General features: G+C 66.0%; 50 protein-coding genes and 1 pseudogene (2 of these 51 cut by a window edge). 19 read left to right on the top strand and 32 right to left on the bottom strand.

The genetic code is table 11. The features are described from left to right. The 8 genes from KVG96_RS23360 to KVG96_RS23395 all read left to right on the top strand — a co-directional run. On the top strand, positions 1–3 hold the final stretch of the coding sequence (locus KVG96_RS23360) for a hypothetical protein (protein WP_217894125.1). Its footprint begins 750 nt before the window's first position; the window shows 3 of its 753 coding nt (coding positions 751–753); its start codon lies off the left edge, out of view; the stop codon is at positions 1–3. A 172-nt stretch (positions 4–175) separates the two neighbouring features. Then, complete coding sequence (locus tag KVG96_RS23365; RefSeq protein WP_217894126.1) at positions 176–1,417, top strand: SfnB family sulfur acquisition oxidoreductase; 1,242 nt, start codon at positions 176–178, stop codon at positions 1,415–1,417. Positions 1,418–1,455: 38 nt separating this feature from the next. Then, complete coding sequence (locus KVG96_RS23370; protein ID WP_217894127.1) at positions 1,456–2,649, top strand: SfnB family sulfur acquisition oxidoreductase; 1,194 nt, start codon at positions 1,456–1,458, stop codon at positions 2,647–2,649. Continuing rightward, positions 2,649–4,007, top strand: coding sequence for an LLM class flavin-dependent oxidoreductase (locus KVG96_RS23375; RefSeq protein WP_217894128.1), 1,359 nt, complete (start codon positions 2,649–2,651; stop codon positions 4,005–4,007). The genes KVG96_RS23370 and KVG96_RS23375 overlap by 1 nt, the downstream gene beginning before the upstream one ends. 115 nt (positions 4,008–4,122) lie before the next feature. Beyond that, positions 4,123–4,932, top strand: a complete 810-nt coding sequence (locus KVG96_RS23380; protein WP_217894129.1) for a MetQ/NlpA family ABC transporter substrate-binding protein — start codon at positions 4,123–4,125, stop codon at positions 4,930–4,932. Between the two features lies 1 nt (position 4,933). Beyond that, complete coding sequence (locus KVG96_RS23385; protein WP_217894130.1) at positions 4,934–6,058, top strand: methionine ABC transporter ATP-binding protein; 1,125 nt, start codon at positions 4,934–4,936, stop codon at positions 6,056–6,058. Next, positions 6,048–6,692 carry a methionine ABC transporter permease gene (locus KVG96_RS23390; RefSeq protein WP_217894131.1) on the top strand — a complete coding sequence of 215 codons (645 nt, stop codon included), beginning with the start codon at positions 6,048–6,050 and terminating at the stop codon, positions 6,690–6,692. Before KVG96_RS23385 ends, KVG96_RS23390 begins: the two co-directional genes overlap by 11 nt. Before the next feature lie 162 nt (positions 6,693–6,854). Beyond that, on the top strand, positions 6,855–7,529 hold the full coding sequence (locus KVG96_RS23395; RefSeq protein ID WP_217894132.1) for a class I SAM-dependent methyltransferase: 675 nt from the start codon (positions 6,855–6,857) through the stop codon (positions 7,527–7,529). A gap of 27 nt (positions 7,530–7,556) precedes the next feature. Here the strand turns inward: KVG96_RS23395 and KVG96_RS23400 are convergent, their stop codons facing one another. Genes KVG96_RS23400 through KVG96_RS23410 form a run of 3 tightly spaced genes read right to left on the bottom strand, consistent with a single transcriptional unit; the run spans position 7,557 to position 12,771 of the window. Next, entirely contained in the window at positions 7,557–10,610 is a 3,054-nt protein-coding gene (locus KVG96_RS23400) for an efflux RND transporter permease subunit (protein WP_217894133.1), read from the bottom strand. Next, positions 10,607–11,671, bottom strand: coding sequence for an efflux RND transporter periplasmic adaptor subunit (locus KVG96_RS23405; RefSeq protein ID WP_217894134.1), 1,065 nt, complete (start codon positions 11,669–11,671; stop codon positions 10,607–10,609). The genes KVG96_RS23400 and KVG96_RS23405 overlap by 4 nt, the downstream gene beginning before the upstream one ends. After that, positions 11,668–12,771, bottom strand: coding sequence for an efflux RND transporter periplasmic adaptor subunit (locus KVG96_RS23410; protein WP_217894135.1), 1,104 nt, complete (start codon positions 12,769–12,771; stop codon positions 11,668–11,670). Before KVG96_RS23410 ends, KVG96_RS23405 begins: the two co-directional genes overlap by 4 nt. Before the next feature lie 158 nt (positions 12,772–12,929). Here KVG96_RS23410 and KVG96_RS23415 point away from each other — a divergent pair, with 158 nt between their 5' ends. Continuing rightward, on the top strand, positions 12,930–14,090 hold the full coding sequence (locus KVG96_RS23415; protein ID WP_217894136.1) for an AAA family ATPase: 1,161 nt from the start codon (positions 12,930–12,932) through the stop codon (positions 14,088–14,090). A 42-nt stretch (positions 14,091–14,132) separates the two neighbouring features. On the opposite strand, the gene KVG96_RS23420 is transcribed toward KVG96_RS23415, so the two are convergent. From KVG96_RS23420 to KVG96_RS23475, 12 genes and pseudogenes are all read right to left on the bottom strand, one after another. Then, positions 14,133–15,011, bottom strand: a complete 879-nt coding sequence (locus KVG96_RS23420) for a transporter substrate-binding domain-containing protein (protein ID WP_217894137.1) — start codon at positions 15,009–15,011, stop codon at positions 14,133–14,135. Further along, positions 15,008–15,141 (bottom strand): annotated as a pseudogene (locus KVG96_RS23425) (amino acid ABC transporter ATP-binding protein); the annotation flags it as partial. The pseudogene KVG96_RS23425 and the gene KVG96_RS23420, both read right to left, overlap by 4 nt. Positions 15,142–15,165: 24 nt before the next feature. Further along, a complete protein-coding gene (locus KVG96_RS23430) occupies positions 15,166–15,825 on the bottom strand; it encodes an amino acid ABC transporter permease (protein WP_217894138.1) in 660 nt (219 codons plus the stop codon). Continuing rightward, positions 15,806–16,471, bottom strand: a complete 666-nt coding sequence (locus tag KVG96_RS23435; protein ID WP_217894139.1) for an amino acid ABC transporter permease — start codon at positions 16,469–16,471, stop codon at positions 15,806–15,808. The genes KVG96_RS23430 and KVG96_RS23435 overlap by 20 nt, the downstream gene beginning before the upstream one ends. A 596-nt stretch (positions 16,472–17,067) precedes the next feature. Then, positions 17,068–17,865 (bottom strand): MetQ/NlpA family ABC transporter substrate-binding protein, encoded by a 798-nt coding sequence (locus tag KVG96_RS23440; RefSeq protein WP_217894140.1) that lies wholly within the window; start codon positions 17,863–17,865, stop codon positions 17,068–17,070. 168 nt (positions 17,866–18,033) lie between these two features. Then, complete coding sequence (locus KVG96_RS23445; protein WP_217894141.1) at positions 18,034–18,966, bottom strand: sigma 54-interacting transcriptional regulator; 933 nt, start codon at positions 18,964–18,966, stop codon at positions 18,034–18,036. Positions 18,967–19,025: 59 nt separating this feature from the next. After that, positions 19,026–19,607, bottom strand: coding sequence for an alpha/beta hydrolase (locus KVG96_RS23450; RefSeq protein WP_085582038.1), 582 nt, complete (start codon positions 19,605–19,607; stop codon positions 19,026–19,028). 249 nt (positions 19,608–19,856) lie between these two features. Beyond that, on the bottom strand, positions 19,857–20,258 hold the full coding sequence (locus KVG96_RS23455; RefSeq protein ID WP_085631869.1) for an ExbD/TolR family protein: 402 nt from the start codon (positions 20,256–20,258) through the stop codon (positions 19,857–19,859). A gap of 1 nt (position 20,259) precedes the next feature. Beyond that, entirely contained in the window at positions 20,260–20,985 is a 726-nt protein-coding gene (locus KVG96_RS23460; protein WP_217894142.1) for a MotA/TolQ/ExbB proton channel family protein, read from the bottom strand. 45 nt (positions 20,986–21,030) lie between these two features. Further along, positions 21,031–21,840: an energy transducer TonB gene (locus KVG96_RS23465; protein WP_217894143.1), complete on the bottom strand. Its 810-nt coding sequence runs from the start codon at positions 21,838–21,840 to the stop codon at positions 21,031–21,033. A 381-nt stretch (positions 21,841–22,221) separates the two neighbouring features. After that, the gene (locus KVG96_RS23470) at positions 22,222–22,548 is read right to left on the bottom strand and encodes a hypothetical protein (protein WP_085582046.1); all 327 of its coding nucleotides are present in this window, start codon (positions 22,546–22,548) and stop codon (positions 22,222–22,224) included. Positions 22,549–22,805: 257 nt separating this feature from the next. Continuing rightward, positions 22,806–25,166 carry a TonB-dependent receptor gene (locus tag KVG96_RS23475; RefSeq protein ID WP_217894144.1) on the bottom strand — a complete coding sequence of 787 codons (2,361 nt, stop codon included), beginning with the start codon at positions 25,164–25,166 and terminating at the stop codon, positions 22,806–22,808. A 165-nt stretch (positions 25,167–25,331) separates the two neighbouring features. Between KVG96_RS23475 and KVG96_RS23480 the strand changes: the two genes are divergently transcribed. Both KVG96_RS23480 and KVG96_RS23485 read left to right on the top strand, forming a co-directional pair. Further along, positions 25,332–26,276 carry a LysR family transcriptional regulator gene (locus KVG96_RS23480; RefSeq protein ID WP_217894145.1) on the top strand — a complete coding sequence of 315 codons (945 nt, stop codon included), beginning with the start codon at positions 25,332–25,334 and terminating at the stop codon, positions 26,274–26,276. Between the two features lie 240 nt (positions 26,277–26,516). Continuing rightward, the gene (locus tag KVG96_RS23485) at positions 26,517–28,133 is read left to right on the top strand and encodes an alkaline phosphatase family protein (protein ID WP_217894146.1); all 1,617 of its coding nucleotides are present in this window, start codon (positions 26,517–26,519) and stop codon (positions 28,131–28,133) included. 151 nt (positions 28,134–28,284) lie between these two features. On the opposite strand, the gene KVG96_RS23490 is transcribed toward KVG96_RS23485, so the two are convergent. Further along, on the bottom strand, positions 28,285–29,205 hold the full coding sequence (locus KVG96_RS23490) for a TauD/TfdA dioxygenase family protein (RefSeq protein WP_217894147.1): 921 nt from the start codon (positions 29,203–29,205) through the stop codon (positions 28,285–28,287). A 181-nt stretch (positions 29,206–29,386) separates the two neighbouring features. On the opposite strand from KVG96_RS23490, the gene KVG96_RS23495 reads away from it, so the two are divergent. Next, positions 29,387–30,307: a LysR family transcriptional regulator gene (locus KVG96_RS23495; RefSeq protein ID WP_217894148.1), complete on the top strand. Its 921-nt coding sequence runs from the start codon at positions 29,387–29,389 to the stop codon at positions 30,305–30,307. Between the two features lie 119 nt (positions 30,308–30,426). Here the strand turns inward: KVG96_RS23495 and KVG96_RS23500 are convergent, their stop codons facing one another. Continuing rightward, on the bottom strand, positions 30,427–31,440 hold the full coding sequence (locus KVG96_RS23500) for an ABC transporter substrate-binding protein (RefSeq protein WP_217894149.1): 1,014 nt from the start codon (positions 31,438–31,440) through the stop codon (positions 30,427–30,429). A 315-nt stretch (positions 31,441–31,755) separates the two neighbouring features. Here KVG96_RS23500 and KVG96_RS23505 point away from each other — a divergent pair, with 315 nt between their 5' ends. The 3 genes from KVG96_RS23505 to KVG96_RS23515 are packed head-to-tail and all read left to right on the top strand — an operon-like array spanning position 31,756 to position 35,791. Beyond that, positions 31,756–33,354 carry an ABC transporter permease gene (locus tag KVG96_RS23505; RefSeq protein ID WP_217894150.1) on the top strand — a complete coding sequence of 533 codons (1,599 nt, stop codon included), beginning with the start codon at positions 31,756–31,758 and terminating at the stop codon, positions 33,352–33,354. Beyond that, entirely contained in the window at positions 33,351–34,166 is an 816-nt protein-coding gene (locus tag KVG96_RS23510) for an ABC transporter ATP-binding protein (protein ID WP_217894151.1), read from the top strand. The genes KVG96_RS23505 and KVG96_RS23510 overlap by 4 nt, the downstream gene beginning before the upstream one ends. 14 nt (positions 34,167–34,180) lie before the next feature. Beyond that, on the top strand, positions 34,181–35,791 hold the full coding sequence (locus tag KVG96_RS23515; RefSeq protein ID WP_217894152.1) for an arylsulfatase: 1,611 nt from the start codon (positions 34,181–34,183) through the stop codon (positions 35,789–35,791). Between the two features lie 205 nt (positions 35,792–35,996). On the opposite strand, the gene KVG96_RS23520 is transcribed toward KVG96_RS23515, so the two are convergent. Continuing rightward, on the bottom strand, positions 35,997–37,073 hold the full coding sequence (locus KVG96_RS23520) for a fatty acid desaturase (protein ID WP_217894153.1): 1,077 nt from the start codon (positions 37,071–37,073) through the stop codon (positions 35,997–35,999). A gap of 100 nt (positions 37,074–37,173) precedes the next feature. Between KVG96_RS23520 and KVG96_RS23525 the strand changes: the two genes are divergently transcribed. Continuing rightward, the gene (locus KVG96_RS23525) at positions 37,174–38,178 is read left to right on the top strand and encodes an AraC family transcriptional regulator (RefSeq protein WP_217894154.1); all 1,005 of its coding nucleotides are present in this window, start codon (positions 37,174–37,176) and stop codon (positions 38,176–38,178) included. On the opposite strand, the gene KVG96_RS23530 is transcribed toward KVG96_RS23525, so the two are convergent. Next, complete coding sequence (locus KVG96_RS23530; protein ID WP_217894155.1) at positions 38,166–38,303, bottom strand: hypothetical protein; 138 nt, start codon at positions 38,301–38,303, stop codon at positions 38,166–38,168. The genes KVG96_RS23525 and KVG96_RS23530 overlap by 13 nt on opposite strands. Positions 38,304–38,362: 59 nt before the next feature. Then, complete coding sequence (locus tag KVG96_RS23535; protein ID WP_217894156.1) at positions 38,363–39,046, bottom strand: Crp/Fnr family transcriptional regulator; 684 nt, start codon at positions 39,044–39,046, stop codon at positions 38,363–38,365. A gap of 85 nt (positions 39,047–39,131) precedes the next feature. On the opposite strand from KVG96_RS23535, the gene KVG96_RS23540 reads away from it, so the two are divergent. Beyond that, positions 39,132–39,656: an Mpo1 family 2-hydroxy fatty acid dioxygenase gene (locus KVG96_RS23540; RefSeq protein ID WP_217894157.1), complete on the top strand. Its 525-nt coding sequence runs from the start codon at positions 39,132–39,134 to the stop codon at positions 39,654–39,656. A 44-nt stretch (positions 39,657–39,700) separates the two neighbouring features. Here the strand turns inward: KVG96_RS23540 and KVG96_RS23545 are convergent, their stop codons facing one another. From KVG96_RS23545 to dibA, 9 genes are all read right to left on the bottom strand, one after another. Beyond that, positions 39,701–41,911 carry a GMC family oxidoreductase gene (locus KVG96_RS23545; RefSeq protein ID WP_217894158.1) on the bottom strand — a complete coding sequence of 737 codons (2,211 nt, stop codon included), beginning with the start codon at positions 41,909–41,911 and terminating at the stop codon, positions 39,701–39,703. Next, entirely contained in the window at positions 41,908–42,420 is a 513-nt protein-coding gene (locus KVG96_RS23550) for a sorbitol dehydrogenase (RefSeq protein WP_217894159.1), read from the bottom strand. Before KVG96_RS23550 ends, KVG96_RS23545 begins: the two co-directional genes overlap by 4 nt. Next, positions 42,417–43,784: a cytochrome C gene (locus KVG96_RS23555; protein WP_217894160.1), complete on the bottom strand. Its 1,368-nt coding sequence runs from the start codon at positions 43,782–43,784 to the stop codon at positions 42,417–42,419. Before KVG96_RS23555 ends, KVG96_RS23550 begins: the two co-directional genes overlap by 4 nt. 279 nt (positions 43,785–44,063) lie before the next feature. Next, complete coding sequence (locus tag KVG96_RS23560) at positions 44,064–45,053, bottom strand: sulfate/molybdate ABC transporter ATP-binding protein (RefSeq protein ID WP_217894161.1); 990 nt, start codon at positions 45,051–45,053, stop codon at positions 44,064–44,066. A gap of 3 nt (positions 45,054–45,056) precedes the next feature. Then, positions 45,057–45,929, bottom strand: a complete 873-nt coding sequence (gene cysW, locus KVG96_RS23565; RefSeq protein ID WP_217894162.1) for a sulfate ABC transporter permease subunit CysW — start codon at positions 45,927–45,929, stop codon at positions 45,057–45,059. 13 nt (positions 45,930–45,942) lie between these two features. Then, positions 45,943–46,761: a sulfate ABC transporter permease subunit CysT gene (gene cysT, locus KVG96_RS23570; protein WP_085582075.1), complete on the bottom strand. Its 819-nt coding sequence runs from the start codon at positions 46,759–46,761 to the stop codon at positions 45,943–45,945. Between the two features lie 153 nt (positions 46,762–46,914). After that, positions 46,915–47,928, bottom strand: coding sequence for a sulfate ABC transporter substrate-binding protein (locus KVG96_RS23575; protein WP_217894163.1), 1,014 nt, complete (start codon positions 47,926–47,928; stop codon positions 46,915–46,917). A 136-nt stretch (positions 47,929–48,064) separates the two neighbouring features. Beyond that, positions 48,065–48,247, bottom strand: a complete 183-nt coding sequence (oscA, locus tag KVG96_RS23580) for a sulfur starvation response protein OscA (RefSeq protein WP_217894164.1) — start codon at positions 48,245–48,247, stop codon at positions 48,065–48,067. A gap of 276 nt (positions 48,248–48,523) precedes the next feature. Continuing rightward, positions 48,524–50,443 (bottom strand): phosphodiesterase DibA, encoded by a 1,920-nt coding sequence (dibA, locus tag KVG96_RS23585; protein WP_217894165.1) that lies wholly within the window; start codon positions 50,441–50,443, stop codon positions 48,524–48,526. 146 nt (positions 50,444–50,589) lie between these two features. Here dibA and desA point away from each other — a divergent pair, with 146 nt between their 5' ends. Both desA and KVG96_RS23595 read left to right on the top strand, forming a co-directional pair. Beyond that, positions 50,590–51,774, top strand: a complete 1,185-nt coding sequence (desA, locus tag KVG96_RS23590; protein ID WP_217894166.1) for a delta-9 fatty acid desaturase DesA — start codon at positions 50,590–50,592, stop codon at positions 51,772–51,774. 299 nt (positions 51,775–52,073) lie between these two features. Next, positions 52,074–53,063, top strand: a complete 990-nt coding sequence (locus KVG96_RS23595; RefSeq protein ID WP_217894167.1) for a GGDEF domain-containing protein — start codon at positions 52,074–52,076, stop codon at positions 53,061–53,063. A 49-nt stretch (positions 53,064–53,112) separates the two neighbouring features. Here KVG96_RS23595 and KVG96_RS23600 read toward each other — a convergent pair whose 3' ends face one another. The 3 genes from KVG96_RS23600 to gabD form a co-directional block, all read right to left on the bottom strand. Beyond that, positions 53,113–54,324, bottom strand: a complete 1,212-nt coding sequence (locus KVG96_RS23600; RefSeq protein WP_217894168.1) for a response regulator — start codon at positions 54,322–54,324, stop codon at positions 53,113–53,115. 140 nt (positions 54,325–54,464) lie between these two features. After that, a complete protein-coding gene (gabT, locus tag KVG96_RS23605; protein ID WP_085582089.1) occupies positions 54,465–55,742 on the bottom strand; it encodes a 4-aminobutyrate--2-oxoglutarate transaminase in 1,278 nt (425 codons plus the stop codon). Positions 55,743–55,932: 190 nt separating this feature from the next. Continuing rightward, positions 55,933–56,105, bottom strand: the 3' end of a protein-coding gene (gabD, locus tag KVG96_RS23610) for an NADP-dependent succinate-semialdehyde dehydrogenase (protein ID WP_085639510.1). Its footprint extends 1,270 nt past the window's final position; 173 of the gene's 1,443 nt are visible here — the last part of the coding sequence; its start codon lies beyond the right edge, outside the window; the stop codon is at positions 55,933–55,935.

The following is a 56,105-nucleotide window of genomic DNA, read 5'->3' on the forward strand; positions in this document are numbered from 1 at the left end:
TAGTTCATTAATTTTTTATACACGTTTAGGGTATATGAACCGGACCACCGGACATTCTTTCGTTCGCCGCATTTCGCGGCGTTTTTTTGAGATGTGAGGTAGGTAGCATGGTCCGGAACCCAATCACCCCAGTGCGGATCGCCAGGGCATTGCGTGCAGCCAAGGAGTGGCACTGATGTCCAGTCTGGCAGACGCAAACGTTCAGACCGATCTGGACATCGCCCCGTTGTTGTTGCCCGCGCAGATCCTGCGCAACGACGCCCAGGCCCTCGAGGCCGCCCATGAGCTGGCCCAGGCCGCCCGTGTGGACGCCGCCCGGCGCGACCGCCAGCGCAAGCTGCCGTGGGCGCAGATCGAACAGTTCACCCGCAGCGGTTTGGGCAGCATCGCCATCCCCCGCGAATACGGCGGGCCGCAAGTGTCCTTCGTCACCCTGGCCGAGGTGTTTGCGATCATCTCCGCCGCCGACCCGGCGCTGGGGCAGATCCCGCAGAACCAGTTCGGCATCCTCAACCTGGCGCTCGGCTGCGCCACCGAGGCGCAGAAGCGCCAGCTGTTCCAGAGCGTGCTCGAGGGCTGGCGCATCGGCAACGCAGGCCCCGAGCGCGGCACCAAAGACACCCTGGAGCTGAAGGCGCGGATCACCGCCGACGGCGACGATTTCGTCATCAACGGCCAGAAGTTCTATTCCACCGGTGCCCTCTTCGCCCACTGGGTCGCGGTCAAGGCGCTCAACGATGACGGCCGGCAGGTGCTGGCCTTCGTCCGGCGCGGCACGCCGGGCCTGCGCATCGTCGACGACTGGTCCGGCTTCGGCCAGCGCACCACCGCCAGCGGCACGATCCTCTTGAATAACGTGCGGGTCGAGGCCGGCCTGGTGGTGGACAACTGGAAGATCAACGAAAAGCCCAACACCCAGGGCGCAGTGTCGCAGCTGATCCAGGCCGCGATCGACGCCGGCATCGCCCGCGGCGCCCTCGACGACGCCATCGACTTCGTCAAGACCCGCGCCCGCCCGTGGATCGAGGCCAAGGTCGAGCGGGCCAGCGATGACCTCTACGTCATCGCCGACATCGGCAGGCTGAAGATCGAACTGCACGCCGCCGAAGCGCTGCTGCGCAAGGCCGGGCATGTCCTGGACCAGGTGCATGCCGCGCCGGTCACCGCCGAGTCCGCCGCCCGCGCCTCGATCGCCGTGGCCGAAGCCAAGGTGCTGACCACCGAGATCTCGCTGCTGGCCAGCGAGAAGCTGTTCGAGCTGGCCGGCAGCCGCGCGACCCTCGCCGAGTTCAACCTCGACCGCCACTGGCGCAACGCCCGGGTGCACACCCTGCACGACCCGGTGCGCTGGAAGTACCACGCGGTCGGCGCCTACCGCCTCAACGGCAAGCTGCCGGCCCGCCATTCCTGGATCTGACGACCAGAACACTTTTGACCAGATCTCTGGAGAAGCACATGACCCTTTCCCATCCCGTCGCGGTCATCGCCAGCGACGAACAGGCCCTGATCGTCGCCAGCGACCTGGCCGAAGACTTCAAGCGCGACAGCCACCTGCGCGACCGTGAACGCCGCCTGCCGCTGGCGGAGCTGGACGTGTTTTCCCGCTCCGGCCTGTGGGGCATCAGTGTGCCGAAGGCCTACGGCGGCGCCGGCGTCTCCAACGTCACCCTGGCCAGGGTCATCGCCCTGATCGCCCAGGCCGACGGCTCCCTGGGGCAGATTCCGCAGAACCATTTCTACGCCCTTGAAGTGCTGCGGGTGAACGGCAGCCCTGCGCAGAAGCAACGGCTGTACGCCGAGGCGCTGGCCGGCCGCCGCTTCGGCAACGCCCTGGCGGAACTGGGCACCAAAACCGCCCATGACCGCGTCACTCGCCTGACCCGCGAAGGCGACGGTTTTCGCATCAACGGCCGCAAGTTCTACGCCACCGGCGCGATCTATGCCCAACGCATCCCGACCCTGGTGGTGGACGAAAGCGGCGTGCAGCAACTGGCGTTCGTCCACCGCGACAGTCAGGGCCTGACCGTGATCGACGACTGGAGCGGCTTCGGCCAGCGCACCACCGGCAGCGGTTCGGTGGTGTTCGAAGACGTGTACGTCGCCGCCGAAGACGTGGTGCCGTTCCAGACCGCCTTCGAGCGCCCGACCACCGTCGGCCCGCTGGCGCAGATCCTCCATGCCGCCATCGACACCGGCATCGCCCGCGCCGCGTTCGAGGATGCGCTGCATTTCGTGCGCAGCAGGACCCGGCCGTGGATCGACTCAGGCAACGACAAGGCCACGGAAGACCCGCTGACCCTCAAGAGCTTCGGCCACCTGAGCATCCGCCTGCACGCCACCGAGGCGCTGCTGGAGCGTGCGGGTGAATTCCTCGACGCAGCCCAGGCCGACAGCAACGCCGACACCGTCGCCGCCGCGTCGATCGCCGTCGCCGAGGCCCGGGCGATCAGCACCGAAATCTCCCTGGCCGCCGGCAGCACCCTGTTCGAGCTGGCCGGCAGCCAGGCCACCCTGAGCGAACACGGCCTCGACCGCCACTGGCGCAACGCCCGCGTGCACACCCTGCACGACCCGGTGCGCTGGAAGTACCACGCGGTGGGCAACTATTACCTCAACGACGAAAAGCCTCCGCTGCGGGGGACGATCTGATGGCCGCCGGGAAAAAGAAGATTCTGCTCAACGCGTTCAACATGAACTGCATCGGCCACATCAACCACGGCCTGTGGACGCACCCGCGCGACACCTCGACCCGCTACAGCACCCTCGAGTACTGGACCGAGCTTGCGCAGCTGCTGGAGCGCGGGCTGTTCGACGGCCTGTTCATCGCCGACATCGTCGGCGTGTACGACGTCTACCGGCAGTCGGTGGACGTCACGCTCAAGGAGTCGATCCAACTGCCGGTCAACGATCCGCTGCTGCTGGTCTCGGCCATGGCCGCGGTGACGAAGCACCTGGGCTTCGGCCTCACCGCCAACCTCACCTACGAGCCGCCGTACCTGTTCGCCCGGCGCCTGTCGACCCTCGACCACCTGAGCCGCGGACGGGTGGGCTGGAACATCGTCACCGGCTACCTGGACAGCGCCGCCAAGGCCATGGGCTTGCGTGAACAGGCCGAACACGACCGGCGCTACGACCAGGCCGACGAGTACCTCGAAGTCCTCTACAAACTCTGGGAAGGCAGCTGGGAAGACGGCGCGGTGGTCAACGACCCGCAGCAGCGGATCTACGCCCGCCCTGACAAAGTGCACAAGGTCGAGCACCGGGGCGAGTTCTACCAGGTCGAGGGCTATCACCTGTGCGAGCCGTCGCCGCAGCGCACGCCGGTGCTGTTCCAGGCCGGCAGTTCGGACCGCGGCCTGCTGTTCGCCGGACGCCATGCCGAGTGCGTGTTCATCAGCGGCCAGAACAAGCCGTCGACCAAGGCCCAGGTGGACAAGGTGCGCGCCAGCGCCGCGGCGGCCGGGCGCAACCCCGAGGACATCAAGGTGTTCATGGGCCTGAACGTGATCGTCGGCGAGACCGAAGAGGCGGCCTGGGCCAAGCACGCCGAGTACCTGAGCTACGCCAGCGCCGAGGCCGGCGTGGCGCATTTCTCGGCGTCCACCGGCATCGACTTCTCCGGGTACGCCTTCGACGAACCGATCCAGTACGTGAAGAGCAACGCCATCCAGTCCGCGACCAAGAACCTGCAGAACAACGACTGGACCCTGCGCAAATTGCTGGAGCAGCACGCCCTCGGCGGGCGCTACATCACCGTGGTCGGTTCGCCGCAGCAGGTGGCGGACGAACTGGAATCGTGGATCGCCGAAACCGGCCTGGACGGCTTCAACCTGACCCGCATCGTCACCCCGGAAAGCTATGTGGACTTCATCGACCTGGTGATTCCGGAGCTGCAACGGCGCGGGTCGTACAAGACCGCCTACGACGACGGCAGCCTGCGGGAAAAGCTGTTCCGCGCCGGGGCGCAGTTGCCGCAGCAGCACACCGGATCATCGTATCGCCGTTGAAAAGCTTCGCTGGCAAGCCAGCTCCCGCAGGCTTTTGTGAATGCGGGAGCGGGCTTGCCCGCAAAGAGGCCCGACCAGCCCCCCCAACAACCCATGCACTGACTGGAAAAACCTCATGACCAAGACTCTCCTGCCCAACCCGGTCAAGGCACTGGCCCTGGCCCTGGGCCTGTTCAGCTCGGCGGCGTTCGCCGCCGATGCGCCGCTGAAGATCGGCACCACCGCCGCCTTCGCCATTCCCCTGGAGGCCGCCGTCGAGGAAGCCTCCAGGCAAGGCCTGAAGGTCGAGCTGGTGGAGTTCACCGACTGGATCGCGCCGAACGTCAGCCTCGCCGCCGGCGACATCGACGTGAACTACTTCCAGCACATCCCGTTCCTGGAGAACGCCAAGGCCGCCTCCGGCTTCGACCTGGTGCCGTTCGCGCCGGGGATCATCAACAACGTCGGCCTCTACTCGAAGAAGTACAAAAGCTTCGCCGAGCTGCCCGAGGGCGCCAGCGTCGCCATCGCCAACGATCCGATCAACAGCGGACGCGGCCTGCAGCTGCTGGCCAAGGCCGGCCTGATCACGCTCAAGCCCGGCGTCGGCTACAAGGCCACCGAGGACGACATCGTCGCCAACCCGAAGAAGATCAAGATCCTCCAGGTCGAGGCCGTGCAGCTGGTGCGCGCCTACGACGACGCCGATCTGGTGCAGGGGTATCCGGCCTACATCCGCCTGGCGAAGACCTTCGACGCCGGCTCCGCGCTGCTGTTCGACGGCCTCGACCACAAGGAATACGTGATCCAGTTCGTCATCCAGCCCAAGAGCAAGGACGACCCGCGCCTGATCAAGTTCGTCGACATCTACCAGCACTCGCCCGCCGTGCGCGCCGCGCTCGACAAGGCCCACGGCAAGCTGTACCAGGCCGGCTGGGAAAGCTGACATGACGGCCGCCCTCCAACGGCGACTGGAGACTCCAGAGCCCCGTCACAGTGCCGAGCGCACTGACCTGCACCCCGAACTGAACCGCGCCCACGTGCGCTTCATCGGCGTCGGCAAGACCTACGAAGGCCGCCAGGGTCCGGTCGCGGCGCTGCAAGGCATCGACCTGTCGATCCGCCGCGGCGAAGTGTTCGGCATCATCGGCCGCAGCGGCGCCGGCAAGTCGTCGCTGATCCGCACCATCAACCGACTGGAGCGACCGACCGCAGGACGGGTGCTGATCGATCAGGTGGACATCGGCGAGTTCGACGAGGACCGCCTCGTCGCCCTGCGCCGGCGCATCGGCATGATCTTCCAGCACTTCAACCTGATGTCGGCCAAGACCGTCTGGCAGAACGTCGAGCTGCCGCTCAAGGTCGCCGGCGTGCCGAAGGCGCAGCGCGAAGCGAAGGTGCGCGAACTGCTGGAGCTGGTGGGCCTGCAAGGCAAGCACGCGGCGTATCCGGCGCAGTTGTCCGGCGGGCAGAAACAGCGCGTGGGCATCGCCCGGGCCCTGGTGCACGACCCGGACATCCTGCTGTGCGACGAGGCCACCTCGGCGCTCGACCCGGAAACCACCCAGTCGATCCTCGGCCTGCTGCGCGAGATCAACGCCCGCCTGGGCCTGACCATCGTCCTGATCACCCACGAAATGGCGGTGATCCGCGACATCTGCGACCGCGTCGTGGTGCTGGAGCACGGGCACATCGTCGAACAGGGGCCGGTGTGGGAAGTGTTCGGCGACCCGCAGCACGAGGTCAGCCAGACCCTGCTCGCACCGTTGCAGCACGCCTTGCCCCAGGAACTGCAAAGCCGTTTGCAGGCCCGGCCGCCGTCACCGGAAGCCGCCGTGGTGCTGCGCCTGCAATTCACCGGCAGCCACACGGACGAGCCGGACCTGGCCGCGCTGTTCGCCGCCCTCGGCGGGCGGGTCAAGCTGCTGCAGGGCGGCGTGGAGAGGATCCAGGGCCATGCGCTGGGGCAACTGCTGCTGGCGGTGAGCGGCTCGTCCCTGGACGCCGCCCGGTTGCAGGCCCGCGCCGGGCAATGGGCGCAACGGGTGGAGGTGCTGGGCCATGTGGTTTGACCGTTTGCTGCAAGGCTTCATCGACACGTTCCTGATGGTCGGCGTGTCGTCGCTGATCGCCTTGGTGGCGGGGATCCCGATGGCGGTGATCCTGGTCACCAGCGACAAGGGCGGCATCTACGAAGCCCCGGCGCTGAACCGGGCGCTGGGGGCGTTCGTCAACCTGTTCCGCTCGATCCCGTTCCTGATCCTGATGGTCGCGCTGATCCCGTTCACCCGGCTGATCGTCGGCACCACCTACGGCGTGTGGGCGGCGGTCGTGCCGCTGACCATCGCCGCCACGCCGTTCTTCGCGCGGATCGCCGAGGTGAGCCTGCGCGAGGTCGACCACGGCCTGATCGAAGCGGCCCAGGCCATGGGCTGCCGGCGCTGGCACATCGTCTGGCACGTGCTGCTGCCGGAGGCGCTGCCGGGGATCGTCGGCGGCTTCACCATCACCCTGGTGACCATGATCAATTCCTCGGCCATGGCCGGGGCCATCGGCGCGGGGGGCCTGGGCGACATCGCCTACCGCTACGGCTACCAGCGGTTCGACAGCCAGATCATGCTGACGGTGATCGTGCTGCTGGTGGCGCTGGTGGCAGTGATCCAGCTGGGCGGCGACCGCTTGGCGCGGGGCTTGAACAAGCGCTGAGCGTTGCGTCGCCAATGAGAGGGTCATCGCCAGCAGCCTGGCTCCCACCGGTGCCATGAACGCCGCCGTCCACTCCGGGAGCCAGCCTGCTGGCAATGGGCTGCGCAGCGGCCCCGCAGGTTGGCGTATATTCAGCACATCCCATTGCCCGCGCAGCCGACCATGAAACAGACCCCCTCCGATCTGGAACAGATCACCTCCACCACCCTGGGCCACTACGATTCGGTGGCGGAAGACTTCCGCGAAGGCACCCGCGACCACGACGTCAGCCAGAACATCGACGCCCTGCTGCGCCACATTCAGGGGCCGGCGCCTTTCAGCATCCTGGACTTCGGCTGCGGGCCGGGCCGCGACCTGCAGACCTTCACCCGCCTGGGCCACACCGCCACCGGCCTCGACGGTTCACAGGTCTTTGCGCGGATGGCCCGGGAAGACAGCGGCTGCGAGGTCTGGCAGCAGGATTTCCTCAAGCTCGACTTGCCGGCCGGGCGCTTCGACGGGATCTTCGCCAACGCGGTGCTGTTCCATGTGCCGTTGCAGGAACTGCCGCGGGTGCTCGGGCAACTGCACGCCACGCTCAAGCCGGGGGGCGTGCTGTTCAGCTCCAACCCGCGCGGGGACAACCGCGAGGGTTGGAACGGCCCGCGCTACGGTTCGTACCACGACCTCGAGGCCTGGCGCCGCTTGCTGACCGACGCCGGGTTCGCGGAACTGGAGCATTACTACCGGCCGGCGGGCCTGCCACGGGAACAGCAGCCCTGGCTGGCCAGCGTCTGGCGCAAGGTCGGGCAGGACGCCATCGCCGGCAGGCCGGCTCCCGCCTTCGACCTGCACTGACGCCCCCGGCGGGCGCCGTCCCGCCCTCTATTGCGCGTCCTTCTTCGGCTCGCGGATCCTGTACCACGCCACATACAGCGCCGGCAGGAACAGCAGGGTCAGCAAGGTCGCCACGATGATCCCGCCGATCATCGCGTAGGCCATCGGCCCCCAGAACACCTCCCGGGCGATGGGGATCATGCCCAGGCTCGCGGCCGCCGCCGTCAGCAGGATCGGCCGGCGCCGGTGTTCGGTGGCTTCCACCACCGCGTCCCACGGCGTGTAGCCCTTGTGTTCGTACTCCTCGATCTGGGTCACCAGGATCACCGAGTTGCGGATGATGATGCCGATCAGCGCCAGGATCCCCAGGATCGCCACGAAGCCCATCGGAATGCCGGTGGGCACCAGCGCCAGCACCACGCCGATCAGCCCCAGCGGCGCGACGCTGGCCACCAGGAACAGCTTCTGCACGCTGTGCAGCTGGATCATCAGGAAGGTCGCCATCAAAAACAGCATCAGCGGGATGACCTTGGCGATCGGCCCCTGGGCCTTGCTGCTCTCCTCCACCGTACCGCCGGTGGCGACCCGGTAGCCCGGCGGCAGCTTGGCGGCGAACGCGTCGATGGACGGCTTGAGCACCTTCACAAGGTCCGTGGGCTGGATATCGCCGCGCAACGCCGCCTTGATGGTGATGGTCGGCAAGCGGTCGCGGCGCCACACCAGCGGCTGCTCCAGTTCGTAGCGCACGGTGGCGAACGCCAGCAGCGGGATCGAGGTGCCGTTGGGCGTGACGATCTGCAGGTTCTGCAGGGTTTCCGGCGTGCCGCGCTCGGAGTCCACCGCCCGGCCGACCACGTTGATCAGGTAGATGTCGTCGTCGACCTGGGTCAGCGTCGAGCCGCTGACGATGCTGTTCATCAGGCTCGCCACGTCTTCGGACGACAGCCCGAGCTGGCGCGCCTTGTCCTGGGCGATGTCGATGCGCAGGACTTTGCCCGGCTCGTTCCAGTCGTAGATGATCTCGCCGATGTGCTCGTTCTTGTCCAGCTCGGTGGCCAGGTCGATGGCGTGCTTGCGCACCTGGTCGATGTCCTTGCCGCTGACCCGGTACTGGATCGGCCGGCCCACCGGCGGGCCCATTTCCAGGGCCTGCACGTAGCCGCCGACGCCGACGAAGTCCTTGCGCAGGCGCTCGCGGATCCGCTGGCTCAGCGCCTCGCGGGACTCGAAGTTCTTGCTGACGATCACCAGCTGGGCGTAGTACGGGTTCTGCAGTTGCTGGTCCAGCGGCAGGTAGAAGCGGATCGCGCCCTGGCCGACGTAGCTGCTCCAGCGCACGATGTCCGGGTCGCCCTTGAGCGTGGCCTCAAGCTTGTCCACCACCTTGCGGGTCTCGTCGATGGAGGCGTTCTGCGGCAGGTTGAGATCCACCAGGATCTCCGGACGGTCCGAGGACGGGAAGAACTGGTTCTGCACGAACCGCATGCCGACCACCGAGAGGACGAAGCACAGCACGGTGATGGCGATGGCCCACCAGCGGTTGCGCATGCACCACAAGAGGCCATGGTTGAACGCGCGCCCGATCCGGCCCGGCTCCGCCTCATGGGGTTTCACGTTGGTGCTGAGGATGTGCACGCCGATCACCGGCGCGAACAGCACCGCCACCACCCACGACACCAGCATCGCCACGGCGATCACCGCGAACAGGGTGTAGGTGTATTCGCCGGCGGAACTGGCGTTGAGGCCGATGGGCACGAAGCCCGCCACGGTCACCAGCGTGCCGGTGAGCATCGGGAACGCCGTGGAGGTGTAGGCGAACGTCGCCGCCTGCTCCTTGGTCTCGCCCATCTCCAGGCGCGTGACCATCATCTCCACCGTGATCATCGCGTCGTCCACCAACAGGCCGAGGGCGATGATCAGCGCGCCGAGGGAAATCCGCTGCATGGTGATGCCGCTGTACTCCATGTAGACGAACACCATCGCCAGCACCAAGGGGATCGAGCACGCCACCACCAGCCCGGCGCGCATGCCGAGGCTGACGAAGCTGACCACCAGCACGATCACCACGGCTTCGAACAGCGCGCTGGTGAACCCGCCGACGGCCTCCTCCACCACCACCGCCTGGTCGGACACGTTGTGCACGCCGACGCCCACCGGCAGGTCCGCGATGATTTCGCCGATGCGCTCATGCAGGGCCTTGCCGAACGCCTGGACGTTGCCGCCCTTCTGCATCGCGATGGCCAGGCCGATGGCCGGCGTGCCGTTGAAGCGGAACTCCGGGGTGGCCGGGTCGACGTAGCCGCGGGTGATGTCGGCGATGTCCGCCAGCCGGTAGAAGCGGTCGTTGAGCTTGAGGTTGACCTCGGCCAGGTCCTTTTCCGAGGCGAACTGCCCCGAGGTGCGCACCGAGATCCGCTCGGGCCCGGCCTCGATGACCCCGGCCGGCGTCACGGCGTTCTGCTGCTGCAGGCTCTGCACGACCTGGCGCTGGTCGATGCCCAGCGCCGCCAGTTTGCGGGTGGAGAAATTCAGGTACAGCACTTCGTCCTGCTGGCCGATCATCTCGATCTTGCCCAGCCCCGGCACGCCGCGGATCTCGGCCCGCGCCTGCTCCACATAGTCGCGCAACTGGCGCATCGTCAGGCCGTCGGCGGTGAAGGCGTACACCGAGCCGTACACGTCGCCGAACTCGTCGTTGAACCCCGGCCCCTGGATGCCCTGGGGAAACTGGCCGCGGATGTCGCCGATCTTCTTGCGCACCTGGTACCAGATTTCCGGGATGTCCTTGGCCTGGGTGGTGTCGCGCAGGTACACGTACACCGTCGATTCGCCGGGGCGGGTGTAGCTCTTCACGTAGTCGAGGGAGTCGAGCTCTTCGAGCTTCTTCTCGATGCGGTCGGTGATCTGCTTGAGGGTTTCCTCCTGGGTCGCCCCCGGCCATTTGCTCTGGATCACCATGGTCTTGATGGTGAAGGACGGGTCTTCCTCGCGTCCCAGGTTGAAGTACGAGAACACCCCCATCAGCAACCCGACGAACATCAGGTACCAGACGAACGACTGATGCTTGAGGGCCCATTCGGAGAGGTTGAAAGACCCTTTCATTGACTGTCCTCGTCAAATTTCACGGTTTGTCCGGGTTTGAGGCTGTTGACCCCGGCGCTGATGACCCGCTCGCCGTTGCGCACCCCGCCGTCCAGCACCACGGTGCTGTCGGTGCGGCTCAGCACGCTGACGTCGCGGGGCGCCACGGTCTTGTCCTGGGAATTGATCACCCAGATGCGCGGCTTGCCGTCGACCTCCTGCAAGGCCGCCGCCGGCAGTTCGATGCGCGGCTTGACCGCCGACCGCAAGGTCACGCTGATCGCCGTGCCGAGGCGAAAGCCCACCGGCGTCTCGGCCAGGGTCAGGCGCGCGCGGCGGGTGCGGGTGGCGCTCTGGGCCTGGGGCTCGATCTCGCGGATCACCGCCGTGGTGTTGATGGCGGGGTCGAGCTGCGCGGCCACCTGGAACACCACGTCCTTGGGCAACTGATCGACCAGGGTGTCCGGCAGGTCGATCACCGCTTCCTTGATGTCCGGCTGCGCCAGGGTCACCACTTGCTGGCCGGCGGTCACCACCTGGCCGGCCTCGGCGCTCCAGCCGGTGACCACGGCCTTATGGTCCGAACGCAGTTCGGTGTAGCCCAGTTGGTCCTTGCTCTGGCTGACCGCCGCCCGGGCCTGGTCCAGCGAGGCCTGGGTGGTCTTCAGGTCGGTCTGGGCGATGTCCAGCTGCGCCTGGGCGCCGACCCCGCGGTCGAACAGCGCCTGCTGGCGGCGGGCGTTGGCCTGGGCATTGATCAGTTGCGCCTCGATCTTGGCCAGGTCGCCCTGGGCCGAACGCAGCTGGTTCTGCTGGTCGGAAGGGTCGAGGGTGGCCAGCAGCGTGCCCTTGCCGACCTCGGCGCCCACATCGACGTTGCGGCTGGCGATGCGCCCCGCCACGCGAAAACCGGTGTTGCTCTCGTAGCGCGCCTGGATGTTGCCGGCGAACCGCCCCAGGCTCTCTTCGCTGAGCGCCTGCACCTTGACCGACAGCACCGGACGCACCGGCTCCGGCGGCGCCTCGCTCTTGGAACACGCGGCGAGCAGCACCGCGACAGACAACAGCCCCAGGCGCCTCATGGCTGCGCTTCCATTTTCAGTTCCTTATAGGTGTAGTCGGCGATCTCGACCTTCATGCCCGGATGCAGCAGCTGGCCACCGGCGATGATGACCTTCTCCCCGCCCTTGAGGCCTTCGCTGACGACGACCTTGCCGGTCAGGTAGCGGCCCACGGTCACCGTGTGCAACTGCGCCTCGCCCTTGTCGTCCACCAGCCACACGGCGGGTTCGCTGACGTTCTTGGTCAGCGCCGACCACGGCAGCTCCACCGCCGACTTGCCGGTGCCCTTGGCCGTGGCGCTGACCACCGAACCCAATTGCATGCCCGGCGGCAGGCCGTCGAGGGCGATCTTGACCTGCACCGTACCGGACTGCGCCGACACCGACGGGGTGATCTCGCGCACGGTGCCCGTGGTCTTGACCGCCGGATTGTCGAGCAGGCTCACCACGATCGAACGGTCCGACGGCCGCTCGGCCAGCAGCGATTCGTAGACGTTGAACACCGCATCGCGGTCGCCGTCACGGGCCAGGCTGAAGATCGGCATCGTCGCCTGCACCACCTGGCCGACCTCGGCCTGACGCTCGGTGATGACCCCCGGCGCATCGGCCACCAGGGCGGTGTAGCTCAGTTGGTCCCTGGCGTTGGCCAGTTGCGCCTGGGCGGCGCTCAAGGCGCTCTGGCTGCTGCGCAGGGCGGCCTGGGCCGAGTCGTATTCGCTCTGGCTGGTGTAGCCCTTGGGCAGCAACTTTTGCTGGCGCACGAAGGCCGCCGCGCTCTGCTTCACCCGGGCCTGTTCGGCCAGCACCTGGGCCTGGGCCGAGTCGACGTTGGTCTGCAGATCCTTGGGGTCGAGGCGGGCCAGCACCTGTTTGGCGCTCACCCGGTCGCCGACCTCGACCAGCCGCTGGATGATCTTGCCGCCGACGCGGAACGACAGTTGGGTCTGCACCCGCGCCTGCACATCGCCGGTGAGCGTCACGGCGGCGGCGTAGTCGGCGGACTTCACGTCGAGCACCAGCACCCTGGGCAGGTACTCCTCGGACGCTTTCTTCTCGCCGCAGGCGCTCAGCAAAGCGACGGCGCTCAGGGCCAATGCCACTTTATATCCGGGACCCGCCATGCAGACTCCTTGGCTTTTTCTGACGTGACAGAGACGATACGACAGTGAGCTTAGAACAGCCTTTGACCATTGCACGGCTTTACCGCACGAAGCGTGCGCAGGCGCACGGCGACGCGACATTCAGGCAAACTGGCCGGCTCCCGCAGAAGGAAACGCCCATGCTCAAGACCCTGGCGGTGGCCAATTACCGCTCGATCAACAAACTGGTGATCCCGCTGGGCCGCCTGAACCTCATCACCGGCCCCAACGGCAGCGGCAAGTCCAACCTCTACCGGGCCCTGCGCCTGCTGGCGGAGACGGCGCAGGGCGGCGTGGTCAACGCGCTGGCCCGCGAAGGCGGGCTGGACTCGACCTTCTGGGCCGGGCCGCAAACCCTCAGCCGACGCATGCGCAACGGCGAGGTGGCCATCGAGCCCACGGTGCGCCAGGGCACCAAACGCCTGCGCCTGGGGTTCGCCGGGGAAGACTTCGGTTATTCGATCGCGCTGGGCCTGCCCGAGCCGTCGCGCTCGTACTTTGCCCTGGATCCGGAAATCAAAAGGGAGTGCATCTGGGCCGGGGCCTTCCATCGCCCGGCCAGCCTGCTGGTGGACCGCGATGGCCCGATGATCCGCGCCCGCGAGGGCCGCGGCTGGGACGTGCTGGCGCAGCACACGCCGACCTTCGACAGCCTGTTCGATCAGGTCGGCAGCCTGCGCGCCTCGCCGGAGGTGTTCCAGATGCGCGAGTTCATCCGCCGCTGGCGCTTCTACGACCACTTTCGCAGCGACGCCGACGCCCCGGCGCGCCAGCCGCAGCTGGGCACCCGCACGCCGGTGCTGCACCACGACGGCCGGGACCTGGCGGCGGCGTTGCGCACCATCATCGAGATCGGCGACCCCGACGCGCTGCGGACGGCGGTCAGCGACGCGTTTCCCGGCGCGCGCCTGGAGATCGCGCCGCTGGCCGGCGGACGCTTCGCCATTGAGTTCCATCAGGAAGGGTTGCTGCGGCCGCTGTCGGCGGCGGAGCTATCGGACGGCACGCTGCGTTACCTGCTGCTGGTCGCGGCGCTGCTGACGCCGCGCCCGCCGTCGCTGATGGTGCTGAACGAACCGGAGACCAGCCTGCACCCGGACCTGCTGCCGGCGCTGGCGCGGCTGATCATCCGGGTCTCGGAGGACTGCCAGGTGTGGGTGGTGTCCCACGCCCGGCGGCTGATCTCGGCGTTGCAGGAGGATCCGGACTGCAACTGCATCGTACTGGAGAAGACCCTGGGCCAGACCGGCGTCGTCGGCCAGCGGATGCTGGACGAGCCGGCGTGGCACTGGCCGGATTGAGCCTGTGGCGAGGCTCCATCGCCACAGGTGTCGGTCAGGCGCTCAGCCCTGCCATTTGCCGCCTTCGACGATCACGCTCTCAGGCTTGGTGTCGTCGCTCAGTTCCTTGCGCACGTACTGGTCGTACAGCTTGAGCAGGTACTTCTCCTCGCCCAGCTTCGCCAGCTCGGCATTCACCCAGTCGCGCAGCTCGGTGTTGCCCTTCTTCACCGCCGGTGCGATCGGGGCCTCGTCGCCGAGCTTTTCGTCCAGCACGCGGTAGCCCGGGTTCTGCTTGGCCCAGCTGAACAGCACCAGGTTGTCCTGGGCGTAGGCGTCGCCGCGGCCGCCGGCCAGGGCCTGCAGCGATTCGGAGTTTTTCTCGAACTTGAGCAGTTTCCAGTCCGGGTGGTGCTTGGTCAGCCAGATGTCGGCGGTGGTGCCGGTGGTGACGATGGTGGTGCGGGTCGCCAGGTCGTCCAGCCGCTTCACCGCGCTGCCCTGGGGCACCAGCGCCTGCACCGCCACCCGCAGGTTCGGGTTGGTGAAGTCCACCGCTTCCTTGCGCTCCGGGGTGACGGTCATGTTGGCCAGGATCAGGTCGACCTTGTCGCTTTGCAGGAACGGGATCCGGCTGGCCGGCTCCACGGCGACGAACTCGACCTTGTTCTCGTCGCCCAGCAGGTCCTTGGCCAGCCGGCGGCCGATGTCGGTATCGAAGCCGACGTAGCGCCCCGTTTCGTTGACGAAGCCGAACGGCGGCTTGTCGGTGAACACGCCGACGATCAGCTTGTCGCGGGCCTTGATCTTGTCCAGGTAGCCGGCGGGCGCGGCGCTTTCGCTGGCGACCTTGGGCTTGGCCGGTTCCTCGGATTTGTTGCAGCCGGCCAGCAGCGCGAGGCCGAGCAGGGGCAGTACGAACAGCGATTTGGCAGTTTTCATGACAGTTCCTTGGTCTGAGTCGTTTTGGGCAACGTCGCCGAAGGCCAGGCCTCGGCGGGGAGAACTTCTCCAGGAACGGCTGCGCGCGTGCGGTCTGCGGGTTCGCAAAGAAAATCTCGGGCGGGGTGCGGGCCCTGCAAAGCGGTGGAGGCGCTCATGCATGGGCCCAGCGCCGCTCCAGCACGCGGGAGGCGGCCGAGAGCGGGTAGCAGATGAAAAAGAAAAACAGGAACAGCGCACCGTAGATCAGCACCGATTCGTAGGTGCGCTCGATGATCTGCTGACCGACCTTGATCACGTCCACCACGCCGATCAGCACCGCCAGGGAGCTGGTCTTGATGATACGCGTGTAGACATTGATGGTCGGCGGCGTCATGCGCTTGAGCGCCTGCGGCATCAGCACGTAGGCGTAGAGCTGCACGGCATTGAAGCCGAGCGACAGCCCGGCCTCGCGCTGCCCGCGGGGCAACGAGCGCAAGGCGCCGCGCGCCGCCTCGCCGACTTCGCTGGCGCCCCACAGCGACAGCACCGTCACGGCGCACCAGAAGGCCGGCACGCTGAGGCCGAAGAAAATCGGCAGGCCGAAAAACAACAGGTACAGCCAGACCAGCACCGGAATCGCCCGGAACAGCTCCAGGTAGATCCGCAGCACCGCGTTGAGCCACTTCACGTCGAGGGTGCGCAGCACGCCGTAGAGCACGCCGCCGACGGTGCTGACCGCGATGCTCAGCAGCGAGATCGACAAGGTCTGCCCGGCGCCGGCCGCCAGTTGCGGCAACGACACCCACAAAAGCTCAAGACCCGAACTGGCCATGTTGCAGCCTCCTTTCCAGACGGCCGAGCAGCAGCGACAGCGGCAGGAACAGCAGCACGCAGATCAGCGTCAGCACGGCGAGCATTTCGTAGGTCTTGTAGTACAGGGCAATGTAGCTCTTGGTGGTGTAGAGGAGTTCCGGCACCGCCACGGCCGACACCACCGTGGTTTCCTTGAGCAGGAAAATGAAATTGGCGAACAGCGACGGCAGGCTGAGGATCCCCGCCTGCGGCAGGATCACGTAGCGCAGCACCTGCAGCTCGGACAGCCCGAGGGAACGGCCGGACTCGACCTGCCCCTTGGGCACCGCTTCGACACCGGCGCGCAGCACCTCGGTCAGGTAGGCGCCGCCGAGGAACGTCAGGGTGATGATCGCGGCGGCGAAGCCGGACACCTGCACCCCCACGGCCGGCAAGGCGAAGTAGACGAAAAACAGCTGGATCAGCAGCGGCGTGTTGCGGGCCAGCTCCACGTACAGGCCGATGGCCTTTGGCAGGTAGGGCACACGCAACACCAGGAGCGTCGCATTGAACAGCGCCACGGCCAACGAAGTGCCGATGGCGATCAGCCCGACCTGCAGGGTCACGCCCACGGCGCTGAGGAAGGCCGGCAAGGTGCTGAGGATGAACGCGTAATCGAAGGTCATGAAACGTCCTGACGCCGCTCGGTAAGCGACGGTGGTGCAGTCCATGGACAGCGGGTGGCCGTCCTGCAGGCACCGACTTTATAGGTATAAAAACAAGAATTTAAATACCGATAAAGCATATTGATATCACACAAAAAACTAATCGCCGGGTTTGCCGGGACGGAAGAAGAAAGCTATTTTCCCCGGCGCTGTAGGAAGGATCTTTTTTTCAGATTGCCCCTCCAAGGACGCACAGCTTTTGGCCAGACTCCCTGGGCCGAACCATTACAAGGAAGAAAACATGGCTGACGTAAAAGTGCCGCAGCGGCTGGATCCGCAGGACATCGTGAAACTGCTGGTGGCGTTGCGCAGGGCGCTGAAGACGGGGCTCGCCTAGGCCCTGCGGCGAGGGAGCCTGCTCCCGCTCGGCTGCGCAGCAGTCGCTGATCCGGCCGACGCCTTCGCCCCGAACCGGCCAGTTGCCCGGTTTGGGGCCGCTGCGCAGCCCGGCGGGAGCAGGCTCCCTCGCCACAGTACTCACCGCAAACGAAAACGCCGACGACCATCGCTGGCCGTCGGCGTCTTCACACCTTGAAGGGAGGTGTCGCTGCGTCGGATCAGAACGCCGGCAATACCGCGCCGTTGTACTTCTTCTCGATGAACGCTTTGACTTCAGGGCTGGTCAGGGCCTTGGCCAGCTTCTGGATCGCGTCGCTGTTCTTGTTGTCCTCGCGGGCCACCAGGAAGTTCACGTAAGGCGAGTCCGCGCCCTCGATCACCAGGGCGTCCTTGGTCGGGTTCAACTTGGCTTCCAGCGCGTAGTTGGTGTTGATCATGTCCAGGTCGACTTCATTCAGCACCCGCGGCAGCAGGGCCGATTCCAGTTCCTTGAACTTGAAGTTGTGCGGGTTCTTGGCGATGTCCTTCGGGGTGGCCAGCGCGTTCTTCGGATCCTTCAGCTCGATCAGGCCGGCCTTCTGCAGCAGGATCAGGGCGCGGCCGCTGTTGCTGCCTTCGTTGGGGATCGCGATGGTCGCGCCGTTCGGCAGGTCCGCCAGCGACTTGTACTTCTTCGAGTAGCCGCCGAACGGTTCGACGTGGACGCCTTCCACGGTCACCAGGTACTTGGCTTTGTCGTCCTTGTATTTACCGGCGTTGAAGCTGTCCAGGTAAGGCTTGGTCTGGAAGTAGTTGGCGTCCAGGCGCTTCTCGCCCACCTGCACGTTCGGCTGCACATAGTCGGTGAAGACTTTGACTTCCAGATCCACGCCTTCTTTGGCGAGGGTCGGCTTGATCAGCTCGAGGATCTCGGCGTGGGGGATCGGCGTTGCCGCCACCACCAGTTTCTCGCCGGCCTGGGCCAGGGATGCGGTCAGGGCAGCCGCCAATGCGGAAAACAGCAGAACCTTTTTCATGCAGTGTCCTTATCGAAAAGTCATGGTCGTCATCGACGACGGCATTGAATACGAGTGCCAGTGAAGTGCTATCGCTGGCGTGAAGCGGACAATACCGGGATTTTTTATTCCCGGACAATAACGTTTATTCAGCTTCATATTCCATTTTGTTCATATTGAACAAAATGGTTACAACCCTTCCGCCAGACGCAAAAGCAAGCCTTTCAATGCCTTGCGCTCGTCAGGCGTTCCGCCGATGCCGATGCCCGCCACATGGCGCTCAAACTGAGCGGGCAGCCCGGACGCCTCGGGCAGGTTGAGGTGTTCCGGCAGGATTTCGTCGCCCGTGCTCACCAGCAACGCGAAGTGAATGACGTTCTCCAGTTCACGGGTATTGCCCGGCCAGCTGTGGCGCTCCAGCACCTCCTGCGCCGCCTCGCTGATCAGCGGCACCGGCAGGTCCAGGCGCTGGCTGTAGATGCCGAGGAAGTACTCGGCCAGCGACAGGATGTCGCCGGTCCGCTCACGCAGGGCCGGCAGTTCCAGATGGCCTTCGCTGAGGTAGTGGAACAGCCGCTCATGGAATTTGCCCGCCGCCACCGCCTGCGCCAGGTCGATGCTGGTGGCGGCCACCAGGCGCACGTCCACCGGACTCGGCTGCTGGGCGCCGACCCGGGTGACTTCGTGGTTTTCCAGGGCGGCGAGCAGTTTGATCTGGATCGGCAACGGCAAGTCGCCGATTTCGTCCAGGTACAGGGTGCCGCCGTTGGCCGAGCCGAACCACCCGGCGCGGCTGCCGGCCGACCCCGTGTAGCTGCCGGCGGCGTAGCCGAACAGTTCGGCGTCGGCGTAGGTCGGGCTGATCGCCCCGCAGTTGACCGACACGAACAGGCCGCTGCGGTCACTGGCGCGGTGGATGTGCCGGGCGAGCAGTTCCTTGCCGGTGCCGGTTTCGCCGCGGATCAGCACCGAGATCGAACGCGGGGCCAGTTGGTTCATGTGCTCGCGCAACCGGCGCGAGCGCGGATCGACGAACACCAGCGCCTTGGCGCGGATGCTCAGGGGACTTTTTTCCGCATCGGGAAAGGTCAGCAACGGCTGGCCGAAGGTCTCGAGACTCATGGCAGACTCCCGCCCAGAACCGCCGGGAGACGGGGGCGATCAAAAATGGAAAATAGGGTTCAAGCGCGCCGCCGGGCGTGATGTTCCATGCGGTTCTGCAGGCGGTAGAGGTAGGCGAATCCCTGTTCCCAGCGCCGATGGCCGGACTTCACGTTGATGTGCCCGGCCCCGGCGAGGATCCCCGCCTCGGCGCCCCAGTTGCGCGCCAGTTCCAGGGCCCGGGTGGCGCTGACGGCGGCGTCGTTGTCGGAGCTCACCACTTGGCTGGGGAACGGCAGCAGGTCGGTCGGGATCGGCGCGAAATTGCGCAAGGCCGGCACGCACGCCGGACGCTCGACATCCGCCGGCGCCACCAGCAGCGCGCCGCGCACCTGACGCAGGGCCTGCAACGGCGCGTTGGCCGCCCAATGGGCAACGGTGATGCAACCCAGGCTGTGCGCGATCAGGATCACCGGCGTGCTGTCGGCGGCGATCGCCTCGGCCAGCGCCGCCACCCAGTCCTCGCGCCGGGGCGTCAGCCAGTCGGCCTGCTCCACCCGGGCGCTGTTGGGCAGGCTGTTCTGCCAGTGGGTCTGCCAATGATCCTCTGGCGATCCTTGCCAGCCCGGCACAATCAGGTAACGAATCGGTTCGTTGCGCATGGGGATGCTCTCCTGCGTCGTGTCTGTTCCTGGTCGAGTATAGGGACGGGAGTTATATTCGTTAAGGAATAAGAAGCTATTTATTAATAACGTAAAGTTAGATTCAAGCTTCAAGCTTCAAGCTTCAAGCTGCAAGCTGCTCTTGCTTGCTGCTTGCTGCTTGCTGCTTGCTGCTTGCCGCTTGCCGCTTAAGACAAAAAAGGGGCCGCACCCTGCCAAGGAGACGGCCCCGGAAAAATCGACATTCGTTCACCGCGCGGTGATCACCGACAGCTTGGTGATGCCGGCCCGCTCGATCGACGCCATGGCCCGCGCCACTTCGCCGTAGTTCACGCCGTCGTCCGCCTGCAGCTGCACGCGGACTTCCGGATCCTTGGCCTTGGCGGCCTTGAGGTTGAACTCCAGCAGGTCCGGCTGGATTTCATCCTTGTTGATGAACAGCTTGCCCGCCCCGTCGATGCTCACCACCAGCGGATCCTTCTGCTCCACCGGCGCCACCGCCTCGGTCTTGGGCAAGTTGATCGGGATCGCATTGGTCAGCAGCGGCGCGGTGACGATGAACACCACCAGCAGCACCAGCATCACATCCACCAACGGCGTCACGTTGATCTCGCTCAGCACCTCGTCACTGTCTTGCGTGGAGAAGGCCATCTCAGGACGCCTCCTTCACTTTCGTCGCTGCGCCCGCCACTGCGGCGCGCTGGGCCGCCGGGTGGATCAGCACGCGGAACGCGCTCTTCTGCGCCAGGCTGTAGAAGTCGTGGGCGAAGTCGTCCAGGTCTGCCGCGGTGAGCTTCAGGCGCCGCAGAAAGTAGTTGTAAACCAACACCGCCGGCACGGCGACGGCGATCCCCACGCCGGTGGCGACCAGTGCTGCACCGATGGGCCCGGCCACCGTTTCCAGGCTCGCCGAGCCCGCCGCGCTGATGCCTTTCAACGCTTCCATGATGCCCCACACCGTGCCGAACAGGCCGATGAACGGCGAGGTGCTGCCAATGCTCGCGACCACCGCCAGGCCGGTTTCCAGCGAGCGCCGCTCGCGCACGATCTGCTGGCGCAAGGCACGCTCCAGGCGGTCCTGGTGGTTGATCGCCTGGCTCAGATCCGTCGCCTGGGGCGCCTCGCCCACCTGGATCGCCGCATAACCGGCCTGGGCCACCCGGGCGGCGGCGCCGGGCTGGGTCTCGCTCAGTTCGGCGGCGGAATCCAGGCTCGATGCCGCCCAGAACCGTTTGTGGAACCTGCGGTCCTGGGCCTTCAGGCGGCCGAACTGCACAGCCTTGAGCAGCGCCAGTCCCCAAGTGGCGACGGAGAAGACCACCAACAGCCAGATCACTGCGCTTTCGATGGATTCCAGTGGAGAGGCCAGTAACGTCATGATGCATTCCCTCGTATAAACGTTTCGCGCAAATTTGGTTTCGGTTCAGTGAATCTTGAAATCGATGGGGACGCTGACCCAGCCGTCCTGGGCGACGTCGCCCTGCTTGGCCGGCACGAAGCTCCAACGCTTCACGGCCTCCAGCGCCGCGTCGTCGAGCTGTTGCCGGCCGCTGCTTTTCTGAATCTGGATCTCGCCCGGCTTGCCGCTGGCCAACACGTGCACCCTGAGCAGCACGGTGCCTTCCCAGCCGCGGCGCTGGGCCAGCGACGGGTATTCCGGCGCCGGGTTCTTCAGGTACGCGGCGTTGGCCGAAGCCGGCGTGACCGGTGCGGGCGCAGGCGGCGCGGGCGGTGCAGGTGCCGCAGCCGGGGCGGCCGGCTGCGGGGGTGCCGGCGGTTGCTCGACCGCCTTGGGCGCAGGTTTGGGCACAGGCTTGGCGACCGGCTTCGGAATCGGCTTCGGCTTTTTCGCAGGGGGCGGCTTCACCGCCAATTCGTCCTCCACCGGCGGAGGCGGTTCGAGCACGGGCGCCGGCGGCGGTGGCTCGACCACAGGAGGCGTCGGCGGCGCCGGACGCGAAAACTCGATGGTCATCGGCGGGATCTGCGGCGGCACCACCGGCAGCGACGGGGTCGGCTGCCGGCCGACCCAGTAGATCACCGCGCCATGCACCACCAACGCCAGCACGCCGAGCAGGATCGTTTCGCGCCGGCTCAGGATGCCTTTGGGCGGGCGCTGCAGACGCAGCTGCCCCAGCGGCACCCGGTGAGGCCGGCCGAGACCGACCAATTCGCCGCTCGGCGCGTGGCGCCACAGCACCTCCTGTGCGGCGGCGGTCTGGACATTGCCCATTGATTCACTCCCTGCGGTCTCTTTGCGTTCTGGTTCTGCCAAAGCTGCCGACAGCCGTTCGTTCAATCCCCCGCGGCACATCGACGGCCCCATCATTGGGCCAGACGCTTATCTCCGAAAGTAATCTTTAATGTTATGAATAGACGGATATGGAATATAAGAAACGGTCATTTCCGCCAAAGCCACGTCCGGCAAGGGCTGTAGCGGAGGATGAAAAACCGCATGCCTTTGCGGCATGAAAAGTATTCATCCAAGGCATGTGCTTTTACGGGAAACCCAAGAAGCGGGGACAACCAATGGAAAATGAACAGCTGCTGTTCCATGAACAAAAACAAAAAGCCGATGCACTTTCATGCATCGGCTTTTATTACTGCGGCGTCATTATTGTTTCACGAACTCCCCAGCCAGGCCGACCACATCGCCGTCGAAGTTGTTGCGCGAACCCACCGCGCGCACTTTCGAGTAGTTGTGGTCTGGCGAGAACAGTGTCCAGGCCTGATAGCCGGTGCCGTCGTTGAGGGCCGCGAAGGTGATGATCGTAGGCTGCCCGGTGCTGTTCTGGAAGTGGTAGTGCCCGTATGCGATGTCGTAGTTCACGCCGTTCTGGCTGAACCGGCCGCTGAAGGTGCCGTTGGAGTCGTTGCCATCGGTAATCGTCAGTTTGGCGCCAGCGTTAGCGTTTACATAAGTGCCATTAATGCTCGACATAACGAGATTTCCTTAATCGTTGGTTAAGTATCTTCCGATGAGAGCAAGTTTCCTCCTGGAAACTCACGGCACTCAGGATGGTTCGCAAGTGACCGATTGTCCACGCATAAAGCGGGCTATTTACCAACGAATTAGCAATAACAACTATGAGCAGCCGGCATACTTTGCACCAAAGTATTAACCCTCATTTAACGTAACGATACATCCCAGCGTTCAATGTATAACTACTGTCATAACTTTCACATCTGCATCCCTGATCAAAAGTCATAACGCCCCGTCACGCCCAACGTCCGCGGAGTGCCGAGCAGGCCTTCATAGCCGCCGTTGCCGCCCGTCCACAGCGTCGTGTAGTAGGTCTTGTCGAAGGCGTTCTTCAGCCACAGCGAGACGTCCCACTGGCCCTGGTTGAAGTCGCCGCGCAGGCCGGTGGAGAAGTTGACCACCGCGTAGCTCGGGATCTGGCCGAAGTCCGAGTCCTCCACCGTGCCCACCGCTTTGGAGCGGAACGCGTAGCTGGCGGTGACGTAGGGTTCGAGGCCGTTGTCCAGGTTCCACTTGTATTCGCCGTTGGCGTTGCCGATCCATTTCGAGGCGCCGACCACCTGGTGGCCGCTGAGGTCGCAGGAGGCCGGGGCTCCGGGAGCGAGGCTGACTTCCGGCGGGCACGGCGCATCCTTGTACGAGAGGTAGCTGACGTCGTTGTAGGAGCCGTTGAAGTTCAGCGTCAGGCCCCGCAGCGGGATCACCGTGCTGTCGAACTCGACGCCGCGCGAGCGCACGGAACCGGCGTTGGTCAGGTACTGCACGCGGTTGACGTCGTCGTAGGCGTTGGTCTGGTAGGCGTTGACCTGCGTCCAGAACACGTTGGCGTTGAGTTGCAGGCGACGGTCCCACAGCGTGCTCTTGAAGCCGAGCTCGGCATTGTTGGCGCGTTCGGTGCCGATCAGCAGCGAATCGGCCCCCGCCGTCGGCGCCGACCCGACCACCAGGTTGACCCCGCCGGACTTTTCGCCGTGGGACAGCGTGGCGTAGCCCAGCAGTTCATCGCTGAAGCGGTAACTCAGGTTGAGCAGTCCGGACGGGCTGGAGCTGTACTGGTTGAGGTCGCCGGAATCGTAGGCGCCGACCCGGCCGCGCCGCGCGGTGGCTGCCGCACCGGTCACCGCAGCGCCGCCACGGGGTGCGTCGCGGTCGACCCAGGCGTTCTTCTCTTCGTAGGTGCCGCGCACCCCGGCGGTGAAGTCCAGGCGTTCGGTCAGGTGCCAGGTGCCTTGGGCGAACAGCGCGAAGCTGTCGGTCTTGATGTGGCCGTGGCCCACCGTGTCGACGTTGGCCAGCGCCCCGCGCGGCGTGCCGTTCCAGATGTCCGCCTGCGGCCCGTAATAGGCGAAGGATTTGTTGTCCAGGTCCGAGCCGAAGTAGTAGGCGCCGAGCACGTAATCGAAGAATTCGCCCTTGGGCGACGCCAGGCGAAATTCCTGGGAATACTGCTTGTCCTCCACCGACACCCCGGCGTTGTAGGTGGCCGGCACGTTGAGGCCGTCGTCGTTGCGCGGGGTGAAGTTCCAGAACCGGTAAGAGCTGACCGAGGTCAGGGTGAAATCGCTCGGCAGCGTCCAGTTGGCCTCCACCGACGTGCCGCCCTGGTGCACGGTGACGTGCTGGTCGTTGTCCAGGTTGACCTTGCGGTGCGAGCCGTTGACCAGGGACGCACCGGCCGCCGCCGCCCGCGCCGAATAGAGGTTCACACCGTTGATGGTCGGCCCGGTGCTGTAGAGCGCGCGGGTGCCGGCGCTGGAGTCTTCTTCGTTGTAGTCGCCGATCCAGCGCAGGTTGAAGGACTCGTTGGGCTTGAACAGCAACTGCGCGCGGAAACCGTCGCGGGAGCCGCCGTTGAGGTCGTGCCCGTTGAACTCGTTCTTGATGTCGCCGTCGCTGCGGGTGCGGTAGGCGGAAAAGCGCCCGGCCAACTGGTCGTTGAGCGGCCCCGAAATCGTGCCCTTGGTCTGGAAGTAACCGTCCTCGCCGACCGAGGTCTCGATGCTGCGCTCCGGGGTGAAGCTCGGCGCGCGGGTGCCGATGTTGATCACCCCGGCGGTGGTGTTCTTGCCGAACAGCGTGCCCTGGGGCCCGCGCAGCACTTCGAGCTGCTCGATGTCCATCAGGTCGAAGACCGCCATCCCCGGACGGCCCAGGTACACGTTGTCGATGTACAGCCCGACGCTGCCTTCGAGCCCGTCGCTGGCCGGGTTGTTGCCCAGGCCGCGGATCGACACGCTGGACTGGCGCGCATGCATGTAGGCGACGTTGACGCTGGGCACCAGTTGCTGAAGGTCCTGGATCCGGTACACCCGCTGGGTTTCCAGGGTCTGGCCGCTGACCACGCTCATCGGTGTCGGCACATCCTGAGCGCTTTCCTCGCGGCGGCGGGTGGTGACGGTCACGGTTTCCAACTGTGAACCGACGCTCGCGCCCTCGCGTTGCGGAGCAGGCGCCGGTGCTTGCGGATCGGCGGCGTAGCCCGCGCTCCAGTTGGCGCTCCCGGCCAGCAACAGGGCCAATGGCAAGCGTTTGAGCCGTCGGGGCGGCAGCGCGGTGGCGGGATTCAACGGACTCATGAGGCGGCTCCTGATCAAAGAACGCACAGGCCGGTCCGGCGCTGCATATTCTTCAAAGTTATTTGTATATTGATTTACAAACTTTTACTGCATAAGAGATTGCCTTTATAAGGAGTCGACCTAATGCATATCCAATGCATTTCCCGGATATTTTTTATGTGAAAAATGCATATCGACTTGCGTCAGTTACGTCACTTCATCGCCCTTGCCGAACAACGCAGCTTCGTCGCCGGCGCGCAGGCGGTGAACCTGTCGCAGTCGGCGTTCAGCCGCAGCATCCAGGCGCTGGAGCACAGCGTCGGCTGTCAGTTGGTCGACCGGGGACGCAAGGACCTGCCGCCGACCAAGCAAGGCCTGGTGCTGCTGGAGCATGCGCGGCGGCTGGTCAGCGGCGCGCAGCAGATGGCCAACGAGATCAGCCAGTTCAACGGCCTCGAAGCGGGCGAGTTGCGCTTCGGCTGCGGCCCGGCGCCGGCGGCGGGGCTGATCCCCCGGGCCGTCGGCCGCTTCATCGGGCGCTACCCCAAGGCGCGGGTGCACTACCAGGTCGATGACTGGCAGAGCCTGAGCAAACGCCTGCACAGCGAAGAGTTCGAGTTCTTCGTCGCCGACACCCGGCATTTCGAGGCCGACCCGGACTACCTGACCCACCGCCTGCGCCCGCGCAAATGGCATTTCTGCTGCCGCGCCGGGCATCCGTTGGCGGCGCGGGAGCGGGTCAGCGCCGCCGAGCTGATGGGTTATCCGATGGCGGTGAGCATCCGCCCGCCGAACCTGCGCAAGGTGATCGTCGACCTCAGCGGCCGACCGGACTTCACGCCGAACGTGGAGTGCGAAAACAGCGCCAGCCTGCTCGGCGTGGTGCTGCGCTCGGATGCGATCGGCATCGTCGGTGCGTACTCCGACGCGCTGCACCGGGCCCGGGACGAGCTGGTGTGCCTGAAGATCGAAGGGTTGGCGGATGACCTGGAGGAGCTCTACACCCGCTACGGGATCGTCAGCCGGACGGGGTATCGCCTGTCACCGCTGGCCGAGGCGATGGTGGCGCAGATCCGCGAGATCGATGCGCTGGACGAAGGGGTGTGCTCGCTCGACGGGCTGGCGGTCTGATCCGCCGCCATCGCCAGCAGGCTGGCCCACAAAGGGCGCGGCCGTACCCGGATCGGTGATCAGCGCAGAACACTGTAGGAGCCAGCCTGCTGGCGATGGCGTCAGTAAAGGCACCGCAGGATCGGGGCGAGACCGCCGAGCCGATGCAATCCCTGCATGACCGGCATTCCCCGAATGCACTTGCCGAACGGCCCCGCCCGCAGCGAAAAAAGCCGCCTGTCCCTCTGACCGGTGAGCCCCATGCCCAACCCGCCAAAACCCGTGCGCAACGTGCTGTACATCATGTGCGACCAACTGCGCCGCGACTACCTGTCCTGCTACGGCCACCCGCACCTGCACACGCCGAACATCGACCGCCTGGCCGCCGCCGGCGTGCGCTTCAGCCGCGCCTACACCCAAGGCACGATCTGTGGCCCGTCGCGGATGTCGGCCTACACCGGACGCTACGTCAGCAGCCACCAGGTGGCGTGGAACGCGGTGCCGCTGCCGCTGGATGAACTGACCCTCGGCGACTACCTGCGCCCCCACGGCATCCGCACCGCGCTGGTGGGCAAGACCCACGCGACGCCGAACCTGGACGGCCTGAGGCGGCTGGCGCTCGATCCCGACGGCGACCAGGTCCGGGGGTTGAACGAAGTCGGCTTCGAGCCGTACCTGCGGCACGACGGCATCTACCCCGACGACCCGCTGTTCGACGACAAGCGCGAATCCGCCCCCTACACCCATTACCTGCGCAGCCACGGCTTCGGCGGCCGCAACCCCTGGCACGACTGGGCCAACGCCGCCGAAGGCGAGAACGGCGACCTCCTCAGCGGCTGGCACATGCGCCACGCAAACCTGCCGGCCCGCATCCCCGAACGGCATTCGGAGACCGCTTTCACCACTGATCGCGCCATCGACTTCATCAACGAACAAAACGGGCAATCCTGGTGTTTGCACCTATCCTTCATAAAGCCCCATTGGCCTTATATCGTACCATCACCGTACCACGCCTTGTACGGTACGAAATCGATTCTCGAACCGGTGCGCGCCGCCCCCGAAAACGCCAGCAAACACCCGGTTTACAACGCCTTCCGCCAACACGAAGAAAGCGTGAACTTCTCTCGGGATGCAGTGCGGCAGAACGTCATTCCTGCGTACATGGGCCTGGTCAAACAGATCGATGACCACCTCGGGCGGCTGTTCGACTTCCTGCAAAGCAACGGGCACTGGGAGGACACGCTGATCGTCTTCACCAGCGATCACGGCGACTTTCTCGGCGACCATTACCTGGGCGAGAAGGAGTTCTTGCTGGAGCAGGCCGTGGGCGTGCCGCTGATCGTGCGCGACCCGCGCGCGGCGGCGGACATCACCCGGGGTTCGGTGGACGAGCGACTGGCGGAAACCATCGACGCATTGCCGACGTTCCTGGAGGCATTGGGCCTGCCGGGTGCCGAGCACCGCCTGGAGGGACGCTCGCTGATTCCCTTGCTGCACGGTGAACGCCCCGAGTGGCGCCGCTACGCGATCAGCGAATACGACTACGCCTTCCAGGCCCCGGCGCGGGAGCGGTTGGGCCGGCCCATCGACCGCTGCCGCATGACCATGGTGCGCAGCGAACGCTGGAAGTACCTGGCCTACGACGGCTTCCGGCCGCAGCTTTTCGACCTGTCGAACGACCCGCAGGAACTGCGCGACCTGGGGGACGATCCGGCTCACGCGGCGGTGCGCGAGGAACATGCGGGGTATCTGTTCGAATGGCTGCGCGGGCTGAAGCGGCGCACCACCATCAGTCACCGGGAAATCGACGAGCGCGGGCAGCGGTTCCGTTACGGCGAGCCCGACACCGAGAAAGCCGTGCAGATCGGCGTGTGGTGAAGGCGGCCACTTCGTTGGCCGCCCCATTGTCTTTGCGGGGTAGTCGAATCGTCGCACCGCCGCCCCAGTCATCGGTCGCAGGATCTGCGTTCGCCGCAGCCCCTGCGGGAGCGGCGGTGCGACGATTCGACTTGCCCGCGATGAGGCCAGATCAGGCGCCGACGCTTTCAGCCCCCTTGACGGTCCGGCTGCGCTGCCCGGAAGCCCCCACCGGCACCTCGCCCTTGAGCGTCACGCGGCGCACCACCCGGTCCTGGGTGCCGTAGTCGTCGATCGCGTAATGCTGGGTCGAACGGTTGTCCCAGATCGCCACGTCACCGGCCTTCCAGCGCCAGCGCACGGTGTTTTCCTGGCGGATCACATGGCTCTGCAGCAGCCCGAACAGGTGCGCCGAATCGGCCTGGGAATAGCCCTTGATGCGTTTGACGAAATGCCCCAGCAGCAAACTTTTCTCGCCGCTGACCGGGTGCACCCGCACCACCGGGTGTTCGGTCTCGTACACGGTCGAGGTGAAGATCTTGCGGTAGCGCTCCAGCTTCTCCGCCGACACGTCCGGCTTCACCGCCGCGTAGTCGTATTCGTTGCTGTGCACCGCCACCAGTTTGTCCGCCAACTCCCGCAGCTCCACCGGCAGTTCGCTGTAGGCGGTGGCGGTGTTGGCCCACAGGGTGTCGCCGCCGAAGGCCGGCGCCACCACTGAACGCAGGATCGAAGCCTTGGGGTAGGCCTCGACGAAGGTCACGTCGGTGTGCCACGAGTTGGCGCGCTGGCCCTCGGCGCCGTCCAGCTCCAGCAGGTAGCGGGTGCCCTCGCGGGACGGCACGGTGGGGTGCGCCACCGGTTCGCCGAGCAAGTGGGCGAAGGCCTCCTGGCGCTGGTCGTCGAGCTGGGTCTGCTCGCGGAAGAACACCACCTTGTACTGCACCAGCGCCTGCTGGATGGCTTCGACGGTGGCGGCGTCCAGCTCACCGGACAGTTGCACACCACGGATCTCGGCGCCGATGCGGCCGGCCACCGGATGGATGTCCAGCGCCTGGACAGCGGGTTTTACAGCGAGTGCGGCATTGCTCATGGGTCGACCCTCATCATCTGCTTGCGGTTGGCCGGCAGCGAAGCAACGCTCTATCTATATTCCATTTACATCTAATAGATATTAACGTGCTTCGTTGACGGAATAAGAGCTTGCATTTAAAACCTCGATCAACCCTTGTCGCAAATGCCTTCGCGCTATTTTTAGGATGCCGGAAAAGCATATGGATCTTCGCCAACTGCGCTACTTCATCGCCCTCAACGAACACCGCAGCTTCGTCCGCGCGGCGGACGCGATGGGCATCACCCAACCGGCGTTCAGCCGCAGCATCCAGGGGCTGGAGCAGGAGTTCGGCTGCGTGCTGGTGGACCGCGGCAACAAGGACTTGCGCCCCACCCCGGAAGGCCAGGTGGTGCTGCAGCATGCCCTCACGCTGGTGCAGGGTGCGGCGCTGCTCAGCGCCGAAGTGACGCAGATGACCAAGCTCGACGCCGGCGAACTGCGCTTCGGCTGCGGTCCTGCGCCGGCGGTGAAGCTGGTGCCGGATGCGGTGGCGCAGTTCGTCAATTCGCACCCCAAGGTGCGCACCTGCTTTCAGGTGGACAACTGGGAAAAGCTCAGCCGCGCCCTGAGCCGCGAAGAGATCGAATTCTTCATCGCCGACATCCGCCATTTCGAGGCCGACCCCAACTTCCAGACCCAGGCACTGACGCCCAAGCGCGGGGTGTTCTTCTGCCGGCCGGGGCACCCGCTGCTGGCCAAGGAAAGCCTGTCGACCAACGACATGTTCGACTACCCGCTGGCGACCACGCTGATCCCGCCGGGCATCCGCAAACTGCTGGCGAACCTCAGTGGCCGGGTCGATTTTTCACCGACCATCGAGACCGAGCATTTCCCGGCGCTGGTCAAGGTGGTGTTGCAGTCCAACGCCATCGGCGTGGGCACCGAAGAGGCATTCGAGCAGGACATCGCCCAGGGTTCGCTGGCGCTGCTGCACTGGCGCAACCTGCCGCAGAACCTGGAAAGCATGAATGCCCGGTGCGGGATCGTCAGCCGCACCGGGTTCCGCCTGTCGCCGGCGGCGCGGGCGATGATCGAGACGCTGGTGACGCTGGACAGTCAGGCCCTCGGCGTCGCCGTCTAGGGATATTTGGCGGGCAAGCCCGTTCCCACAGGGATCATCGGTGAGCACACATTCTGTGCTCACCGGGACCAACGTGGGAGCGGTCTTGCCCGCGAAGGCTCACCAAGATTGCCAAAGACTCAGAGCCCGGCAGCCGCCAGCCCCGGCGCCACCCAGTCATTGACCTTGAACGGCTTGCGGATCAGCTTCTGCTGCGCCGCCAGGTCCACCGCGTCCTGCAGCTTGCCGAGGAACACCGGATCCAGCGTCGAGGGGAACACTTCGCTCAGTTTCTGATCCTTCAGGTCCTGGGTCAGGATCACCGGCGGATAGCTCGCCAGCCCCGACACCAACTGCACATAGGCGTCCTTGTTGCTGTCCTGGGTCAACCAGTCCACCGCCTGCTGCTGGGCCTTGAGCAACTTGGCCACGACGTCGGGATGGGCATCGACGAACTTGCCGGTGCCCACCAGCACCGCCTGCACGCTGCCGGCGCCGCCCAGATCCTTGGTGTTGAGCGGCAGTTCGGCCAGTCCCCTGGCTTGAAGCGCGGTCAGCCCGGAGCTGCCCCAGGACGCATCGATCTGTTTGGCCGCCAGGGCGGCGACCGCCGCGTTGAAGTCGAGGTTGATGACCTTCACGTCCTTCTCGCTCAGGCCCTGGCTGGCCAGCGCCGCATCGAACGACAGCTGCGTCGCGGTGCCGCGGAAGATCGCCACGCGCTTGCCTTTCAGGTCCTGCAGCGTCTTGATCCCCGACCCCGGCACCACGCCCAGGTACTGCTTTACGCCACGGGCGGTCGCGCTGAGCAGGCGGGTGTCGAGGCCGTTGGACTTGCCGATGATCGCCGCCAGGTCGCCCAGGTAGGCCAGGTCCACCTGGCCGTTGGCGAACGCCTCGTTGATCACCGGTCCCGCTCCCTTGAAGAAGCTCCACTGAATCTTGATCCCCTGTTCGGCGAAAGCCTTCTCGAAGACCTGCTGATTGCGCAGCACGTCGACGATGCCGCCGCCGCTGTGCTGGGTGCCGGCGCTGAGGTCGGGCACGGCGATGCGGATTTCCTTGAGTTCATCGGCGTGGGCGGCGAAGGCGAACAGCCCCGCCAGCGCAGAGGCGGCAAACAGACGGGTGACATGTTTGAAGGGATGGTTCATGGGAGCGGCTCCTGATCGCGACGGGCATTGAGGAGCCGAAAGTAGGCGCAATGGCCTTCTGCACTTAAATACTATAAATGCACATTTTTATATCTTTATGCGCTAAGCAGGCGCCGTCGGGGCTCCCGCGCCGGTATGCAAAAACAGCATCGAAAATATTCTCCGAATGCATTGGATGCGTCAGGGCTGGAGGCCTTAAATGGTCTGGCTTATCTCCCAATAGCATTGATTTAACTTTTTATAGATCGATTTTGCATACACCGCTTCCACACAAGCGCAGCGGTCTGCCATGCAACCCGACAACGGAGGTCACCCATGGCCCGAGATTCCCTGCTCAGCCTGCCGCTGCCGGCGCCGGCGCTCAAACCCCGGCGGCCCTGGCCGACGCTGAGCCAACGCCTGCTGCCCTGGCTGCTGCCGCTCGGCCTGTTCGCCCTCTGGTGGCTGGCGGCGCGCAACCAATGGATGAGCGAGCAGATCCTGCCGGCACCGTCGCTGGTCTGGAGCAGCGCGCTCGAACTGTCCCGGGGTGAGTTGTGGAGCCATTTTTGGATCAGCCTGCAGCGGCTGCTCTGGGGCCTTTTGGCAGGCATTTCGACCGGTGCGGCACTGGGCGCGGCGCTGGGTTTCAGCCGACCGCTCGAACGGTTGATATTTCCGACGTTCGCCGGGCTCGCCCAGGTGCCGACGCTGGCGTGGATCCCGCTGTTCATGGTGGTCTTCGGCATCGGCGAAACGCTCAAGCTGGTGGTGCTGGTCAAGGCCATCGTGGTGCCGGTGACCCTGCACACCCTGGTCGGCGTGCGCGATGCGCAACCGAAGCTGCGCGAAGCCGCCACCGTGCTGCGCCTGCCGCCGCACCTGCTGATCCGCCGCCTGATCCTGCCCGCCGCGCTGCCGGCATTCATGGCCGGCGTGCGCCTGGCCCTGGCCGCCGGCTGGACGTCGCTGCTGGCGGTGGAGCTGCTGGCCTCCAGCGAAGGCATCGGCTACCTGATGGTCTGGGCGCGGCAGCTGTTCATGCTCGACATCGTGTTCGTCTGCATCGTGGTGATCGGCCTGTTCGGCGTGGCGATGGACCGCGGCATCGGCTTGCTCGACGGCCGGCTGGTGCACTGGCCGCACCCGGCCACCGCCGAAATCCGCCGGGGCCCGCGCTACCGCGGCCGGCAACGGCTGCAGCCGTGGCTGCTGCCGCTGGCCCTGCTGGCGCTGTGGCAGGCGGCGAGCGACGGGCAGTGGATCGACGCCAACATTCTGGTCAGCCCGCTGACCGTGCTGGAGGCCACCCGTAACGGTCTGCTCGACGGCACGCTGATCGGCGGCATGGCCCTGAGCCTGGGCCGCACCTTGGGCGGCCTGGTGATCGGCGGCGGGCTCGGCCTGGCGCTGGGTTTGCTGCTGGGCCTGTCGCGCAGCGCCGAACGCCTGATCGGCCCGACCCTCGCCGCCCTGCGGCAGATCGCGATATTCGCCTGGGTGCCGCTGCTCACCGCGTGGTTCGGCCTGGGCGAACCGGCCAAGTGGGTGTTCGTGGCCCTCGCCGCGTTCTTTCCACTGTTCGTCGCCACCCAGCGCAGCGTCGCCAACCTGTCGCCGCAGCTCAACGAAGCCGCCCAGGCCTTGCGCCTGAACCTCGGCCTGCGCCTGCGCCGGCTGGTGCTGCCGGGGGCGGCTCCGGGCATCTTCGCCGGCCTGCGCCTGAGCCTGATCTACGCCTGGCTCGGCACCATCGGCGCCGAATACTTCATGCCGTCCAACGGCGGCATCGGCAGCCAGATGATCGGCGCCCAGCAACTGCTGCGCATGGACCTGATCATGGCCGGGATGCTGCTGGTCGGCCTCACCGGCGCCCTCCTCAACCTCATTGGCCTACGCCTGGAAATCCGCGCGACCCGCTGGAGACACGCATGAACGCACCGATTGTCAGCTTCACCCACGTCGGCAAATCCTTCGACGTCGACGGCTTCGAACTGGAAGCGATCCGCGAATTCAACCTCGACATCGCCGAGGGCGAGTTCGTCGCCATCGTCGGCTCCAGCGGCTGCGGCAAATCCACCCTGCTGCGCCTGCTGGTGGGCCTGGACACCGAGTTTCGCGGGCAGATCACCGTGGACGGCAAGGCCGTCACCGGCGTCGGCGGCGAGCGCGGCATCGTGTTCCAGGAGCACCGCCTGTTCCCTTGGCTGACGGTGGCCGACAACATCGGCCTGGGCCTGGTCAACGAGCCCCTCGGCGCCGCCGAGAAGCTGCGGCGCGTCGACAGTTTCATCGAACTGGTGGGCCTGCGCGACTTCGCCCGCGCCTATCCGCACCAGCTCTCCGGCGGCATGGCGCAGCGGGTGGCCATCGCCCGCGGCCTGGTGGCGAGCCCGCGGATCCTGCTGCTCGACGAACCCTTCGGCGCCCTCGACGCGCTGACCCGCCAACAGATGCAGGACGAACTGCTGGCGATCCGCGACCGGGCCAGGATCACCACCATCCTGGTCACCCACGATGTCGAGGAAGCGATCTTCCTGGCCGACCGGGTGGTGGTGATGGAGCCCCGGCCGGGGCGGATCAAGCAAGTGGTGGACATCGCCCTGCCCCGTCCGCGCCAGCGCAGCGGTTTCGACTTCCATCAGTTGCGCGAGGAACTGCTGCACGAACTGACCGGCGACGGTCACTACCTGCCTGCCCCGGCGGTGCGGATCCGCGATTTGCCGCTGTCTTTCATTGCCTACTGAACAGGAGTCTGCCGATGCCGCAACGCCCCAATTTCCTGGTGATCCTGGCCGATGACCTCGGCTTCTCCGACATCGGCGCCTTCGGCGGCGAGATCGCCACGCCGAACCTCGATGCCCTGGCCGCAAACGGCCTGCGCCTGACCGATTTCCACACCGCGCCGACCTGCTCGCCGACCCGCTCGATGCTGCTCACCGGCACCGACCACCACATCGCCGGGATCGGCACCATGGCCGAGGCGCTGACGCCGGATCTGATCGGCAAGCCGGGCTACGAGGGCCACCTCAACGACCGCGTGGTGACGCTGCCGGAGCTGCTGCGCGAGGCCGGCTACCAAACCCTGATGAGCGGCAAATGGCACCTGGGCCTGACCGCCGATCTGGCGCCCCACGCCCGGGGTTTCGAGCGCTCGTTCTCACTGCTGCCGGGGGCGGCCAACCACTACGGTTTCGAGCCGCCGTACCAGGACGACACGCCGCGCCTGCTCAAATCCACCCCGGCGCTGTACATCGAGGACGACACCTTCCTCGACGCGTTGCCCAAGGATTTCTATTCCTCCGACGCCTTCGGCGACAAGCTGCTGCAATACCTGAAGGAGCGTGACCAGACCCGGCCGTTCTTCGCCTACCTGCCGTTTTCCGCGCCGCACTGGCCGTTGCAGGCGCCGGCCGAGATCGTCGAAAAATATCGCGGCCGCTACGACGCCGGCCCCGAGGCCCTGCGCCTCGAACGGCTGGAAAGGCTCAAGGCGCTGGGGTTGATCGAGGCGGACGTCGAGCCGCATCCGCTGATCCGGCTGAACGCGCAGTGGGACGCCTTGAGCGACCGGCAACGGCAGATCTCCGCCCGGGCCATGGAGGTCTACGCGGCGATGGTCGAGCGCATGGACTGGAACATCGGCCGGGTCGTCGACTACCTGCGCCAGCAGGGGCAGCTCGACAACACGTTCATTCTGTTCATGTCCGACAACGGCGCCGAAGGCGCGCTGCTGGAGGCCTTCCCCAAGTTCGGCCCGCAGCTGCTGACCTTCCTCGACCGGCACTACGACAACAGCCTGGACAACATCGGCCGCGCCAACTCCTACGTCTGGTACGGGCCGAGCTGGGCCCAGGTGGCCACGGCGCCGTCGCGGCTGTTCAAGGCCTTCACCACCGAAGGCGGGATCCGCGTGCCGGCGCTGCTGCACTACCCGCCGCTGCCGGTCGGCGGGCAGATCAGCCACGGCTTCGGCACGGTCATGGACATCGCCCCGACCATTCTCGACCTGGCCGGCGTGCGCCATCCCGGCAAGCAGTGGCGCGGCAAACCGGTGGCGCCGCTGCGGGGCAAATCGTGGCTGGGCTTCCTGTCCGGCGAGACGGCGCAGGTGCATGACGAACACACCGTCACCGGCTGGGAGCTGTTCGGGCGCCGGGCGATCCGCCAGGGGCACTGGAAGGCCGTGTACATCCCGGGCCCGGTGGGGCCGGCGACCTGGCAGCTCTATGACCTGGCGGCGGATCCGGGGGAGATCCACGACCTGGCGCAGGCGCGCCCGGAGAAGCTCGAGGCCTTGATCGGCCATTGGCAGCGCTATGTGGAAGAGACCGGGGTGATCCTCAGCGAGTCGCCGTTCCAGCCGGACTGATGGCCGGAGCATTCCTGCTCCCACACAGGATCGGCGTCGTGCGCATATCCTGTGGGAGCAACCGTCTTGCTCATGCCCTGCGGTGCCTGGACTGCCGCCATCGCTGGCAAGCCAGCTCCCACAAGTATTGCGGATCACCGAAACCACTGTGGGAGCGGGCTTGCGCCGGGCGGCGATTCGACGAAGGGGCCCGGACAGGCAACCCTCAAACCCGGGCCGCATCCACTTGCGCGTTCACCCCAGGCACGTCCCTGCGCACAAACCGGTTCGCCCGTCCGAAGGTGCCGAAGTCGTTGAACCGTACCCCCATCTCGCGCATCACCTTGTGCGCCACCGGTGCGGTCATCTGGCGGATGTAGAACGGTTCCTTGACCACGAAGTGATGGATCCCGTGGGTGCTGCCGAAATTGAAGCAGAACGCCTGCAGCGGCCACAGCCACCAAGGGTTCAGCACCTGGCACTGTTGGATCACGTTGCCCGGCTCCACATCGCCGTAGTAATGCATGTTCGAGCTGATGAAGTGCAGGCAGAAGGTGCGCAGCACGTTCGGGCCGATGATCACCACGGCGGCGATGTCGATCGCCTGCATCACCGACAGCGTGGTCGCCGACCAATCGATGGTCGAGCCCAGCAGCCAGGCGACGCCGTTGGCCCCGTGGAAGCCGAGGAACACGTACCACGCGCCCCAATGCAGCAGCGCCAGCGGCGCGTAGACCTTCAGCGAGCGCTTGAGGATGCTGACCTTGTGCGCCCAGGTCTTGGCCCGCAGCATGCGGATGAACGCCGACATCACGTTGTCGCCCACCATCAGCAGCCGGGCCGGGCCCCACGGTTCGCCGTTGGTGATCGCCCGTTCCTCCATGTCGGTTTCGGTGCCGGACACCTTGTGGTGGTTGAGGTGCAAGTGGCGGCGGATCCACGGGTTGATGGTGCTCGGCCGCGCCAGCCAGACCAGCGCCATCATCAGGTTGTGCGGCACCCGCCGCTTGCGGAAGTACATGCTGTGGATCAGGTCGTGCTCAAGCTCATGGGTCAGCGACGCGAAGAACCCGTTGAGCAGCAGGCACGCCCACCAGGCCAGGTGGCCGCTGATGTACAGCGCCGCCGACCCGGTCATCCCCGCCAGCGCGAAGGCCAGGATCCCGGCGCCGAGGGCGTCCTGACGGTTCAGGATCGGGTAGCGCTCGCGCAGTTCGGCGCCTCTGGCCAGCACCACTTGGCGAATGTGCGCCGCGCGCTGGGTGTCATTGTGTCGCTGGGGACTTGCAGAAGTACGGTGCATGCTTCCATCCTCTGGTTATCGATGTCCGCATCCTGCCCTGCGGCGGGGCCGGACGCGGTAGCCGAGAACGCCAACCTGTTGACCGGAAGCGCCAATCGACATGAAGGAACCGACCTCCCTCGCCAGTTGGACCCGTGCCCTGCGCAAGCAACTCGACGCGCTGGGGCTGGACAGCACCGACCTGTGCCGGCAGGCGGGGCTCGATCCGCAGTTGATGGACGACCCGAACGCCCGCTACCCGCTGTCCGGCACCACGCGCCTGTGGGAGATCGCCGTGCAGGTCAGCGGCGACCCGGCCATCGGCCTGCGGGTGTCGCGCTTCGTCAGCCCCACGACGTTCCATGCCCTGGGCTATGCGCTGGTGGCCAGCGGCAGCCTGCGGGAGGTGTTCGAGCGGATCGTGCGCTATCACCCGGTGGTCAGCGATGCCTTGGAACTGGAGCTCACCCGGGGCGAAGACCGCTACCGCTTCCGCCTCAACATCCCTGCCGGCAACCCGGCCCCGGCGTTCGAAGCCATCGACGCCTTCGCCGCGATCTACGTGCGCACCTGCCGCAACCGCCTGGGCCGCGATTACGCGCCGCTGGCGGTGTACCTGCGCCGCCCGGAGCCGGCCGACGCGCACCCGTGGCACAAGGTGTTCCGCGCCCCGGTGCATTTCGCCGCCGAAGAAGACCGGCTGGAGTTCGCCCTCGCCGACTTCGACAGCCACCTGGACGACGCCAACCCGGAACTGGCCGAGCACAACGAGGCGGTGCTCAACCGCACCCTCGCCCAGCTCAAGCCGCTGACCTGGGAGCGCAAGGTGCGCGACGCCATCGAAGAGCAATTGCCCGAAGGCGAACCCGGCGCCGAGCGCATCGCCCAGGCCCTGCACCTGAGCCTGCGCAGCCTGCAGCGGCACCTGGCGGACGAAGGCTGCCGGTTCGACACGCTGCTCAACGAGAGCCGCGAGAACCTGGCGCTGCTGCACCTGCGCGACCCGCATTGCTCGCTGAGCGAAATCAGCTACCTGCTGGGCTTCGCCGACACCAGCAGCTTCAGCCGCGCGTTCAAGCGCTGGACGGGGATGACGCCGGGGCAGTTCCGCGATCAGTTGCGCTGACGGGCAACCGATCTGTCAGCCTTGATCAGACTGAGCGCCATACCGGCACGCCGCTGATCGACCATCGCCGCACCGGTTTCGGCAAAGGCAGGATGGCTGCGGCAATGCCCGGTCATTTCCGACATCGCAACCTCAATGCCCTCCCGAGACCAGCCTCCCCGGATTCCGGTCGGCGCCGGCCGCTTCAAAACGTGGCCAGGGCCCGCAGCCGCTCGGCATCGAGAATTTCGATTTCGCCGTAGCCCAAACCGATGATCCCCTGCCCCTGCAGGTCCTTGAGGATCTGGTTGGTGGTCTGGCGCGACAGCGACAGCATCGACGCCAGTTGCTCCTGCGGCAGTTGCAGCACGCGGCGGGGCGGGTCGAGCTCGCCGTAGCCCTCGGCGATCATCAGCAGCCGGTGGGCCAGGCGCGCCGGGGCCGGGAGCAGGCTCAGCTGTTCGAGGTTGATGAAGGTCAGGCGCAGCTTCTGGCTCATCAGCAGCGCCAGATGACGCCAGTGCAGCGGGTGCTCGTCGAGCAGCTTCAGCAGGGTCGCCTGCGGGATGTTAAGCAAGGTGCACGGCCCGGCCGCGTAGGCGTCGTGGGTGCGCGGCTGGCCGTCGAACAGGCAGATCTCGCCGAACCAGTGCGGCGCCTCCACCAGGCTCAGCAGCGCTTCCTTGCCGTGCTCGCTGACCGCACCGATGCGCACCGCGCCATCGAGCACCGCGTACAGCCCGCACGGCGGGTCGCCGCGCCTGAACAGCCGCTGCCCTGCCGCCAGCCGCCGCTCCCGGGCCGCCGCCAGCAGGCTATCCTGAAAGGACGCCGGCAGATGGCTGAACCACTGCCCGGTCATCAGACGCTCGCGCCAGACCTTTTCCATGAACGCTCCCAAAGATTGTCGCCTGCCTGACAGAACGGGTGCCGTGCCCGAGGCATGATCCGGTCACCCTACAGGAGGAACAACAATGAAAAACCTCGTCGATCATTTGAGTCAATACGCCGCGTACCACCGCGACCCGCGCAACATCGCCAGCCACTTCGTCGGTATCCCGCTGATCGTGGTGGCGGTGGCGGTGCTGCTGTCGCGGCCCGAGTGGCCGGTCGGCGCCCTGTGGGTCTCTCCGGCGGTGCTGGTGGCGTTGGCGTCGGCGTGGTTTTACCTGCGCCTGGAGATCCGTCTCGGCCTGCTGATGACCGGGCTGATGGCGCTGTCGGTCTGGGCCGGGCATGCGCTGGCGCAGCAAAGCACCCTGGTGTGGCTGGGCAGCGGGCTGGCGATGTTCGTGATCGGCTGGGCGATCCAGTTTGTCGGCCATCATTACGAAGGGCGCAAACCGGCGTTCGTCGATGACCTGACCGGGCTGATCGTCGGGCCGCTGTTCGTGACGGTGGAGCTGGCGTTCATGCTCGGCCTGCGCCTGGAGCTCAAGCGCGCCATCGAAGAACGCACCGGGCCTGTGATGCTGCGTGAACAGCGGGCCGCCCATTGATGAAAACGGCGACGTGCGCCTGAGCGCACGTCGCCCCGACGGCCTTACGGCACGCCGAAACCCACCTGCACCGTCAACGCGCCCTGATTGTCGGCCAGACCGACGCCGTAACGGTCCTCCAGGTCATCGTTGATGCACAGTTGCAGCTCACCCTGTTGCCCGGCCGGGACCTGCGCCAGGTCGCCGATCAGGAACGGCGTGCCGGTGCTGCCGACCCGGCCGATCAGCGCGCCTTCGTTCGCGCCCGGCAAGGTGTAGCCCGGCCTGGCGATCAGACCGGCGCTGCCGTTGCCGTCCACCATGCCCCCCGCCGGACTGGCGAACCAGCACCCGCCGGTGCAGCGCACCCGCCTCGGCGCCGGCCCGCTGATCTGCACGCCCGTGCCCTGCCACGGCCGGTTGGCCTGAACCTGCACCGTGGCCGCCTTCAGGTCGTTGGCCAGGGTGTCCCCGGCCTGGATCGACAGGGCCGCGATGGTCAGGCTGGGGTTGGAGGTGCCGGTGCTGGGGAACACCCCGTCACCGACCAGGAACAGGTTGGGGTGGTCCCAGCTGCGCTGATCCTTGTCCACCACCGACTTGCCCGGGTCGTCGCCCATGCGGTACGTGCCCATCAGATGCCCGGCGCCCTGGAAGCTGTAGTTCTCGCCCTTGTAAGTGAACAGGCCCGGGGGCAGCGGCGTGGTCAGTTCGGTGGCGCCCAGCAGTTCGGTGATGATGTGGCTGGCGAGCCGCTTCGCCTGCCGGAAGCCCTCTTTGGTGTAGTCGGACAGGTCGTAGTGGATCTCCGGCCGCGGGATGCCCAGCCGGTCCTTGTACTGCGCCGACGGCGCGATCCAGCAGTCGGCATTGTCCGGATCGGCCTCCACCTGCTCCACCAGGAAGGCGATGCGGAACTGACGGGTGAACAGGTCGTTGAGCTTCTGCACCAATGCCGTGCCGTACAGCACCTGCTGCGGTCCGGTCGCCGGCGGCAGCGGGTTGGTGCGGCTGTTGTTGGTGCCGTCGATGAAGTCGCCGACGGTGGTGTAGGGATCGCCGATCGGCCAGTTGAAGCCTTCGTTGCCGATCTCAATGCGCCAGGCCGCGCGCTCGCAGCGGAAATCGCCGTCACGCAGGCTCTCGATGCCGGCGGTGGACACCGGCCCGCGGTACGGGAACACCGCCTTGCCTTCGGGCATCAGCCCCCAGGCCAGGTAGATCGGGTGGTCGGACAGGCTGCGCCCCACCTGGCCGCTGCTGTTGGCCACCCCTTTGGGCCACGCCGGGCTCGCCGAGTTGAGCAGCAGCTTCGGCGTTTCGATGGCATGGGCGGCGATCACATAGCGCTGCCCCACCGCCACCCCGTTGGCAATGGGCGGGCCGTCGCCCAACTGATACTGGATGAACTCGATGCCGTTGACGGTGTTGTCCGCCGCCACCGTGACCTTGCTCGCCACGGTCTTGTAGAGCACCCGCACGTTGCCGGTGTTCAAGGCATTGTTCATGGTGATGGTGGCGTCGTACTTGGCCTGGATCGGGCAGATCGGCGTGCAGTTGGTGTTGCCGGCGCACACCCGCCGTCCGGCGTACGGCTGGGAGTTGCGCCCCGCCGGCGTCGGGCTGACCACCAGCGGCAAGCCCTGGAACGACTGGCCGGCGACCGCCGCGACGAAGCTGCCGTCGACCAGCGACAGCGGAATCCCGGTCATCGGGAACTGATAGCCCGTCGGGAACGTCATCCCGAGATAGGCCTGGTCGGCCACGTTGGCCGCCACACCGATCAACGCCTCGGCGCGGCAGTAGGCGCTTTGCAGGTCGCCGTAGCCGATCGGCCAATCGACGCCGACGCCGTAGCGCGACTTCAGGCGAAAGTCGTTGGGCACCATGCGCAGGCATGTCGCGACCCAGTGCCAGGTGGTGCCGCCGCCCACCCGCTCATAGGTGCTGGTGAACGGCAGCGGCCCCTTTTGCACCAGATAGCTGACCTGGGGGTTGTTCCAGCCCAGGATCAGGTCGGCGGTGGTGGCGCGCGGGGCGTTCTGCTGCGCCGGGTCGCGCGGCGCGTCCAGGGTGCTGACCGGCGGGTACGGCGACTCCGGTGTCTTCAGGGTCGCCGTGTAGAAGCGCTCCAGGTAGTCGTTGCGGTTGGCCGGAATCGCCGGGCCGGACTCCAGCACCAGCACCTTCACCCCGGCCAGCCCCAACTGATAGGCGATGATGCTGCCGGCGAGGCCGGCGCCGACGATCACCACATCCGCTTGTTCGGTGCTCATGACGATGCTCCTTGCTGTCCGCTGGCGGGAACCCCGGTGAAGTCCTCAAGGCTCGGCGGCTCGCTGTTCCAGTAGCCGAAGAAGAACTCGCTGTAGCCCATGGGATGGGCCTGGGCGATTTTCCAGGCCCAGCTCTGGGTGTAGGCCTGGTCGGAGACCACGGTCTGGTCGTTCTGCTTGTAGTCGTCCACGGTGTAGGGCTGATACCAGACGCCCAGCAGCCAGAGTTTCATGATCGCGCGCGCCGCCTGGGCGGTCTGGGTGGTGGCCGGTTGCGCGCCGTTCATCAGCACCGCCTGGGCGATCAGGTCCGGGGGCACCTTGTCGGCGGCCAGCGTGGCGTACTGCGACAGCAGGGCCTGCAGCACCGCGTCGGTGATCCGCGGCCCGATGTAGGCCAGGAAATCGGTCGGCAGGCCGATCGGGTCGACCTCCGGCGCCAGCAGATCCTGGGGGATGCCGGTCAGGGCCGAGGACAGGCCGGCGAAGTTGTCCAGATCGGTGCTCATGGCTGACTCCTTGCCGCGCCGGTGGACTGGGCGCGTTCGAGCAGGTAGGTGAAGTCCGCGAAACTGGTGCGCGCAGACTCGGTGACATGGGTGGCGGCATTGCCGTGGCAGGCGATGCAGCTGGACGACGCCTGCGGCACGGTGCCCTGGATGTAGGTTTCCAGCGTCGCGTTGGCCAGGAAGGTCGGGGCCGGGCGGCCCAGGGGTTCGGTCTTGGAGATCTGACAGGGCGGCTGCGGCGTCAGCGTCGGCCACTGGGTGCTGATCAACTGATAGTTGGCCCATACGCTGTCCGGGTTCACCGTGCGCAGCAGCGCCTGGTAGGTGCCGTTCAGGGTCTTGGTGGCGGCGGTCAGCGGAATCTCCCGCACGATCTGCGACGGGGTCGCCTTCACGGCCGGGTTCCACGGCCGGGGCGGCGGCTGGTTGACCTCCGCCTGGCTGGCGGCGTTGTAGAACAGGTACGGGCCCTTGCGTTCGGCCACGGGCGTGGTTTTCTCCGGCACGTTGTCCACGTGCTCGAAGCTCGACCAGACCCACTGCGGCGCGCTGCTGGTCTTGTGCACGATGTGCAGTCCCACCAGCCCCACCGGTTCGGCCTTGCACGACTCCGGCACCACCGGCCCCTTGCTCGGATCGCTGTTGCCGGGGGTGTAGACCAACGCATCGACCGTGTGGAATTTCCCGCGCCGGTCATTGCCGTCCAGCACCTTCCACGAAGCCTTGACCATCAGCGCGCCGACCTGGCTGGTGTCCTGGCTGCCGCAGCTGAAGGCCACGGTGTTGCTCGCGCTGGCGGCAAAGAACGCCTGCTGGCCCTGCACGCTGTACAGGCCGTTGTCGACGATGCCGTCGAACATCGGCTGGTTGACCACGATTTCGTTGCGGGTGTAGACGCCGCTCTGATCCACCAAAGGACCGCTCTCGAACGGCTGGATGAACTCGTCCAGCACGTCCGGCACCTTGCCCATCTGTTGCAGCAGACGTCCGGAGCCCAGCCCTTCGCAGGCCTTGGGCACGCTGGCCGGAGCGTTCCAGGCCGCAGGGGCCTGGCCGTTGGGCAGGAAGATCTGATAGCTCTCCTTCCAGCTCTCCCACACCGTGGCGCCGTCCTGTTTGCCGATCTGGGTGCCGGTGTCCGGCTCGCCGTTTTCCAGGGCCGGCCAGCTCAGGGCGATGAAGGTCTGCCACGACAGGTCATCGAAGTTCTGTTGCAGGCTGGCGAGGGAAAACGGCGGAGTCGCCGTGACATCGAAAGGTATCTGGGGGGACAACACGGGGCCGGCATGGGCCGCCTGGCCCAGCAGCGCGCCGAACAGCGCGCAGCCGAACCACGACCCGCACCGGTGGACTTCCATTCTCATCGTCATCTCCTTGGCATCAGGGCCCAGGAGATCCGCCGGTCCGTCATGGACTCTTCATCGCGCCTCCTGGCACAGCCTGGAGATTAGGTAAGGAACATGAAGCCGACGGTGCCGCAGTTAGACCGAATCGAGTTAACGCCAATAGCCAATGGAGGCGCCCGGCGGCGCATGGGCGGACGCCATCGCCAGCAGGCAGGCTCCCGCAGATTCTGTGCCATGCACAACCTTGCGGGAGCGGCCAGCCGGCCTCTATGCGTCAGACCGGCCGCCGTAGCACGGTCAGAGGTTGGCGACCTTCTGCCAGACCTTGGGCTTGAAGAACAGCGTCTCGCCCTTGGCCAGGCCGACCAGGCTGTCGTGATCCTTCACCACTTCGGCCTCGATCAGGTCGCTCTGGCCTTCGACCTTCAGCGTCACCCGGGTGGTGGCGCCCAGCGGGCGGATGTCGCGCACTTCGGCGGCGTGGTGATCCTCCAGCTCATGGCGCGACAGCGACACCTCGTGGGGCCGGAACAGCACGTGGTCGTCGCCGCCCAGGTGCAGGCGGTTCGAGTCGCCGAGGAAGTGATAGACGAAATCGCTGGCCGGGTTCTCGTAGACGTCGCCCGGCGAGCCGATCTGTTCGATCACGCCCTTGTTCATCACCACGATGCGGTCGGCGACTTCCATCGCCTCTTCCTGGTCGTGGGTCACGAACACCGAGGTCAGGTTGATGTCCTCGTGCAGGCGCGCCAGCCAGCGGCGCAGTTCCTTGCGCACCTTGGCGTCGAGGGCGCCGAACGGCTCGTCGAGCAGCAGCACCTTCGGCTCCACCGCCAGGGCGCGGGCCAAAGCGATCCGCTGGCGCTGGCCGCCGGAGAGCTGCTCCGGATAGCGGTCCGCCAGCCAGTCCAGCTGCACCATGTTCAGCAGTTCGTGAACCTTGGCCGCGATCTGGCTTTCGTTGGGGCGCTGATTCTTCGGCTTCATGCGCAGGCCGAACGCGACGTTGTCGAACACGGTCATGTGGCGGAACAGGGCGTAGTGCTGGAACACGAAACCGACGTTGCGGTCGCGCACGTCGTGGCCGGAAACGTCCTCGCCGTGGAACACGATGTTGCCCTGGTCCGGGGTCTCCAGGCCGGCGATGATCCGCAGCAGCGTGGTCTTGCCGCAGCCGGACGGGCCGAGCAAGGCGACCAGCTCGCCGCTGCGGATATCCAGGCTGATGTTGTCCAGCGCCTTGAACGCGTTGAAGTTCTTGCTGACGTTACGCACTTCGATCGACATGAATTATTCCTCCGCGGCGCTGGCGCGCAGGCGGTTGATACGGTTTTCGCTCCACTGCTTGAGCAGCAGGATGAAGAGCGCCAGGATCAGCAACAGGCTCGCCACGGCGAACGCGGCCACGTGGTTGTATTCGTTGTAGAGGATCTCCACGTGCAGCGGCAGGGTGTTGGTCACCCCGCGGATGTGGCCGGACACCACCGACACCGCACCGAATTCGCCCATGGCCCGGGCGGTGCACAGCACCACGCCGTAGATCAGGCCCCATTTGATGTTCGGCACGGTGACGTGCCAGAACATCTGCCAGCCGTTGGCGCCGAGCAGGCGCGCGGCCTCTTCCTCCTGGGTGCCTTGCTCCTGCATCAGCGGAATCAGTTCCCGGGCCACGAACGGCACGGTGACGAAGATCGTCGCCAGCACGATGCCCGGCAGGGCGAACACGATCTGGATGTCGTGATCCTGCAGCCACGGCCCGAACAGGCCCTGGGCGCCGAACATCAGCACGTAGACCAGACCGGCGATCACCGGCGACACCGAGAACGGCAGGTCGATCAGGGTCACCAGGATGCTCTTGCCGCGGAACGAGTACTTGCTCACGCACCAGGCGGCGCTGACGCCGAACACCAGGTTCAGCGGCACCGAAATCAGCACGGCGATCACCGTGAGCTTCAGCGCCGACAGGGCGTCCGGCTCCAGGATCGCGGTGAAGAATTCACCGATGCCGTTCTTCAGGCCCTGGGACACCACGATGAACAGCGGCAGCAGCAGGAACAGCGCAAAGATCAGCCAGCCGAGGCCGATCAGGATCCGGCGCGCAGCCGCGCTGCCGCGGCGGGCGGCGTTGGCCGAGGAAGCGGCCGCAATGGACGGTTGGGACATGGTTCGCGCCTCCTTATGGGGTTTCGATGCGCCGCTGCAGCAGGTTGATCAGCAGCAGCAGGACAAAGGAAACCACCAGCATCAGCACGCCGATGGAAGTGGCGCCGGTGTAGTCGTACTGGTCGAGCTTGACCATGATCAGCAGCGGCAGGATCTCGGTCTTCATCGGCATGTTGCCGGCGATGAAGATCACCGAACCGTACTCGCCCACGCCCCGGGCGAACGCCAGGGCGAAACCGGTCAGCCAGGCCGGCAGCAAGGCCGGCAGCAGCACGTGGCGGAACACCTGCAACGGTTTCGCGCCCAGGCACGCGGCGGCCTCTTCGACCTCGCGGGGGATGTCCGCCAGCACCGGCTGCACCGTGCGCACCACGAACGGCAGGGTCACGAAGGTCAGCGCCAGGGTGATGCCCAGCGGGGTGTAGGCGATCTTGAAGCCCAGGTCGGCGGCGAACTGCCCGACCAGGCCTGTGGGGGTGTACAGCGCCGTCAGCGCGATGCCCGCCACCGCCGTCGGCAGGGCGAACGGCAGGTCGATCATCGCGTCGATCACCTTGCGGCCGGGGAAGCTGTAGCGCACCAGCACCCAGGCCAGCAGCGTGCCGATGACGCCGTTGATGACCGCCGCGCACAGCGCCGTGCCGAAGCTCAGCTTCAGGGCGGCCAGCACGCGGGGGGCGGAGATGATCGTCCAGAACTGATCCCAGGTGAGTTGGGCGGCGTGGACGAACATCGCCGCCAGCGGGATGAGCACAATCAGACTGAGGTACACCAAGGTGTAGCCCAGCGTCAGCCCGAAGCCGGGTATGACGGGGGAGATACGACGCGACATAAAAGTCCTTGGTCAATAACGCATCAATGCGGGGGCGGGCCTGCCCGCGAAGCGGTCTTATCATTCAACGATTACGTCGCCTGACACACCCTCTTCGCGGGCAAGCCCGCCCCCGCAGGTTTTCTGCCTGAACGTCAGGCCTGCGGGCTCAGGTTACTGCGCCTGATAGATCTGGTCGAACACGCCGCCGTCGTTGAAGAATTTAGGCTGCGCGGTTTTCCAGCCGCCGAAGTCCTTGTCGATGGTCACCAGCTCCAGTTTCGGGAACTGCCGGGCGTACTTGGCGGCCACGTCCTTGTCACGCGGGCGGTAGAAGTTCTTCGCCGCGATTTCCTGGCCCGCCGGGCTGTACAGGTGCTTGAGGTACGCCTCGGCGATCTGCTCGTTGCCTTTCTTCTCGGCGTTCTTGTCGACCACCGCCACCGGTGGCTCGGCGAGGATCGACAGCGACGGCACGACGATGTCGAACTTGTCGGCGCCGCCGTCTTCCTTGAGCGCCAGGAACGCTTCGTTTTCCCAGGCCAGCAGCACATCGCCCTGACCGTTGTTGACGAACGTGATGGTCGAGCCGCGCGCGCCGGTGTCCAGCACCGGTACATGCTTGAACAGGGTCTGCACGTAGGCCTTGGCCTTGGCTTCGTCACCGCCGTTGGCCTTCAGGCCGTAGGCCCAGGCGGCGAGGAAGTTCCAGCGTGCGCCGCCGGAGGTCTTCGGGTTGGGGGTGATCACCGACACGTCGTTCTTGATCAGGTCGCCCCAGTCCTTGATGCCCTTGGGGTTGCCCTTGCGCACCAGGAACACGATGGTCGAAGTGTACGGCGTGCTGGCCTCCGGCAGGCGTTTCTGCCAGTCCGCCGGCAGGGTCTTGCCCAGCTTGGCGATTTCGTCGATGTCGCCGGCCAGCGCCAGGGTCACCACGTCGGCGCGCAGGCCGTCGATCACCGCACGGCCCTGCTTGCCCGAACCGCCGTGGGACTGCTGGATCTTCACCGTGTCGCCGGCATGCTCCTGCTGCCAGAACTTCACGAATTCGGCGTTGTAGTCCTGATACAGCTCACGGGTCGGGTCATACGACACGTTGAGCAGCTCGTAGTCCTTGGCGACCGCAGAACCGGCAAACACAGCGCTGGCCAGGGCGGCCAAAGCGTAACGGCGAATCGACGACATGGTGAAAGCTCCTGGAATTCTGGGTGGTGGCTTTTTCTTATGGATTGCGAAAAGCGGTTTGCCTGTTCAAGACCGCCGTCTGCGCCAGCGCCGGCATCAATCCCCCGCAGGCGCTGGCGCAGACCGGAACCGCGGTTCAGCCGGCCTTGTTGCCCGGCTGCTGCAGGCGGAATTTCTCTTTGCGTTCGATCTGGACCACTTGGGCGTTGTGCACAGTGATCTCCACCGCGCCGAAACGCAGGTCGCGCAAGGCGCTCTGGATTTCGCGAAGGATGGTGCTTTCGTCCTGACCGTCAACGCTACGCAGGGATGCGCTCATGGTGCTGCTCCTTTGTATGGGATGTGCCTGGCAGCGGGTCGCGCTGCGTCCGGCGTGGGAGCAATATAAGAGAGGGCTGGATATTCTTAAAAATACTATTTAAGAATGTTTATATAACTTGAAAACATTAGCTGACGGGACAAAGGTTTGCGGCCAAGTCCCTGTGGCGAAAGCTTGCTCCCGCGGGTCCGCGACGCAGGCCCGAACATGGGCGGGCGCTGCGCACCCGAGCGGGAGCAAGCTCCCTCGCCACAGGGAATACTCGCCGCGAGGCCGTCAGCCGATGACCGGGATCCTGGCCCAATCGATGTCCTGCGCCGGCACCGGCCGCCCGAACCAGTAGCCCTGCCCCAGGTCGCACGCCTGCTCCAGCAGGAACGCCGCCTGCTCGGCCTGCTCGATGCCTTCGGCGTGCACCTGCATGCCCATGCTCCGGGCCAGCGCGATGATCACCCGCACGATCGCCCCGTCGTCCTCGTCCCATGGCAGGCCGGCCACGAACCCCTGGTCGATCTTGAGCTTCTGCACCGGCAGGCGCTTGAGCCGCAGCAGCGACGAGTAGCCGGTGCCGAAATCGTCGATGGCCAGGCGGATACCCAGCTCGCGCAGGCGATGCATCTGCTCCAGCGCCACCTCCGGATCGTCCATCACCGCGCTTTCGGTGACTTCCAGCTCAAGGCAGGCCGGGTCCAGCCCGGTCTCGTGCAGCACCTGCGCGACCTGCCGGTACAGCTCGCGGCGGGCGAACAGCCGGGACGACACGTTGACCGCGACGAACGACAGCGCCACCCCCGCCTGCTGCCAGCGGCACATTTGCCGGCAGGCCTGGCGCATCACCCAGGCGTCGATGTCGGCGATCAGGCCGGTGCGTTCGGCGATGGGGATGAACTCCGCCGGCGACACCAGCCCGCGCTGCGGGTGCTGCCAACGCACCAGCGCCTCGACCCCCACCAGGCGGCCGCTGTGCAGGTCGTGCACCGGCTGGTAATAGACCCGCAGTTCCTGCTGCTCGAGCGCGCGGCGCAGTTCGAAGGCGATCTCGACCCGCTGCTGGGCGTGGGCGGTCAGCTCTTCGGTGTACAGCGCATAGCCGTTGCGGCCGCTGCTCTTGGCCTTGAACAGCGCGGCGTCGGCGTTGCGCAGCAGCTGCTCGGCGCTCAGGGCATCGCTGGGGAACAGGCTGATGCCGATGCTGGCGTTGATGAACAGTTCGTGGCCCTCCAGGCAGAACGGCTCCTTGAGGCCGTCCAGGATGCGCTGGGCCAGCACCGCCGCCTGCGCAGGCTGCGGACAGCTTTCGGCCAGCACCGCGAACTCGTCGCCGCCGAGCCGGGCCAGGGTGATGCCCGCCCCGAACAGATCCTGCAGCCGCGCGGCGACGGCCTTGAGCAGGCGGTCGCCGACGCTGTGGCTGAGGCTGTCGTTGATCAGCTTGAAATGGTCCAGGTCGACCATCAGCAGCGCGCAGCCGCGCTTGTGGGTCTGGGCCGACGCCAGCGCCTGCTCGGCGCGGTCGCTGAACAGCAGGCGGTTGGGCAGGTCGGTCAGCGGGTCGTGGTGGGCCAGGTGCTTGAGTTCGTGTTCCGAGTCCTTGATCGCGCTGATGTCGGAAAACACCGCCACGTAATGGCTGAGCCGGCCCTGATCGTCGCGGATGACGCGGATCGTCTGCCATTGCGGGTAGATCTCGCCGCTCTTGCGCCGGTTCCAGATCTCGCCGCTCCACTCGCCGCTCGCCTGCAGCGTGGCGAACATCGCCTGGTAGAAGCCCGGCGGATGGTGGCCGGACTTGAACAGGCTGGGCTGCCGGCCCAGCACTTCCTCGCACCGGTAACCGGTGATTTCCATGAAGGCGCGGTTGACGTGCACGATCAACCCCTGCCGATCCGTCACCAGCACCCCCTCGCGGGTGCAGTCGAACACTGCGGCGGCCTGGCGCAGGCGCTCGCGGTCGGCCTGACGCTCCCGCAGCCGGGCGCCGATGCCGAGGCATTCGAACAACCGCGCCCGCGCGAGAAAGATCAGCCCGGCGCTGAGCGCCACGAACACGTAACCGTTGATCAGTTGCCAGTGCAGCAGTGCCGCTGAATCATCGAAGAAACTGTTCAATAAGTAGCCAGTTCCTTGCAGCCAGACCACCGCCAGAACCAGGTAAAGCAGCGCTGCACGCAAGGCATCGCGATAAGAGGCAGACATTCGGCCGTCCATGTCCCTACAAAAAAGTTGGGATTATAGGTCAAGAAACATCCAGCCAACTCTTATCTGAAAGGGCGACTGGTTTTATCTGTGTGCTTGGTGATAATGCAGCGGCTGTTTTTTCTCTACAGAGGGCCCCAAAGGCTATGTGGTACGAAGGTTTTCTCGGCTTGTCGGCCTGGTCGCTGGTGGCCGTCACCCTGTTGATGACCCACGTGACGATCGTCAGCGTCACGGTCTATCTGCACCGCTACTCGGCCCATCGCTCCCTCGAGCTGAATGCCGGCCTCAAGCACTTCTTCCGGTTCTGGCTGTGGCTGACCACCGCGCAGAACACCCGCGAGTGGACCGCGATCCACCGCAAGCACCACGCCAAATGCGAAACCGAGGACGATCCGCACAGCCCGGTGATCAAGGGCCTGTCCACGGTGCTGCGCAAGGGCGCCGAACTGTACCGCGAAGAGGCCCGCAACCCCGAGACCCTGCGCATCTACGGCAAGAACTGCCCCGAGGACTGGATCGAACGCAACCTGTACAGCCGCTACAAGTTGCTGGGCGTGGCGATCATGGCCGTCATCGACCTGCTGCTGTTCGGCACCATCGGCATCACCATCTGGGCCATCCAGATGATGTGGATCCCGGTCTGGGCCGCAGGCGTGGTCAACGGGCTCGGCCATGCCGTGGGCTACCGCAACTTCGAATGCCGCGACGCCGCGACCAACCTGGTGCCGTGGGGCATCCTGATCGGCGGCGAAGAACTGCACAACAACCATCACACCTACCCCAATTCGGCCAAGCTGTCGGTGAAGAAGTGGGAGTTCGACCTGGGCTGGGCCTGGATCAAGGTCTTCTGCTTCCTGCGCCTGGCCAAGGTGCAGCGGGTCGCGCCGATCGCCCACCGCGTCAAGGGCAAGGGCAGCCTGGACATGGACACCGCCATGGCGATCCTCAACAACCGCTTCCAGATCATGGCCCAGTACCGCAAGCTGGTGATCGCCCCCCTGGTCAAGCAGGAACTGGCCCGGGTCGACCATTCGGTGCGCCACCAGTTCCACCGTGCCAAGCGCCTGCTCTCCCGGGAAACCAGCCTGCTGGAAGACCGCCATCACGTGCGCATCCAGAACATGCTCGAGCACAGCCACGCGCTGGCGGTAATCTACGAGAAACGCCTGGCCCTGCAGCAGATCTGGGTCAAGACCAGCGCAAACGGCCACGACATGCTCGCCGCCATCAAGGATTGGGTGCATGAGGCGGAGGCCAGCGGCATCCAGTCCCTGCGCGACTTCGCCGGCCAGCTGAAAACCTACTCGCTGCGCCCTTCAGCCGCCTGACCGATTGCGGGCAAGCCCCTCCGGCACAGGGGGCTTGCCGGCGACAGGGATCTGCCCAGGCAAAAGGCTGCCTGTGGCGAGGGCGCTTGCTCCCGCCCGGCGGCCACGCCGCCGCAAAACCGGCAACGCGGTGTCCCCTGAATCCCCCTCGCCACGACCGCCCGGCGGGCGCCTCCCTCCCTCACCGCAACAGCGCGGAACTTAGCCTCTGATCCCCCATCTCAAAGACACTTCGCCACCCCGGCAGGCTCAGCTGTGGCCGCTGCGAACCGGCGGCACACCCTTTGAGATTCGCGTCGATGGTCAATAACAATGAAAACGGCTCATCCCCTTCCCAGTGGCCCGAAGCCGCGCAAACGCTGATGGCGCTGATGCACGCCCAGGGCGAAGTCGCCCGCCTGAGCGAACGGGAGCAGCTGTTCAGCTCGCTGCTGGTCAGCGTCAACGCGGTGCTGTGGGCCTTCGATTGGGAAACCCGCCAGGTGCTCTACGTCAGCCCCGCCTACGAGCGGATCTTCGGCCGCTCCGCCGGCCTGCTGCTGGCGGACTACAACCAGTGGCGCGACAGCATCTACCCCGACGACCTGGACTACGCCGAACGCAGCCTCGCCGACGTGCTGCGCAAAGGCGCGGTGGAGGACCGCGAGTACCGGATCATCGCCGCCGACGGACAGGTGCGCTGGCTCAGCGACAAATGCTTCATCAACCGCCAGGAGGAGCCGGGCCGGCCGGTGATCATCGTCGGCATCGCTGAAGACATCACCGAAAAGAAACAGATGGAAACCGAACTGCAACGCCTGGCCACCACCGACGCGCTGACCTGCAGCAGCAACCGCCGCCACTTCTTCGAATGCGCCCACCGCGAGTTCGAGCAGGCCCGCCTGCAAGGCTCGCCGCTGGCGTTCCTGCTGCTGGACATCGATGACTTCAAGCTGATCAACGATACCTACGGCCACCCGGAGGGCGACAGCGTCCTGCAACGGATCGCCGAGTGCGGACGCGACTCGTTGCGCAGCGGCGATCTGTTCGGACGCATCGGCGGCGAGGAGTTCGCCGCCGTATTCCCGGGATGCGCGCAGGACTTCGCCCTGCAAGTGGCCGAACGCCTGCAGCGGGAGATCCAGCGCTTGAGCTTCCAGCATGGCGGACACGCCTACGGCATCACCGTCAGCCAGGGCCTGACCTGCCTGACCGCCGACGACGAAAGCCTCGACGGCCTGTTCGCCCGGGCAGACGCGGCCATGTACAAGGCCAAGCGGCTGGGCAAGAACCGGATCGTCTGCGGCTGAGCCACCTGCGGCCCTGCGGCAGCCGGCAGGCACCTCGCTCCTGATCCGGCTATTTGCGCATCCGCGTCAGTTCCGGCAAACCGATCTTGAGCAGCCGCGCCGTGCGGCTCTTGGCCAGTTCCTCGACGCCTTCCTGCTCGGTCAGGCGAGCCATCTGCGCCGCCATGTTCATCACCAGCGCCTCGCGGGAGTACACCCCGCCGCCGAGCTGGTAGACCGACGCGATCAGCTCGCGCAACTCCAGCGGCAAGCGCCAGCGGGTGCGCAGCGCCGAACCGTAGGCCGCGCCGAACGCCACCAGCGCGTCGCCCACCTCTTCCGTCTCGTCCAGCTCCCCGCCGGCCTGCTTCCACTCCTGCAGACAGCGCAGCAGCGCCAGATCGCCGAGGCGGTGCAGCAACCCCGCGCAATAGCAGCGCTCCTGATCCAGGTCGAGCAAGCGAGCCAGGGTCCGGGCATATTCGGCGGTGTGCAGCGACAGGCCCCAATAGCGCTCGGCGTAATCGGCCAGGTACGGATCGCTGAGCCTGGCGCTGCGCTTGAGCGCCAGGCCCAGGATCAGGTTGGTGCTCTGCCCGGTGCCCAAGCGGTGCAGCGCCTGGGCGAGGGTCTGCACCGGTGCGCCATGGTGCTGGGCGGCGCTGTTGGCGGCGGCGATCAGCACGGCGGTGATCTGCGGGTCGGTGCGGATCTCCTCCTCCAGCAGCTTCAGGTCCAGCCCGTCGGGATTGAGGCTGCGCTTGATCGCCACCTGCACGTCGGTCATCAGCGGCGCGCCGTCGGTCTGCTCGCGGCGCCGCTCCAGGAACACCGACAGGGTCATGCCCGGCGCCAACGCCGGCACTTCGCAGAACACTTCTTCCCCGGCGTTGAGCAGCAGGCCTTGCAGGCGCTCGGTCAGGCTTTCCATGTTCAGCGGCTTGGTCAGGTAGGCGGTCGGCGCCAGCGGCAGGGCCTCGCGCACGCTGGCGCTGTCGTTGCGGGTGCTCATCAGGATGAACGGCAGCGGCGGGTTGCGCTTGCGCTGGCGGACGCTGCGCAGCACGTGCAGGCCATCGACGCCGGGCAGTTCCCAATCGACGATGGCCAGGTCGTAGGGCACTTCGCCCAGCAGCGACATCGCCTGCTGGCCGTCGGCGCACAGGTCCAGCCGCGCGTCGCAGCGCACGGTCAGCAGCACCTGCTTGAGCAGGTCGCGCGACCACGGGTCGGCCTCGGCGATCAGGACTCTCGGTACAGCGGGTAATTCGACGGCCGTCATGCTCGCCCTCCCTTGCAATGGTTGAACCTTAGCCAATGCTGGCGATTCGATACAGCCCGGAATCGAAGGATGTGTTCCCCAGGCAACAAAAAACCCGCCGAAGCGGGTTTTTTGTCGATCCGGTCACACGGTGCCCGGCCTTACAGTTCGGCGAAGCACTCTTCGATGATCTTCAGGCCTTTGTCCAGTTGCTCGTCCGGCGAGGTCAGCGGCACCAGCACCCGCAGAACGTTGCCGTAGGTGCCGCAGGACAGCAGGATCAGGCCTTTTTCACGGGCCTTGGCCACCACGGCCGCCACGGCGGTCGGGTTCGGCTTGTGGCTGTCGCCGTTCTCGAACAGCTCGACGGCGATCATCGCGCCCAGGGCACGGACTTCACCGATCACCGGGTACTTGGCCTGGATGGCCTTGAGGCCGGTCACCAGACGCTCGCCGACGGCCTTGCAACGGTCCAGCAGCTTCTCTTCCTCGAACACTTCCATCACCGCCAGCGCAGCGGCGCAGGCAATCGGGCTGCCGGCGTAGGTGCCGCCCAGGCCGCCCGGCGCGATGGCGTCCATGTATTCGGCCTTGCCGCACACACCGGCCAGCGGGAAGCCGCCGGCGATGGATTTGGCGAAGGTGGTCAGGTCGGCGGCAACGCCCATCTGCTCCATGGCGAAGAAGGTGCCGGTGCGGCCGGCGCCGGTCTGCACTTCGTCAGCGATCAGCAGGATGCCGTGCTGGTCGCACAGGGCGCGCAGACGCTTCATGAACTCTTTCGGCGCGACGTAGAAACCACCTTCGCCCTGCACAGGCTCGATGATGATCGCGGCGATGTCCTTCGGCTCGGCGTCGTTCTTGAAGATGCGCTCGATGCTGGCGATGGAGTCGTCGATGCTCACGCCGTGCAGTTCGTTCGGGTACAGCGCACGGAAGATGCCGCCCGGCATCAGGCCCATGCCGGCCGAGTAAGGCACGACCTTGCCGGTCAGGCCCAGGGTCATCATGGTGCGGCCGTGGTAGGCGCCGGTGAAGGCGATCACGCCGGCGCGGCCGGTGGCGGCACGGGCGATCTTCACGGCGTTCTCGACGGCTTCGGAACCGGTGGTCACCAGCAGGGTTTTCTTGGCGAAGTCACCCGGCACGCGGGCGTTGATCTTCTCGCACAGCTCGACGTAAGGCTCGTAGGCCAGCACCTGGAAGCAGGTGTGGGTCAGCTTGTTCAGTTGCTCGGTCACGGCGGCGATGATTTTCGGGTGCACGTGGCCGGTGTTCAGCACGGCGATGCCGCCGGCGAAGTCGATGAACTCGCGGCCTTCGACGTCGGTCACGGTGGCGTTCTTCGCGGAGTCGGCGAAGATCGGGTGGATCTGGCCGACGCCACGTGGAACAGCGGCTACACGGCGGGCCATCAGATCAGCGTTAGTCTTGCTCATTACATTCCTCATTCGCCGCTCATCGGTCGGCGTGGTTCAAGGATTACGCAGCGGGGAGGCAACTGGGGCAGCATGCGATGATCGACTGCCGCAGCTATCCCGGCCGCAGAGAAAATTCCGTTGTGGAGCGACGCAAAGGGACAGCGCTCTCGTGCCCTTTGCGCTTGGAGCAAAGCCTTGCCGGCGCGTCTCAGACGCCCAGGCAGAGGTATTTGATTTCCAGGTAGTCCTCGATGCCGTACTTGGAGCCTTCACGGCCCAGGCCCGACGCCTTGATGCCGCCGAACGGCGCGACTTCGTTGGAGATCAACCCGGTGTTGACGCCGACCATGCCGTATTCCAGGGCCTCGGCCACACGGAACA

This window comes from Pseudomonas ekonensis, from assembly GCF_019145435.1.
GTDB lineage: Bacteria > Pseudomonadota > Gammaproteobacteria > Pseudomonadales > Pseudomonadaceae > Aquipseudomonas > Aquipseudomonas ekonensis.

What these genes read in the sequence shown, in the direction of transcription:
- KVG96_RS23365 (WP_217894126.1), top strand. Translation starts at nt 176, where the DNA reads ATGTCCAGTCTGGCAGACGCAAACGTTCAGACCGATCTGGACATCGCC.
- KVG96_RS23370 (WP_217894127.1), top strand. Translation starts at nt 1,456, where the DNA reads ATGACCCTTTCCCATCCCGTCGCGGTCATCGCCAGCGACGAACAGGCC.
- KVG96_RS23375 (WP_217894128.1), top strand. Translation starts at nt 2,649, where the DNA reads ATGGCCGCCGGGAAAAAGAAGATTCTGCTCAACGCGTTCAACATGAAC.
- KVG96_RS23380 (WP_217894129.1), top strand. Translation starts at nt 4,123, where the DNA reads ATGACCAAGACTCTCCTGCCCAACCCGGTCAAGGCACTGGCCCTGGCC.
- KVG96_RS23385 (WP_217894130.1), top strand. Translation starts at nt 4,934, where the DNA reads ATGACGGCCGCCCTCCAACGGCGACTGGAGACTCCAGAGCCCCGTCAC.
- KVG96_RS23390 (WP_217894131.1), top strand. Translation starts at nt 6,048, where the DNA reads ATGTGGTTTGACCGTTTGCTGCAAGGCTTCATCGACACGTTCCTGATG.
- KVG96_RS23395 (WP_217894132.1), top strand. Translation starts at nt 6,855, where the DNA reads ATGAAACAGACCCCCTCCGATCTGGAACAGATCACCTCCACCACCCTG.
- KVG96_RS23400 (WP_217894133.1), bottom strand. Translation starts at nt 10,610, where the DNA reads ATGAAAGGGTCTTTCAACCTCTCCGAATGGGCCCTCAAGCATCAGTCG.
- KVG96_RS23405 (WP_217894134.1), bottom strand. Translation starts at nt 11,671, where the DNA reads ATGAGGCGCCTGGGGCTGTTGTCTGTCGCGGTGCTGCTCGCCGCGTGT.
- KVG96_RS23410 (WP_217894135.1), bottom strand. Translation starts at nt 12,771, where the DNA reads ATGGCGGGTCCCGGATATAAAGTGGCATTGGCCCTGAGCGCCGTCGCT.
- KVG96_RS23415 (WP_217894136.1), top strand. Translation starts at nt 12,930, where the DNA reads ATGCTCAAGACCCTGGCGGTGGCCAATTACCGCTCGATCAACAAACTG.
- KVG96_RS23420 (WP_217894137.1), bottom strand. Translation starts at nt 15,011, where the DNA reads ATGAAAACTGCCAAATCGCTGTTCGTACTGCCCCTGCTCGGCCTCGCG.
- KVG96_RS23430 (WP_217894138.1), bottom strand. Translation starts at nt 15,825, where the DNA reads ATGGCCAGTTCGGGTCTTGAGCTTTTGTGGGTGTCGTTGCCGCAACTG.
- KVG96_RS23435 (WP_217894139.1), bottom strand. Translation starts at nt 16,471, where the DNA reads ATGACCTTCGATTACGCGTTCATCCTCAGCACCTTGCCGGCCTTCCTC.
- KVG96_RS23440 (WP_217894140.1), bottom strand. Translation starts at nt 17,865, where the DNA reads ATGAAAAAGGTTCTGCTGTTTTCCGCATTGGCGGCTGCCCTGACCGCA.
- KVG96_RS23445 (WP_217894141.1), bottom strand. Translation starts at nt 18,966, where the DNA reads ATGAGTCTCGAGACCTTCGGCCAGCCGTTGCTGACCTTTCCCGATGCG.
- KVG96_RS23450 (WP_085582038.1), bottom strand. Translation starts at nt 19,607, where the DNA reads ATGCGCAACGAACCGATTCGTTACCTGATTGTGCCGGGCTGGCAAGGA.
- KVG96_RS23455 (WP_085631869.1), bottom strand. Translation starts at nt 20,258, where the DNA reads ATGGCCTTCTCCACGCAAGACAGTGACGAGGTGCTGAGCGAGATCAAC.
- KVG96_RS23460 (WP_217894142.1), bottom strand. Translation starts at nt 20,985, where the DNA reads ATGACGTTACTGGCCTCTCCACTGGAATCCATCGAAAGCGCAGTGATC.
- KVG96_RS23465 (WP_217894143.1), bottom strand. Translation starts at nt 21,840, where the DNA reads ATGGGCAATGTCCAGACCGCCGCCGCACAGGAGGTGCTGTGGCGCCAC.
- KVG96_RS23470 (WP_085582046.1), bottom strand. Translation starts at nt 22,548, where the DNA reads ATGTCGAGCATTAATGGCACTTATGTAAACGCTAACGCTGGCGCCAAA.
- KVG96_RS23475 (WP_217894144.1), bottom strand. Translation starts at nt 25,166, where the DNA reads ATGAGTCCGTTGAATCCCGCCACCGCGCTGCCGCCCCGACGGCTCAAA.
- KVG96_RS23480 (WP_217894145.1), top strand. Translation starts at nt 25,332, where the DNA reads ATGCATATCGACTTGCGTCAGTTACGTCACTTCATCGCCCTTGCCGAA.
- KVG96_RS23485 (WP_217894146.1), top strand. Translation starts at nt 26,517, where the DNA reads ATGCCCAACCCGCCAAAACCCGTGCGCAACGTGCTGTACATCATGTGC.
- KVG96_RS23490 (WP_217894147.1), bottom strand. Translation starts at nt 29,205, where the DNA reads ATGAGCAATGCCGCACTCGCTGTAAAACCCGCTGTCCAGGCGCTGGAC.
- KVG96_RS23495 (WP_217894148.1), top strand. Translation starts at nt 29,387, where the DNA reads ATGGATCTTCGCCAACTGCGCTACTTCATCGCCCTCAACGAACACCGC.
- KVG96_RS23500 (WP_217894149.1), bottom strand. Translation starts at nt 31,440, where the DNA reads ATGAACCATCCCTTCAAACATGTCACCCGTCTGTTTGCCGCCTCTGCG.
- KVG96_RS23505 (WP_217894150.1), top strand. Translation starts at nt 31,756, where the DNA reads ATGGCCCGAGATTCCCTGCTCAGCCTGCCGCTGCCGGCGCCGGCGCTC.
- KVG96_RS23510 (WP_217894151.1), top strand. Translation starts at nt 33,351, where the DNA reads ATGAACGCACCGATTGTCAGCTTCACCCACGTCGGCAAATCCTTCGAC.
- KVG96_RS23515 (WP_217894152.1), top strand. Translation starts at nt 34,181, where the DNA reads ATGCCGCAACGCCCCAATTTCCTGGTGATCCTGGCCGATGACCTCGGC.
- KVG96_RS23520 (WP_217894153.1), bottom strand. Translation starts at nt 37,073, where the DNA reads ATGCACCGTACTTCTGCAAGTCCCCAGCGACACAATGACACCCAGCGC.
- KVG96_RS23525 (WP_217894154.1), top strand. Translation starts at nt 37,174, where the DNA reads ATGAAGGAACCGACCTCCCTCGCCAGTTGGACCCGTGCCCTGCGCAAG.
- KVG96_RS23530 (WP_217894155.1), bottom strand. Translation starts at nt 38,303, where the DNA reads ATGTCGGAAATGACCGGGCATTGCCGCAGCCATCCTGCCTTTGCCGAA.
- KVG96_RS23535 (WP_217894156.1), bottom strand. Translation starts at nt 39,046, where the DNA reads ATGGAAAAGGTCTGGCGCGAGCGTCTGATGACCGGGCAGTGGTTCAGC.
- KVG96_RS23540 (WP_217894157.1), top strand. Translation starts at nt 39,132, where the DNA reads ATGAAAAACCTCGTCGATCATTTGAGTCAATACGCCGCGTACCACCGC.
- KVG96_RS23545 (WP_217894158.1), bottom strand. Translation starts at nt 41,911, where the DNA reads ATGAGCACCGAACAAGCGGATGTGGTGATCGTCGGCGCCGGCCTCGCC.
- KVG96_RS23550 (WP_217894159.1), bottom strand. Translation starts at nt 42,420, where the DNA reads ATGAGCACCGATCTGGACAACTTCGCCGGCCTGTCCTCGGCCCTGACC.
- KVG96_RS23555 (WP_217894160.1), bottom strand. Translation starts at nt 43,784, where the DNA reads ATGAGAATGGAAGTCCACCGGTGCGGGTCGTGGTTCGGCTGCGCGCTG.
- KVG96_RS23560 (WP_217894161.1), bottom strand. Translation starts at nt 45,053, where the DNA reads ATGTCGATCGAAGTGCGTAACGTCAGCAAGAACTTCAACGCGTTCAAG.
- cysW (WP_217894162.1), bottom strand. Translation starts at nt 45,929, where the DNA reads ATGTCCCAACCGTCCATTGCGGCCGCTTCCTCGGCCAACGCCGCCCGC.
- cysT (WP_085582075.1), bottom strand. Translation starts at nt 46,761, where the DNA reads ATGTCGCGTCGTATCTCCCCCGTCATACCCGGCTTCGGGCTGACGCTG.
- KVG96_RS23575 (WP_217894163.1), bottom strand. Translation starts at nt 47,928, where the DNA reads ATGTCGTCGATTCGCCGTTACGCTTTGGCCGCCCTGGCCAGCGCTGTG.
- oscA (WP_217894164.1), bottom strand. Translation starts at nt 48,247, where the DNA reads ATGAGCGCATCCCTGCGTAGCGTTGACGGTCAGGACGAAAGCACCATC.
- dibA (WP_217894165.1), bottom strand. Translation starts at nt 50,443, where the DNA reads ATGTCTGCCTCTTATCGCGATGCCTTGCGTGCAGCGCTGCTTTACCTG.
- desA (WP_217894166.1), top strand. Translation starts at nt 50,590, where the DNA reads ATGTGGTACGAAGGTTTTCTCGGCTTGTCGGCCTGGTCGCTGGTGGCC.
- KVG96_RS23595 (WP_217894167.1), top strand. Translation starts at nt 52,074, where the DNA reads ATGGTCAATAACAATGAAAACGGCTCATCCCCTTCCCAGTGGCCCGAA.
- KVG96_RS23600 (WP_217894168.1), bottom strand. Translation starts at nt 54,324, where the DNA reads ATGACGGCCGTCGAATTACCCGCTGTACCGAGAGTCCTGATCGCCGAG.
- gabT (WP_085582089.1), bottom strand. Translation starts at nt 55,742, where the DNA reads ATGAGCAAGACTAACGCTGATCTGATGGCCCGCCGTGTAGCCGCTGTT.